This window comes from Sulfitobacter sp. 1A13421 (genome assembly GCF_043557285.1).
Lineage (GTDB): Bacteria > Pseudomonadota > Alphaproteobacteria > Rhodobacterales > Rhodobacteraceae > Sulfitobacter > Sulfitobacter faviae.
The window spans coordinates 112,156-169,826 of record NZ_JBIFFQ010000006.1 but is presented as its reverse complement, the minus strand read 5'-3'; the positions used below and the strand labels follow the sequence as shown (position 1 = coordinate 169,826).

The following is a 57,671-nucleotide window of genomic DNA, read 5'->3' as shown; positions in this document are numbered from 1 at the left end:
CGTCTGGACCTATTCCGGCGTGCGTCCGCTTTATGACGACGGGGCCAGCAGCGCCACGGCGGCGACGCGGGACTATACGCTCAAGGTCGACAAGACCGGCGGCGCGCCGATCCTCAATGTCTTTGGCGGCAAGATCACGACCTACCGCAAACTGGCCGAAGACGCGCTGGAGCTGATCGCGCCGCATTTCGACGGGCTGTCGGGCCATTGGACCGCAGGCGTCGCCCTGCCCGGCGGTGATTTCCCGGTGGACGGCGTGGCGCAGTTGATCGCGCGGCTGAAAGCGGATTATGACTTTCTGGATGAAAGCTGGGCAGCCCGGCTGATCCGCGCCTATGGTACGGATGCTTGGGCGATGGCGGGCGAGGCGAAGACGCTGGCGGATATGGGCGAGCATTTCGGGGCCACCCTCACCGCGCGCGAGGCCGCTTGGCTGATGAACAAGGAATATGCCCTCAGCGCAGAGGACGTCGTCTGGCGCCGCAGCAAGCTGGGCCTGCGAATGGACGAGACGCAGATCGCGCGTCTTGATGAATGGATGCAGATGCGCGCGGCGAAACAAGCCGCCTCTGCGGCGGAATGAGGGGAGGTCGAACGTGAGTTTGATCCTGAAGAACGTGTCGAAGACGGTAGGCGGCCAAACGCATATCTACCCGACCGACCTGACCTTGGAAAAAGGCACGATGAACGTGCTTTTGGGGCCTACGTCCTCGGGCAAGACGTCGCTGATGCGTCTGATGGCGGGGCTCGATGTGCCGGGTACGGGCCAGGTCATCTGGAACGGTGAAGACGTGACCGGCATGCGGGTGCAGGACCGCAAGGTCGCGATGGTCTATCAGCAGTTCATCAACTACCCCTCGATGACGGTTTACGACAACATCGCCTCTCCGATGAAGCTGGTGGGCAAGTCGAAGGATGAGATCGATCGTGCCGTGCGCGAAACCGCCGAGCTGATGCAGCTCACCCCGATGCTCGACCGCAAACCGCTGGAGCTTTCGGGCGGCCAGCAGCAGCGCTGCGCCTTGGCGCGGGCGCTGGTCAAGAATGCCGGGCTGGTGCTCTTGGATGAGCCACTGGCGAACCTCGACTACAAGCTGCGCGAAGAACTTCGCGCCGAAATCCCACGTATCTTTGAACGGGCTGGGTCGATCTTCGTCTATGCGACGACCGAGCCGGAAGAGGCGCTGCTTCTGGGCGGCAATACCGCGACGCTCTGGGAAGGCCGCGTTACGCAATTCGGCCCGACGCCGAGCGTCTACCGCCGGCCCGAGAATGCGACCACGGCGCGGGTGTTCTCTGACCCGCCGATGAACTTCCTCAGCATGACCAAATCGGGCGACACACTGCGTTTCGACGGCGGTGAGATGGCGGCGCCCGCCACGATGGCCAGCTTGCGTGACGGCGAATATACCGCCGGTTTTCGCCCCAACCACCTCACGCTGAGCGCGCAGGCGCCGGAGGCCATCGGCTTTGACGCGGTACTGAACGTGACCGAGATCACGGGGTCGGAGACCTTTATCCACCTCGATTACCACGGCGCGAAATGGGTCGGTCTGGTGCATGGCATCCAGCATTTGCAGCCCGGCCAGCCGCTGCCGGTCTATCTAGACCCGGCGCATATCTACCTGTTTGACGCGAACGGGGCGCTCGTCTCGGCCGCGCCCTATGCGGAGGCGGCATAATGGCCAAGATCACGCTTGATAACCTCGCCCATTCCTATCTGCCCAATCCCAGCGGTGAGGATGATTTCGCCCTCAAGGAATTGAACCACGACTGGATCGACGGCGAAGCCTATGCGCTTTTGGGCGCCTCGGGCTGTGGCAAATCCACACTGCTCAACATCATCTCGGGGCTTTTGCAGCCTTCGCAGGGGCGCATCCTATTCAATGATGTAGACGTTACCCATGCGCCGACCGCCGAGCGCAACATCGCGCAGGTCTTCCAGTTCCCGGTCGTCTACGACACGATGACCGTGCATGACAATCTGGCCTTCCCGCTGCGCAACCGCGGGGCGGATGCCTCTTATGTAGCGTCCCGCGTCCAACAGATCGCCAAGATGATCGGCATGGAGGATGAGCTGAACCGTAAGGCGCGGGGCCTCACGGCGGATGCCAAGCAGAAGATTTCGCTGGGCCGCGGCATGGTGCGCGAGGATGTGAACGCGCTCTTGTTCGACGAGCCGCTCACGGTGATCGACCCCCATATGAAATGGGAGTTGCGCACGCAGCTGAAATCGCTGCACCACGAATTCGGCCATACGATGATCTATGTCACCCATGACCAGACCGAGGCGCTTACCTTTGCCGATAAGGTGGTGGTGATGTATGATGGCCGCGTCGTGCAGATCGGCACGCCGCAGGAGCTTTTCGAGCGGCCTGCCCATACTTTCGTGGGCTATTTCATTGGCTCGCCGGGGATGAACCTCTTTGACGCGCAGATCGCGGGCAATGCGGCGCAGGTCGCGGGCACGAGTGTCAATTTGAACAAGACCTACGCCCCCAAGGGACAGAAAACGCAACTGGGCGTCCGGCCCGAATTCGTTCGGATCAATGGCGAAGGTCTGGGCCTTCCGGCCAAGGTGACCCGTGTCGAGGATGTGGGCCGTCACAAGATCATCCGTCTCGACGTGGCAGGCCAGCAGGTCAGCGCCATCGCCGAGGAAGGCGCAACAGTGCCAAGCGAAAACACCGCGATCAGTTTCGATCCGGCGGGCATCAACGTCTATGACGACGACTGGCGCATCAGCGCAGAGGGAGAGGCCGCATGAACAAGACCGTCAACCAAAAGGCATGGTTCCTTGTCCTGCCGGTGCTGATCCTCGTGGCCTTCTCGGCCGTGATCCCGCTGATGACCGTGGTGAACTACTCCGTACAAGACACCTTTGGCCGGAACGAATTCTTCTGGGCCGGGCTGGAGTGGTTCTCTGACATGCTCGACAGCGACCGGATGTGGGACGCGCTTGGCCGTCAGTTGATCTTCTCGGGGGTCATTCTGGCAATCGAAATCCCGCTTGGCATCTTCGTTGCGCTCAACATGCCGAAAAACGGGTTCTGGGCCAGCTTCTGTCTTGTCCTGATGTCCCTGCCGCTGCTGATCCCGTGGAACGTGGTCGGCACCATCTGGCAGATCTTTGGCCGCGTCGACATTGGTCTTCTGGGCTATACGCTCGATAAGCTGGGCATCACCTATAACTACACCCAAGATATCACCTCGGCGTGGATTACGGTTGTGGTCATGGATGTCTGGCACTGGACCTCTCTGGTGGCGCTCTTGGCCTATGCCGGTCTGCAATCCATTCCGGACGCCTACTATCAAGCGGCCAAGATCGACCAAGCCAGCCGTTGGGCCGTGTTCCGCTACATCGAACTGCCCAAGATGGCCGGCGTGCTGATGATCGCCATTCTGCTGCGCTTCATGGACAGCTTCATGATCTATACAGAGCCGTTCGTCGTGACCGGCGGCGGGCCGGGCAATGCCACGACCTTCCTGTCGATCGACTTGGTGAAAATGGCCATCGGCCAGTTTGACCTTGGCCCCGCAGCGGCGTTCAGCCTGATGTATTTCCTCGTTATCCTGTTGATTTCATGGGTGTTCTATACCGTGATGGTCAACCTCGACAAAAGGGATGGTGTGTGATGACCGACACAACCGCGCAAGCCCCCGGCGCCGCGCCCATTCCGGGTGACGTGACCGCTGCCAAACGCACCCGGCGCAGCCGCTTCCGGCCCAAGGGCTCGGTGGTGGTGATGACGCTCTACCTGCTGTTCCTGATGCTGCCGATCTATTGGCTCATCAACATGAGCCTCAAGACCAATGCCGAAATCCTCGGGTCCTTCTCGCTCTATCCGCGGGACCTGACGCTGGCGAACTATGCCAAGATCCTCACCGATCCGAGCTGGTACATGGGCTATGTGAACAGTCTGATTTATGTGGTGATGAACACGGTGATCTCGCTCGCCGTGGCGCTGCCGGCGGCCTATGCCTTCTCGCGCTACACGTTTCTGGGCGACAAACACCTGTTCTTCTGGCTGCTGACGAACCGCATGTCACCACCCGCCGTTTTCGCGCTGCCGTTCTTTCAGCTTTACTCTTCGGTCAACCTCTTTGACACGCATATCGCCGTGGCGCTGGCACACTGCCTGTTCAACGTGCCGCTCGCAGTTTGGATCCTCGAAGGTTTCATGCGCGGCGTGCCGAAGGAGATCGACGAGACGGCTTATCTCGACGGCTATTCCTTCCCGCGCTTCTTTGTCCGCATCTTCACCCCGCTGATTGCCTCCGGTATCGGGGTCGCGGCCTTCTTCTGCTTCATGTTCTCATGGGTGGAACTGCTGCTGTCGCGCACGCTCACTTCGGTCGATGCCAAACCCATCGCCGCCACCATGACCCGTACCGTTTCGGCCTCCGGCCTCGACTGGGGCGTGCTGGCCGCGGCGGGTGTGCTGACCATCGTGCCGGGGGCGCTGGTGATCTATTTCGTCCGCAACTACATCGCCAAGGGCTTTGCCCTCGGGCGGGTATAAGAGAGGAGACCGCCCATGTCTTGGATGGCTTGGACCATGCCCACCGCGATCTTCTTCGGTGTCATCGCGCTGTTACTCGTGACCTTCACGATCCTCGCGATCAAATTCCCTGAGACGCCCCGTGTGGGCATCCTCAGAATTGAGACAACCCGTGGTGACCGTCTGTTCATCACGCTTCTCGGCTCGGCCTTTATCAATTTGATCTGGCTGGGTTTCGAGGCGGGTCCGCAGCCCTATGCGCTGCTGGTCTGCCTTGCCTATGCCGCAGCCGTATTTCGCTGGGTCTAGGCGCTATCACGGCGGACCCCGGGCAACCCGGGCCGCCATACGACACGACCAAATGTCTAGGGAGGACATAATGAAACGATCTGTCATGAAATCGAGTACCGCTTTGGCGGTCACGCTCGGTCTGCTCGCCGGGCCAGCATTCGCGGATATGGAAGCCGCGAAGAAGTTCCTCGACGAGGAAATCGAACGCTCCGCGCTGAGCCGCGAAGAGCAGGAAGCGGAGATGCAATTCTTCATCGACGCTGCCGAGCCGTTCAAAGGCATGGACATCAAAGTCGTGTCCGAGACCATCACCACCCATGAATACGAAGCCAACGTGCTGGCCCCGGCCTTCAGCGCGATCACCGGCATCAACATCACCCACGACCTGATCGGCGAGGGCGACGTGGTTGAAAAGCTGCAAACGCAGATGCAGTCGGGCGAGAACATCTATGACGCCTATGTCAACGACTCGGACCTCATCGGCACCCACTGGCGCTACAAACAGGCGCGCAGCCTGACCGACTGGATGGAGAATGAAGGCAAGGACGTGACCAACCCCGGTCTCGATCTGGACGACTTCATCGGCCTTGATTTCACCACCACCCCGGATGGTGATCTGTACCAACTGCCCGACCAGCAATTTGCAAACCTTTACTGGTTCCGCCACGATTGGTTCACCGATCCTGAGCTGATGGCTGAATTCAAAGAAAAATACGGCTATGAGCTGGGCGTGCCGGTCAACTGGTCTGCCTATGAGGACATTGCTGAATTCTTCACTGGCCGCACGATTGATGGCGTCGAAGTCTATGGCAACATGGACTATGGCAAGAAAGACCCAAGCCTTGGCTGGCGCTACACCGACGCGTGGCTGTCCATGGCGGGTGGCGGCGATGTGGGTGAGCCCAATGGCCTGCCGGTCGATGAATGGGGCATCCGGGTGAACGAGAACTCCCAGCCTGTCGGGTCCTGCATGGCACGCGGCGGCGCCACCAACGATGCAGCGGCGGTCTATGCGATCACCAAAGCGATCGAATGGCTGGAGAAGTACACGCCCCCCGCAGCCGCGGGCATGACCTTTAGCGAAGCAGGCCCAGTGCCCGCGCAGGGGGCCATCGCGCAGCAGATGTTCTGGTACACCACATTCACCGCCGACATGGTCAACGACAGCGCCAAGGCCGTGCTGAACGAAGACGGCACGCCCAAGTGGCGTATGGCCCCCAGCCCGCATGGTGCCTATTGGAAAGAAGGCCAGAAGGTTGGCTATCAGGACGTAGGCAGCTGGACGCTGATGGAAAGCACGCCCGTCGACCGCGCCAAGGCCGCATGGCTTTACGCGCAGTTCGTGACCTCGAAAACCGTGGACGTCGAAAAGGCCCATGCCGGTCTGACCTTCATCCGCGAGTCGACCATCCAGCACGAAAGCTTCACCGAGCGCGCGCCGAAACTCGGCGGTCTGGTGGAATTCTACCGTTCGCCCGCGCGCACCGCATGGTCGCCCACCGGGACGAACGTGCCGGATTACCCCAAGCTGGCGCAGCTGTGGTGGCAGAACATCGGCGACGCAATGTCGGGTGCGAAGACACCGCAAGAAGCGCTCGACAGCCTCTGCGCCGAGCAAGAAAAGGTCATGGAACGTCTTGAGCGCGCAGGCGTCCAAGGTGATCTGGGTCCGAAAATGAACGAGGAGCGTGAAGCCTCCTACTGGCTTGAGCAGGAAGGTTCGCCCGTTGCCAAGCTCGACAACGAAGACCCCGAGCCCGAGACCATCAGCTACGAAGAGTTGATCAAGTCCTGGCAGTAAGCCAAACTTTCGGGGGCCGGGACGCAGCAGCGTTCCGGCCCCTTTTTCGTTTCATCCAACATCCGGGGGCCGCGCCATGACCCATATCCTCGCCATTGATCAGGGAACCACCTCCTCGCGGGCGATCATCTTTGACGGCAACATGTCGGTGACGGCCACGGCCCAAGAAGAATTTCCGCAGCATTTCCCCCGCTCCGGCTGGGTCGAACATGATCCGGGCGATCTGTGGTCGACGACCGCTGGCACCTGCCGCGCGGTGATCGAAAAGGCCGGTCTGCGCCCCGATGACATCACCGCCATCGGCATCACCAACCAGCGCGAGACAACGCTGGTCTGGGACGCGAAAACCGGCAAGCCGGTGCATAACGCCATCGTCTGGCAAGACCGCCGCACCGCCGATTTCTGCCGCGCGCTGCGCGAAAGCGGCGACGACAAGATCATCACCGAACGCACCGGCCTGTTGGCCGATCCCTATTTCTCGGGCACCAAGCTGAAATGGATCCTCGACAATGTCGAAGGCGCGCGCGAGCGGGCGCGGGCGGGCGAGCTGCTTTTCGGCACCGTTGACAGCTACCTGATCTGGAAGCTCACTGGCGGCGCGCGCCATGTGACCGATGCGACCAACGCCGCACGGACCATGCTCTATGACATCCACAAAGGCCGCTGGAGCACGACGATCTGCAAGATGTTCGACGTGCCGCTCGAAATGCTGCCCGAGGTGCAGGACTGCGCCGCCGATTTCGGCACCACGCGGCCCGACCTCTTTGGCCGCGAGATCCCGATCCTCGGCGTCGCGGGCGACCAGCAGGCGGCGACCATCGGGCAAGCCTGTTTCCAGCCCGGCATGATGAAATCGACCTATGGCACCGGCTGTTTTGCCCTGCTGAACACGGGCGAGACGGCGGTTACCTCGACCAACCGGTTGCTCACCACCATCGCCTACCAGCTTGATGGCAAACCGACCTATGCGCTCGAAGGCTCGATCTTCGTTGCCGGGGCCGTGGTGCAATGGCTGCGCGACGGGCTGAAAATGATCCGCGAGGCGGGCGAGACTCAGGCTCTGGCCGAGCAGGCCGATCCGCATCAGAATGTGGTGCTGGTGCCTGCTTTCGTGGGCCTCGGCGCGCCATATTGGAACGCCGAATGCCGTGGCGCGATCTATGGGCTCACGCGCAACTCCGGCCCCGCGGAACTCGCGCGCGCGGCGCTCGAAAGCGTGGGCTACCAGACCCGTGACCTCTTGGAAGCGATGCAGGCCGATTGGGCCGCCCAAGGCCAGCCGGGCGAGATTGCGACCCTGCGCGTCGATGGCGGGATGAGCGCCAGTGACTGGGCGATGCAGTTCCTCTCGGACGTGATCGGCGCCTCGGTGGACCGCCCCGATGTGCTGGAGACCACAGCACTTGGGGCCGCGTGGCTCGCCGGGCAGCGGGCGGGCATCTACCCCGATATGGAAGGCTTCGCCCGCGAATGGGCGCTCGACCGGCGGTTTGAAACTGAGATGGACGAGGCCGCGCGCGAAGAGAAATACGGCGCTTGGCAGCGGGCTGTTCAGGCGACGTTGCAGTTCTGATGCAGACGATCTCTCCTTTCGGTTTCGCCACCGCCGGACGCATCCGTTTTGGCCGTGGTGTGGCGGGTGAAGCGGCCTCAGCCGCGCGGGGTTATGGGCGGCAGGTGCTTCTGCTGCGCGGCGGCTCGGTCGCTTGGGTCGATGAACTGGCGCGCGATTTGGCGGCGGCGGGCTGCGAGGTGACCCAGTTGCGCGGCAGCGGCGAGCCGTCGGTCGAAGACGTGCGCGCCGCCGTGGCGGCGGGGCGCGGCGCGGATGTGGTGCTGGGCGTGGGCGGTGGCGCGGTGATCGACCTTGCCAAGGCGGCAGCGGCGCTGATCCCGTCGGAGTGCGACGTGATGGAGCATCTTGAAGTCGTGGGCGCGGGCAAGCCCTTGCAGGCCGATCCCCTGCCGATGATCGCGATCCCCACTACCGCAGGCACAGGGGCCGAGGTGACCAAAAACGCCGTCATCGCCGTGCCGGAGGCCGCGCGAAAAGTCAGCCTGCGCGACGACCGCATGCTGCCGCGTCTGGCCTTGGTCGACCCGGCGCTGACCGATGGCGCGCCGCGCGGGGTGACTTTGGGCTCCGGTCTCGACGCGCTGGTGCAGGTGATCGAGCCCTATCTGTCCAGCAAAGCCAACCCGCTGACCGATGCGCTCTGCCGCGCCGCGATCCCGCAGGGCATCGCCGCGCTCAAGCGTCTGGCTGCGGGAGAGGATCCAGCCGCGCGGGATGCGCTGGCCTATGTTAGCCTTTCGGGCGGTTTGGCACTGGCCAATGCGGGCCTCGGGGCCGTGCATGGGCTGGCAGGTGTGATCGGTGGACGTTTCGGCGCGCCGCATGGGCTGATCTGCGGGCGTTTGCTCGGGCCGGTTTTGGCCGCAAACAGGGATGCGATGGGGGCCTCGACCCGGTTTTCGGAGGTGCAGATGTGGCTCTCCGACGGGTTCGACCTGCCCGCGGATGGCACGTTCAAAGCGCTCACCGCCATGCTCGACGATTGGGGGCTGGACCGGTTGAATCGTTGGATCCCCGAAGATGCGGATCTGGGCGAGACGGCCCGCGAGGCGGCGGCCTCTTCCTCCATGCGTGCGAACCCTTGCGTGCTTGAGGCGGAAACCCTCGAAGCCTGCATCCGCGCGGCAATGTAGCGGGCAGGGGCCACGGCCCCCGCCCGGCAGTTTTACGCGGCGCGCGGCGGCGTGTTGCCTTCGCCCAAATCCCAGAACACGCCCGCCATCACCCGCAGCGCATCGCGGCAGACGGGTTTCAGCACATGTTCATCCGGCGCGTGCTGCGAACAGCTTCGATAGGAATGCGGCACCCAGACGGTCGGCAGACCCAAGATATCGCTGAAGCTGTCATTGGGCAGCGAGCCTGCGAGGTTGGGCAGGATATGCGGCGCTTTCCCGGCGCTTTTCGTCAGAGAATCAGCCACGAATTTGACCCAAGGGTGATCCGCATCCAGCCGCGTCGCGCGGAAAAAGCCACGGTCATGCGGTTCGATCCGGACATCCTCGAACCCCTGTTTATCAAGGTGCCGGCGCAGGGCGGGCAGGATGTCTTCGGGATCGGTGCCGACGACATAGCGCAATTGGCAGGTGGCCGTCGCATGGGCCGAGATCGCGTTGACCGGCGCTTCGGGCACGCCGCTTTTCATCGCGAGAATGGCAAAGCTGTTCCAGCCGTAGGCGCGCTCGACCGGGGTTAGGTCTTCTTCGCCCCAGTCGGTGTCGATGGCGGGGCCATCATCGCTTTCGATCGGCAGATCTTTCAACGCCGCGCGGACCGAGGGGGTCAGGCTGTCGGGCCGCCACTCGGGGATCTGGATTTGCCCGCGTTTGTCGGTGATGGTCGATAGGGCCTGCGCCAAGATCATTGCAGGATCAGCCAGCAAGCCACCCCAGTTACCCGAGTGATGCGCGCCTTCGCGTTTGTCGACGATCAGGTCAAACGACACGCCCCCGCGCGAGCCCATGAACATGGTCGGCACTTCGGGTTGCAGCCGCGGCCCGTCCGAGGCGATGAGCACGTCGGCGGTCAGTTCCTCGCGGTGTTCGGCAAAGAACTCGGGCAGGCCCGCGCTGCCGGTCTCCTCGCTCATCTCAATCACGATGCGGCAGTTGAAACCCAGCTTGCCGCGGGTCTTCAGCACCGCTTCGATGGCGGCGATGTTGATCAGGTGCTGGCCCTTGTTGTCGGCGGTGCCGCGGCCATAAAGCTTGTCGCCTTCTTCGACCAGTTTGAAAGGATGCAGCCCCTCGCGCCACTGGTCGGTCTGGGCGCGGATCACGTCGCCGTGGCCATAGGTCAGCACGGTGGGCAGGTCGTCCCCCTCGCGGCGCTCGCCCACCAGAAAGGGGCCGCCGCGCGGGTCAGGATTGTCGTGAAAGCTGCAGGCAAAGCCCATCGCCGTCAGCCGCGGCTCCATCGTCTCGACCAGATAGCGTTTCAGTTCGGTGGCTTGGTCGGGGTTCTGGCTCTCGGTCTCATAAGAGACGAGGTTGGCCAGTTCGGCTTGGAACGTCCCCTCATCGAAATAGGTCGAGATCGCTTCGATCGCTTGATCGCGGGTCATGCTTCAATGTCCTTTGTCATATCTTCGGAAATGGCGTCGCCCCAAGGCGACATAATCTCGGTGCAGCCGGAATTCTGCCTGCCCGCGCGCATCACGCCTGCGGGACAGGCGAAAGCGTAGGGAAAGATCGTGCGTTTGGTCTCGGCGACCGCGTTGTTCTCGCGCAGCCGGTCGAGCACATCGCGCGGCAGGCTTTCATCGGCGATGAGCTGGTTGGCGTCCGAAGCGTCAATGCGCGGCGCGTGGAAGCTGTCTTCGAGCGACATGTCGAAATCGGTGACAAAGGAGGACAGTTGCGCCACCGCGCCCAAAATCTTGCGCCCGCCGGAGGCGCCGAAGGCGAAGCGTTTGTCGCCCTGTTCGCCGATCACAGGGCAGACGTTCATCAGGCAACGTTTGTTCGGCCCCAGCGAGTTCGGGCGGCCCTGAACCGGGTCGAACCACATGATCCCGTTGTTCATCAAAAAGCCGGTGGAGGGCGAGACGACGCGGGAGCCGAAGATCGACAAGAGCGTCTGGGTCTGCGCCACCATATTCCCGTGACGGTCGACGACCGAGAAATGGGTGGTGCAGCCCGGTGCCTCGGGGCTTTCGCCGGTATCGCCCATGGAGCCCAGACGGCGGGCATAGGCGCCTTTGAGCGCCTCGGCCATGGCGGCATAGCTGTCGGGGCCGGGGGCGTTCCCGAGGTCTTCAGTGGCGAGAGAGGCAAAGGTATCGCGGAAGGTCGGCCCGGCGGTCAGCCCCGGCACGACATGGAAGCGCGCGTCGCGGTAGGCAAAGTCGAGCGGCGCGCTGAATTCGGCGCGGTAGGCTTGCAGGTCGTCGTGGCTGAGGCAGCCGCCCTTGTCCTGCACATCCCGCGCCATCGCGGCACCAAGGTCTCCATCATAGAGGGCGCGCGCCCCGTGCCGCGCGATCTGGTCAAGGCTGTCGGCCATGCGCGACTGGTCCAGCCGTTTTTCGGCCAGCGCGGTCCAGCCGCTGATCGTGGGCCACTGCCCGTCTTCCAGAAAGAGGTCCGCCGCATCCGCATCCTGCGCAAGGGCGCGTGTGCAAGAGGCGATGACCAGCGCGGCGTACCAATCCACCAACAGACCCTTGCGGGCATGTTCAACCGCCGGGCCAAGCAGCTCGCCCCAAGGCATCTTGCCGAAACGTTCATGGGCTTGGCCCAGCCCGTCGACCACGCCGGGCACGGCGATGGCGGTGGCGCCTTGGACGTTGCGGTCCCCCTCCACATGCTCCCACGGGAAGAGATCGCCCGCCTTGCCCCGCCCGCTCAGCGGATAATTCGCCGAGTCGAGCGCGCCGGGGCTGCGCATGCCGTGGTTCAGCGCATGGGCTTGGCCTTCTTCCGCACGCCAAAGCATCATCGCTCCGCCGCCCGCAGGGCCGCTCATCCAAGGCTCCAGCACGCCGATGACGAAAGAGGTGGCCACAGCCGCATCCACCGCATCGCCCCCTGCCGCAAGCACCTCGGCCCCCGCGATTGCTGCCAACCGATGCTGGGCGGCGACGACGCCATGTTCGGTTTCGATGACGGTTTTGCGGGTTTGACTGCTGTGCGACAGGTTCGATGACATGGGATTACTCTTGTTCGTACATGGGGGTTTCCGGATCGTGCAGATGGCAGGCGACATGCCCCTGCGGGATCGGGGTGTGACGCGGTGCCTTTTGCTTGCACAGATCCGTCGCACGCGGGCAGCGCGGGTGGAAATGGCAACCGGGCGGCGGCGCGATCGGGTTCGGGTAGGCCATGCCAAGCTGGGTGTCGGGCACACCCAAACCGGGCTCGGGCGTCAGCACGGATTTCAAAAGCGCCTTGGTGTAAGGGTGACGCGGCGCGTCAAAGAGCCCGGCGACCGAGTTCTGCTCGACGATCTCGCCCAGATACATCACCGCCACGCGGGTCGCGAGGTGTTCGACCACCGCCAAATCATGGCTGATGAAGAGATAGGTAAGGCCGAACTCCTCGCGCAGCTCGCCCAGAAGGTTGAGGATCTGGCTTTGCACCGACACATCCAGCGCCGAGGTCGGCTCGTCGCAGATCACCACCTCGGGCTTCATGATGAGCGCGCGGGCGATGGCGACGCGCTGGCGCTGGCCGCCCGACATCTGGCTGGGGTAGGTGTTGATCACCCGTTGCGGCAGGCCCACAACGTCGAGGATCTCTTTGACCTTTTTCTTGCGGCTCTCCTCATCACCGATGTTGTGCACCCGCAGCGGCAGAGAGATCACGTCATAGATGCTCTTGCGCGGGTTGAGCGAGGAATAGGGGTCTTGAAAGATCGGTTGGATCCGCCGCGCCAGCGCCAAACGGCCCTGCTGCGTGATCTCCTCACCGTCGATCTTAACGTGACCGGCGGTTGGCTCCTCCAGCCCCAAGAGGATCTTGGCAAGGGTGGATTTGCCGCAACCGGATTCACCGACGAGGCCCAGCACCTCCCCCTTGCCCAATTGCAGCGACACGTCATTCACCGCCGTCAGCGGTTTGACCTTGCCGAACATGCCCTGTTTCACCCGGTAGGTCTTGCTGACGCCGGAAAGCTCCAGCACCGGGGGTGTGTTCACGCTGTCCTTCATACGGTCAGCTCCTTCTCGGAATGGCGTTTGCCATCGGGGAAAATGCAGCGGAAGGCGTGGTTGCCGTCTTCGCGTTTGGGGATGTCGCCACGGCATTCGGCCACCGCATGGGGGCAACGGGTACGGAAGACGCAGCCCTCAACCTCGCCCACCAGCGAGGGCACGATGCCCGGGATCGTGCCCAGTTTCGCGCCGCGGGCGGTCTTGCCCGGGAGCGGGATGCAGCGCAGAAGCCCACGGGTGTAGGGGTGCGAGGGGGCGTTGAAGATGTCTCCGACCGGACCCGTCTCGACCAGTTCGCCCGCATACATCACCGCAACCTTGTCGGCCACGCGGGCCACCACGCCGAGGTCATGGGTGATCAGGATCACGGCCATGTTCATCTCGCGCCCCAGATCGTGCAAGAGCCGCAGGATCTGCGCCTGAATGGTCACGTCGAGCGCGGTTGTCGGCTCATCCGCGATGATCAGTTCCGGCTCGCACATCAGCGCCATGGCAATCATCACACGTTGACGCAGACCGCCCGACAGCTGGTGCGGGTATTGCGACAAGCGGCTCTCGGCGGCGGTGATGCCGACCTTTTCCAAAAGCTCGATGGCCCGTGCCCGCGCCTGCTGTCGGCTGACATTGCGGTGCAACAGCAGCGCTTCGGCCAATTGGTCGCCGATGGTGTAGGCCGGGTTGAGCGAGGTCATCGGCTCTTGAAAAATCATCGACATCCGCGCCCCGCGCAGCTTGCGCATCTGGCCTTGGCTGGCGGTGGTCAGTTCGGTCCCGTCGAAGGTCATCCGGTCGGCGCTGCGTTTGATGTTCTTGCCCAGAAGGCCCATCAGCGCCAGCGAGGTGAGCGATTTGCCCGAGCCGCTTTCGCCGACGATGCACAGCGTCTCGCCGCGGTCGAGGTCGAAGTCGATCCCGCGCACCGCATGCAGGGTGCCGCTGCCCGTGGGAATGTCGAGCCGCAGGTTGCGGACGCTCAGAAGGGATTCTGTCATGGGTCAGCTCCGGTTTTCGGGGGCGGTGACGTCGCGCAGACCGTCACCCATCAGGTTGATCGCCAGCACCAGCACGAAGAGCACGGCGCCCGGGATCAGCACGAGCCACGGCTCGAACAGCATCATGTTCTTGCCTTCGGAGACCATCAGCCCCCAGCTCGGCGTCGGCGGTTGCACCCCGAGGCCAAGGAAGGACAGTGCGGCTTCCAGAAGGATCGCATGGGCCATCTCCAACGTCACGACGACGATCAGGTTGTTGGCGATGTTGGGCATGATCTCGGACAAGAGGATGCGCGGGGTGGAGGCGCCGATGACCTGTGCCGCGGCCACATATTCGCGCCGCCGCACCTGCATGGTGGAGGCGCGCATGACCACCGCGAAACGGTCCCACAAGAGCAGGCCCAGTACCATGATCACCACTTGTAGCGATCCGCCAAGGATCGCCACCACAGCCAGCGCCACCAGTACCACCGGCATCGCCAGACGCACGTTGATGAGGAAGGTGACGACCGCATCGACCTTGCCGCCGAAATAGCCCGCGGCCACTCCCATGGCGGTACCGACGAGGCCCGAGATCAGCGCCGCCACGGCCCCGATCAGCAGCGAAATCCGCGCGCCGTAGATGAGGCGCGACAGGTAATCGCGGCCCAGATGGTCGGTGCCCAAGGGGTGCTCCCACGTGCCGCCCATGAAAACGGGGGGCTCCATCCGGGTCATCAGGCTTTGGGCATAGGGATCATGCGGGGCAATCCAGGGCGCGAGGATCGCGATGATCGTGAGGATGATCAGAACGACCGCCCCGATCAGCAGACCTTGGTGCCCGAAGATGCGCTTGCGCAGCATCTGGCCGGGGGTCGGGCCGGTGATTTCGTCCAAAAGGCTGTCATGTGTGCTTGCCGTGGCCATGTCAGCTGCTCCTCATGCGGGGGTCGAGCCATGCGTTCAGCACGTCTGCGAGGAAGGTGAAAACAATGTAGAACATCGAGAAGATCAGGATCAGCGCCTGCACGGTGGGCAGGTCGTTGCGCGCGATGCTCTCCCACGCCAGATAGCCCGCGCCATGTAGCGCGAAGATCGACTCGACCACGATGGAGCCGCCCAGCATGAAGCCCATCTGCACGGCGGCGAGGCTGACCACGGGGATGATCGCGTTGCGCAGCGCATGGCGGAACAGCACCCGGCGCTCGTTCGCACCCTTGGCCCGCGCGGTGCGGATGTAGTCGGAGTTCAGCACGTCCAGCATGCCCGCGCGCGTCAGGCGCATGATGGCAGGCATAGCGTAATAGCCCAGCACCACCGTCGGCAGGATGAAATGCCGCCACGTGTCGGTGCCCGAGGGTGGCAGCCAGCCCAATTGGATGGCGAAGACCACGATCAGGATGAGGCCGAACCAGAAGCTCGGCATCGCCTGACCGGCAACCGAGATGAAGAGCGCCACACGGTCGATGATCGAATTGGGGCGGATCGCGGCGACCACGCCCAAGGGCACGGCGGTCAGCAACGCGAAGGTGATCCCGCAGACCCCGAGCGTCATGGTCACGCTCAACCGGTCGGCGATGAGCGAGGCGACGGGCAGGCGGAAATAGTAACTTTCGCCAAAATCGCCCTGAAGGGCCGAGAACAGCCATTCGCCATATTGCACCAGCATGGGCCGGTCAAAACCATAGAGACGGCGCAGGGCCTCGATATCTTCGCCACTGGCGGTTTCACCGGCCAGCGCGGCGGCGGGGTCGCCCGACAGGAACAGCAGGCTAAAGCTGATAAACGACACGGTGAAGGCCACGAGAAGGGCCAGTCCCAATCGTTTGAGAATGAATTGAAGCACGGGTGCAACTACCTTGAGGCTGCGCCGCAGGCGAGGGCCTGCCGCGTGGGTCTGGGTTGGGTGCGGAAGGGGAGAAGGGCAGGGGCACCGATCAGGGCGCCCCCGCCGGTTGGTTTACTTCCAGCTGGCCGTGGTGAAGCGCAGGACTTCGTCGGCTGTGGGTGTGTATTCCACCTCATTGGTGGTCACGTAGTTGGTGTTGTAGGAGAACATCGGCGCCCAATAGGCTTCCTCGGTGATGCGTTCGATCGCCTTGGAGTAGTTCTCTTTACGGACCTCGGGGTCGGTCGAGCTGTCGGCGATGTTGAGGTATTCCAGCGTCTCGTCGTCCATCGCGTAGTCGAGCGAGCCATGTTTGAAGAACTGGCTGACCATGGCGGAGGCGTCGTTGATCGAATAGCTGCCCCATGTCTGGAACGACACGGCGGTTTCGCCCTTCATGTTCTGCTCGCGCAGGGCGGAATACTGCAACATCTTGAAGTTGGTATCGATGCCCACAGCGTTCAGATAGCTGGTGATCGCCTCGGCATATTCACGGTCGCGGTAGGCGTAGAAGTCGATGGTCAAACCGTCTTCGTAGCCCGCCTCGGCCAGCAATTCCTTGGCCTTCTCGGGGTTGTATTCATACTTCACCGCCGCGTCTTCGTCGCAGCCGAACTGGCTGGGGAAGCAGGGGGTGTAGACGACTTTGGATTTGCCTTTGAGCAGCGCGTCGACCAGTTCCTGGCGGTTGATCGCATAGTTCACGGCCTTCCGCACGCGCACGTCGGTGAAGGGGCTGTCCTCGGACCGGCCTGCCGCGTCCAGCGTCAGATAGCCCACACGCATGGTGGATTCGTTGGACACTTGGAACTCATCCCGCTCGGCCAGTTTCTCGGCTTGGTCCGACGGTACCTGCCAGATCAGATCAAGCGAGCCGCTGAACAGTTCGGCCATCTGCGTGTTCACATCCGGGATGGTGCGGATGTCGATGTTCTTGATGCTGGGCTTGCCCTTGGGGCTGTCGTGGTAGCCCTCATAGGCTTCCAGTTTGAAGTGCTGGCCGGGGACGACTTCGGTCACCTTGTAAGGGCCAGTGCCGACGGGTTTCAGGCCCATGCCTTCGGGGCCGGCTTCTTCGTAGTAGTCGCTGGGATACATCGAAACGGGGCCGGAGAGGAATTCGATCGCCGCCGGGAACTTCTCTTTCAGCATGATGCGCACGGTGTAGTCGTCGACCTTCTCAGCCGATTTCATCCAGTTCACGTTGCGCTGCGTTTTCACGCCATTGGCCTCATCGGCGACGTAGTTCACGGTAAAGACCACGTCATCGGCGGTGAAGTCCGACCCGTCGTGGAATTTCACGCCTTCGCGCAGTTTGAATTCGATGGTCGTGTCGTCGACCCATTCCCATTCGGTGGCGAGGTTGCCCATGTATTCGTTGGTGACCGGATCGCGGTAGATCAGACCATCCCAGACCGCGCGTTGCAGCACCACGCCTTCGCGGGACGAGTTGAAGTAGCTGTCGACGTTCTCAAGCTCTTTGGTGAAGGCGACATTCAGCGTGTCATTGGCTTTGTCCGCCCAAGCCGCGCCCGTGGCGGCGGCCAGGACAAGCCCGGTGATGGTTGATTTCAGGACCGTGGATTTCATGGTCAACTCCCCTGCTGGTTAACGAATTCGGTTCCGTATCTTTTTGACTTGCGTCTCGTATCATATAATAATACTTGATATCGCAATACGATTAATAAACGCAATCAGATCGACATACGTCAAGCCCCGGTTTGAACAATTGGGCCAGATTTCGGGGTAGGTGATTGGAAAAGAAGCAAAAGACCCTCTACGTCGGGTCGCTTGCCAAGGGGCTGCGGCTGCTCCGCGCCTTCGATGAATCGCATACGGAATTGTCGTTGGTCGAGCTTGCCTCCCGCAGCGGATTGGACAAAAGCGCGGTTCAACGGCTGGCGAATACGCTGCATATCGAGGGGATGTTGGAAAAGGATCCAGCCACGCGGCGCTACCGTCCGTCCCATGCTTGGTTGGAGCTGGCCTATGCCTATTACTGGTCGGATCAATTGGTCGGACAGGCGATTCCCAAGCTGATCGACCTCAGCCAAGAGATCGGGGAGACGGTGAACCTGGCCGAGCTTTCGACCGATCACATCATCTACGTTAGCCGACTGCCCTGCCAGCGAACCTATTTCGCGGCGACGGTCATCGGACGGCGGCTGCCTGCGCTTTCGACGTCAGCGGGGCGGGCGATCATCTCGACCTTCTCGCCCGAGGACCGGGAAGAAGCTATCGAGACTTGGCCGCTCAAACCCTTTACCGCGCGCACCACGATGGACCGCGCCACGATCCGCAACAGCATCGGTGAGGCCGTGCAGCAGGGCTATGCGATCTCCAGCGATCAGATGATTTTGTCAGAGATCGGGGTGGCCTGTCCGATTACCGGCCCCGATGGGCGGGCCTTTGCGGCGGTGCAATGTTCGGTCTCGGCGCATACCTGGACGCGAGAGCGGATCAGGGCCGAGATTCTGCCGCGCCTTCAGGACACGGCGAACGCGATTTCGCCCTCATCACAGGTGCATCGGCGCTAGAAAAAGGGCCGGAGCATTTCTGCCCCGGCCCGATGTTTTCTTATTCCCAGTTCAGCTTTTCTTCGCGCTGCCAGAACCGAAGTTTGCGGCAGGTCTGAAGGAACGTGTCCGCATTATCGGCAGAGACCTCCATCGTGCCCTCGTCCTTCTCCACCCCGGCGGCATTGAGCAGCGGATCGGCGGCGGTGGTCCAAGCGATGAATTTGTTATGCGCAAAGGCGTCCGAGACGAAATCCTGCGCCGGTTTGTTCTTGGCGATCTTGTCGGCTTTCTCATTCCCGAAGACCAAGGCCACCGCGTCAAAGACCACCGAGGGGCCGCCGTCGATCTTCTCATCCGCTTCGCGGGTGCTGCCGTCCGAAAGGGTCACCCCTTGGATATGCGGCGTCACGATGGCGACCATCGCGCCCTCATCGGCAAAGGCTTTTTCCAAGGCTTCCACCACCGAGGCATCCGCGCCTTCGGTCAGAAACAGACCCAACTTGCGGCCCGCGAAGCTGTTCGGCGCGTTCTTTAGAATGCTGAGCGCATCCGACGGCGGCAGATCGGTGATCGGCTTCCGCGCGGGTTTGGCGGGTTCCGGCATCTCGGTCACGCCCAAGCCTTCGGCCACCTGTTTCGCCAGATCGTCATGCACGTTCATCAGATGCGAGAGCATCCGCAGGCGAATGCGCTCTTCCTGACATTTCGACAACTCGAAGGTATAGGCCGCCGCGATATGCTGCTGCTCGATCTCGGTCTGGCTGATGTAGAACTGCCGCGCTTGGCTGTAGTGGTCGGCGAATGTCTCGGACCGCACGCGCTGTTTTGTGCTTTCGACCTCGGCCGGGTAGCTTTGAAAGCCAATCTCGGGGTTCTCGCGCGGACCACCATCCTCGCCCCAGCTGTTGGGCTCGTAGTTCACGCGGCCCTTGGGATTGTGCATCGCCATATGCCCGTCTTGCTGGAAGTGGTGGAACGGGCACTTCGGCGCGTTGATCGGGATATGAGTGAAGTTCGGCCCGCCAAGACGCTTAAGCTGCGTGTCGAGGTAGGAGAAATTCCGCCCCTGCAGCAGCGGGTCATTCGTGTGGTCGATCCCGCGCACGATGTTCTGGGTGCAAAAGGCCACCTGCTCGGTCTCGGCGAAGAAGTTGTTGACATTGGCGTCAAGCGTCAGCGTCCCGATGATGCGGACCGGTACCTGCTCTTCGGGGATGATCTTGGTGGCATCAAGGATGTCGAACTCGAAGTTATCGGCGAATTCATCGTCGAAGACCTGAATGCCCAGATCCCACTGCGGATAGTCGCCCGCGTCGATCGCATCCCACATGTCGCGGCGGTGGAAATCCGGGTCCGCGCCGTTGATCTTGAGCGCCTCGTTCCAGACCACCGATTGCAGACCCTGCTTGGGCTTCCAGTGAAATTTGACGTAATGCGATTTGCCTTCGGCGTTGACCAGCCGGAAGGTATGCACGCCGAAGCCTTCCATAAAGCGGAACGAGCGCGGGATCGCCCGGTCGGACATCTGCCACAGCGTCATATGGATCGCCTCGGGCGAGAGCGAGACGAAATCCCAGAAGTTGTCATGCGCCGACTGGGCCTGCGGGAAGCCACGGTCAGGGGCGGGTTTCACGGAGTGGATGAGATCAGGGAACTTGATCGCGTCTTGGATAAAGAACACGGGGATGTTGTTGCCGACGAGGTCCCAGTTGCCTTCTTGCGTGTAGAACTTCGTCGCGAAACCGCGCACGTCGCGGGCCAGATCGAAAGAGCCCTTGTTGCCTGCCACGGTGGAGAAACGGGTGAAGGTCGGGGTCTTTTCGCCGACGCGCTGGAAGATATCGGCACAGGACAGTTCGGGGATCGCTTCTTTCAGCTCGAAATGCCCATGCACGCCGTAGCCGCGGGCGTGAACGACACGCTCTGGAATGCGCTCATGGTCGAAATGAAACATCTTCTCGCGGAATACATGGTCTTCCATCAAGACCGGGCCACGCGGACCTGCTTTGAGTGAGTTCTGATCATCCGCGATCGGGCCGCCCTGCGCGGTCGTCATCGTCTTTTCGCGGTCCGTGGTTTGCTGGCGGGGTTCGCCGCCTTTGCCAAGTGCTTTGTCTGTCATGATCTTTCTCCACAGCGCCCCCGGAATATAATCGGGAGGATTTGTTGCTAATATGTGGCGGGCCGAGAGGGCCGCTCCAGTGCCGGCGGTGATTGCCCGACCCTATGAGAGTTCAACCACCCCCGCGGCGAGGGGTTCCGATGCTTTTGCCCGGCGGGCGGGAAAGTTCTCGCGCGGGCGGGGACCTCCCGCCTCCGGTGCGAGGGGGGCGGCTGTCTCACGGGCCGCGGACTTGTCCAAAAAGCCCCGCAGCAGCGCGATATGCGCGGGCAGTTCATCGACCGGAATGCGTTCAGCCTCTGGCACCTGCACCGGCCAGCAGCCCAAGGCCCCCCGGCGCAGTTTCTCCAGCAAGCAGCCCGCATCCGGCAAACAGTCATCGGCCAGATAGCCCGCCCCGCTCAGCCGAGTGCGCAGCGTATCGGCCATGCCGCCTGCCGCCCGCCCGACAAGCCTGCAAGAGGCTTCGACCCAGACATCATCCGCGTGATGCACCCGGCGGCCCGCGGCCCGCAGGGCGCGGATGATCGCGCGGTCCTCGCCACAGGGGATCGGGGCGAAACCGCCGACGGACTCATAGGCGTCGCGGGTAAAGCCAAGGCTGGCCCCCGGCGCTTCGCCGTGGCTGCCTTGCAAATCGGCGCAGTTCGGGGCGTGCCGCGCGTAGAGCGTGAGCACCAAGCGGCGGTAGGCCATTTCACGGGCCTCAAACATGGGGTCTTGCTGCGACAAACAGGCGGCCTCTTCGGGGTTCAGCGTGACCCTGCCGCAGAGGGCATCAAAGCGTTGGAGGTGGTGAATGCTGCGCGCGACCCAATCGGGGCTGACGCGGCAATCGGCATCGGTGGTCAGGATCTGGCGCAAATGAGGCATCTGTTCCAAGGCCACAGCGCAGCCCTTCCGTCTTGCCGCGCCGACCCCCATGCCGGGGGGGAAAGTGAGGTCGAGCACGGTGAGGTCGATGCCAAGCCGCCCCGCCGCTGCCGTGGCGATCTTGGCGGTGTCGTCATCGGTGTTGTTCACCACAAGGATCACGTGGACACGGTCGTTGCACTGGGGCGCGAGGGCGGTGAGGCAATCGCCGATCCGCTCCGCTTCGTTCCGGGCGGGGATGATGATCGCGGTGTCTTTCCAGCGCTCGAAACTCATCTGTCACCCTCCGGAAAGGCGCGGTCGATGCGGTAGTTCTCGGTCTTGCTGACGCAGGTGAAGGCATGGGTGTCGAGCGCCTTGGCAAAGCCGTTCAGCGCCTCTTCCCCTTGCAACGGATTGCCGGTGTCACCGCGCCAAGTCACGCAGATGATCTCGGCCTGCGGCCAGCGGGTCGCGATGTCGGTCGCCAGTTGGGCCAACCCTGCGTGATCCAGAAAATAGAGCACTTCGGAGAGGATCAGCAGATCGAAATCCCCCTCGGGCAGGGGGCCGGGATAGAACCCTTGGACGAAGCGCCCCTCCGGCACCGCTTTGCGCGCGGCGGTCAGGGCGCTGGCGACTGCATCCATCCCGGTATAGCGCGCGCAGATGTCGATCAGGTGGCGTGCCAATTGCCCATTGCCGCAGCCCAACTCAAAGGCCGAGCGGTAGCCATCTTGCGAAAGCGCCGCGCGCGTCGCCGCGAATTTGGCCTGCTCATAGGCGCTATGTTCGAACCCCCAAGGATCGCTCGTCTCGGCATAGAGACCTTGGAGATGATCCAACCCCACACCCATCACGGCATCCTCCAAAAGATTTCGTCTTGCTGCGCGAAGAGGTCGATCATCGCCTCGGGCAGAACGAAGCCCTCGGGATCGTCTTGCACGACTTGGCCAAGCTGGCTGCGATGCGCGCGGATCGCGGCGCTCTTGGCGTCGCGGTAGGCGGCGGTGTCGAGGGTGAGGGGGGCGTAGCCTGCTGTGTGCTCGGCAAAGTTCGGATCATCGAAACGGCTCCACACCGGATAGCTATGAAAATGCAGATCGGGGCGCTGCGCGCGCAGGCCGTCGGCCAGTGACGCGGTGGTTTTATGGTCGCAATGTTTGTCCTCGCGGGCCGGGACGAAGACGTGGCGTGCCGTTTGCGCGTCGATCACTTGCCTCAGCTCAGTCAGGATGGCGTCGGCAGGCACCTCGTGCAAACGGCTGTCGGGATGGCCGAGCCATGTCAAATTCGCTGCGCCGCCACCAAGGAGATCAAGCGCCTCGGCCAATTCCGCGCGTCGCCTTTCGGCCAATCGGGCCGGAGGCCATGCGCGGGAACCGGGGTGGCTGACGCCGCCATCGGTCAGGCAGATGACATGCGCCCCGGCCCCAGCGAAAGCGCGCGCCAAAAGCCCGCCGCAGCCGAGTGTTTCGTCGTCCGGATGCGGTGCCAGAACCACGATCTTTTCGCGGCCCGACAGAGCCTCGGCGAGGGGGGCGTTATGGCTCATCCAAAGACACCCCAAACCGTCTGGTCGCTTGAAAGCGCATGGCGGGCGGCGCGTTGCAGGAAGGCATCGCGCGCGGCTTGGCGCAGATAGACCGAGAGATCCCGCGCCATGCGGCCCGTCTCGGAGGTTCCGGTGAAATGGCGCAACCCAAGGCTCTGCTCCACCGCTTTGATCGCGTCGAGGGCGACTTCCTCGGTATATATCCGCGCGGCGATTGAGGTGCTGACGAGCGTCTCCTCCGCGTGGTCATTCGCGTTGGCGAGAGCGGCGCGTTCGACCAATGCCATTCCGGCCCAGACCCGCATCAGCACCTGCATCAGGCGGCTTAATTGGGCCTCGGCCTCAAGCCGGTCTATGTCCCGCAGAGCAGTGGCCGCCGCATCGATCAACCCCGCCGCCGCGCCCGCCTGAAGCGCTGCGATCCGCCAGACGCCGCCGACGAAATGCGGCTCTTTCAGATAATCGCCGGGGGCGCCGATAAGCGCGTCATCCTCAAGTGGCAGACCAGAAAAATCATACGTCCCCGACGCCGTGGCCCGCATCCCCAGCATGTCCCATTGCGAGGCGTCGCCGCGCGCGGGGTCCGTCACGTCGATCAGCGCAAGCTGCACCTCAGGGCCGGAATTGAGCGACACGAGCGCGTGGGTGACGGTGCCGAGGCCGGAGGCGAAGATCTTCTCTCCCTGCAGAACGCCCGCTTCGAAAGTCGCAGGATTGCCGCCATCGGCCCCCCAAACGCCCAAAAGCCCGCCTTGCCGGATCACCTGTTTCGCCCGCTCTGTCTGCGTCGCGCTGCCGTATAGGCGGATCAGGCGCAGCGCGTTGACGTGGCCCTCCCATAAGCGGCCGACGCTGAGGTTGGCGGCACCGATCTGCATCAGCGCATGGGTGGTGCGCAAAGGCGCCGTGGCGCCATCTTCCAGCATCAGCCCCGCGTCGCGCAGAATGTCGATAGAGCCGCTGATCGGGGCGGTGCCCGCCTCTTCGGCCCGCGCCGCGTGGCGCAGGGCCTTTCGGGCAGATTGCGAAAGGATATCCCTTTGCGACTGGGGCGGAAAAGGGTCGAAACGCGGCGCACTGTTCATGGCAGTGCCCGATAGCCGCGCAAGGATACACCTTTGAGATCAAGCGTCACGATACTGCCCCCCATTCGTGAAACGGGCAGCCTGCGCGCGTGGCAGCACTGCCTTCGGGAGTGCAACCGTTCAACTTGTCTCTTGGTTCCCGCCTGCGTTGCAACCGCGGCGGGGGGCGGATGTCAGCCCTCGGGAATCTCGCCCATCACCTTGGGCACATGGTAGCCCTTTTGCACCGCGTCTCGTGCGCGCAGGCGCTGATACCACGCACGCACGTTGGGGTAGTCGGCAAGGTCGATCTGCTGCCATTCATAGCGCGACACCCAAGGCCAGCAGGCCATATCCGCGATGGAATATTCGCCGCAGATGTGGTCCCGCCCCTCAAGCTGTTTGTCGAGCACGCCGTAAAGCCGTTTGACCTCGGCCCCGAAACGCTCTTCGGCATAGGCGGCCTTGCCGGGGTTGAAATGCAAGAAGTGATGCGCCTGCCCAGCCATCGGGCCAAAGCCGCCCATCTGCCACATCAACCATTGCATCACCTCGGCCCGCGCCGCCTGCCCCTCGGGCAGGAAGCGGCCATATTTCTCGGCGAGGTAGACCATGATCGCGCCGGATTCCATCAGGCTTACCCCAGTGTCATGGTCCACGATGGCGGGGATTTTATTGTTGGGGCTTATCTTTAAAAACTCGGGCGCGTGCTGCTCATCCTTGCCGATGTTGATGGCGTGCACATTGTAGTCGATTCCCAATTCTTCGAGCAGGATCGAGACCTTGCGGCCGTTGGGGGTGGTCCATGTGTAGAAATCAATCATCGCTTCGGTCCCATATGCAGAGGTGCGTTTCGGTTTCTTGCAATGTTAAGCAGGCGGTTTGCGGCGGGTCAACGTAAGGAACCACAGCCGCCTGCGGGGGTTTTTGCTTAACAATGCACCAATTTGCGGAGCGAAGATGCAGAACAGTGACCCCCTCTCGCAGCCCGACATCGCAGATCGCGCGAAATCCGTTTTGGAAGTGCTTTGCGACCGCGACATTCACATCGCCACGGCGGAAAGCTGCACCGGCGGGCTGGTCGCCGCGCTGCTCACGGATATCGAAGGGTGCTCACATGCGTTCGAGCGGGGTTTCGTCACCTATACGGATCAATCCAAGCATGAGCTGTTGGGCGTCGACCGGGCGCTTTTGGACCGCTGCGGCGCGGTTTCGCGCCCCGTGGCGATTGCCATGGCCGAAGGCGCGCAGCACCGTTCCGGCGCGCAGATCGCCGTTTCGACCACCGGGTTTGCCGGGCCGGGCAGCGCCGAGGATGAAGAGGGGCTTGTGCATTTTGCGCTTGCACGCGAGGGGTGTAACACGGTTCATCGGGCCGAGTCCTTTGGCGCCATTGGCCGGGATGCGATCCGGCAGCGATGCCTTGAAACGATTTTGGATATGTTGGAGGAGAGCCTGACGTGAGCAAGAGCCAAGCCGCCGCCTTTACCGCCTACCACCGTCATGGCTTTGTCCGGGTCGCGACCTGCACACCGCATGTGCGGCCCGCCGATGTGGCCTTCAACCGCGACAGCCTGTTGGACGAAATGCGCCGGGCCGATGCGGCGCGGGTGGATTTGCTGGTTTGCCCCGAACTGTCACTCTCGTCCTACGCCATTGACGATCTGCACATGCAGGATGCGCTGCTGACGGCGGTGGAAGAGGCGCTCGGCGACCTGATCGAGGCCAGCGCCCAGATGACCCCCGTGATCCTGCTCGGCGCGCCACTGCGCCGTGAGGGGCGGCTTTACAATTGCGCCATCGCAATCTCACGCGGGCAGGTGCTGGGCGTGGTGCCGAAATCCTACCTGCCCAATTACCGCGAGTTCTATGAGAAACGCTGGTTTGCCCATGGCCGTGACACCGATGGAGAGATCACTGTCGCGGGCCGGCGAGTGCCCTTTGGCGATGACCTGATTTTCGAGGCGACGGACCTGCCCGGTCTGATTTTCCATGCCGAGATTTGCGAAGACCTCTGGACGCCGGCGCCGCCCTCGGCGGATGCCGCTCTCGGGGGCGCCTTGATCCTCGCCAATCTGTCAGCGTCCAACATCGTGATCGGCAAATCCTCTGACCGTCACCTGCTGTGCCGCTCGCAATCCATGCGCGCCTTCGCGGCCTATGTGTACTCCGCCGCGGGGCCGGGGGAGAGCACGACCGATCTGGCGTGGGACGGGCAGGGGATGATCCATGAGTTGGGCGATCTTCTGGCCGAATCTACCCGCTTCCCGCTGGAGCCGGAGCTGACCATCGCCGATGTGGATTGCGGGCGTATCCAGTCTGAGCGGATGCGGACGGGCAGTTTCCATGATGCCGCGCGGCACCGCGCGCCGGAATTCCGCCGGGTGACCTTTGTCCATCAGCCGCATCACGAAAACGCCGGTCTGATCCGCCCCGTGCGCCGTTTCCCCTATGTGCCGAACCGCGAAAGCCATCTCGACCAAGACTGCTACGAGGCGTTCAACATTCAGGTCGAAGGGCTGCGCCGCCGCTTTGAGGCGACCAAGGGCAAGACCATGGTCATCGGCATTTCCGGCGGGTTGGATTCGACCCATGCGCTGATCGTGGCGGCAAAAGCCTGTGACCGTATGGGCATTCCGCGTGACCGGATCCTCGGCTTTACCATGCCCGGCTTCGCCACCTCCGAGGGCACCAAATCCAACGCGTGGAAATTGATGCAGGCCATGGGGATCACTGCGGATGAGATCGACATTCGTCCTGCCGCGCGCCAGATGCTTGAGGATATGGATCATCCCTTCTCGGACGGGGAGCCGGTCTATGACATCACCTTTGAAAACGTCCAAGCCGGTCTGCGCACCGATTATCTCTTCCGGCTCGCCAACCAGCGGCAGGGCTTTGTCATCGGCACCGGCGATCTGAGCGAATTGGCGCTTGGCTGGTGCACCTATGGCGTGGGCGACCAGATGAGCCACTATGCGGTGAACACCGGCGTCCCGAAAACGCTGATCCAATATCTCATCCGTTGGGCCACCCGCTCGGGGCAGTTCGACGCGGAGACGGACAAGGTGCTGCAAGCCATTCTCGACACCGAGATTTCGCCCGAACTCGTGCCCGCGGGCGAAGATGAAGAGATTCAAAGCACCGAGTCGATGATCGGCCCCTATGAGTTGAACGACTTCTTCCTCTTCCACACCATGCGCTACGGGCTCGCCCCGTCAAAGGTGGCCTTTCTGGCGTGGCACGCTTGGCATGATGTCGAGGCGGGGCGCTGGCCTGAGGGCTTTCCGCAGGGCAAACGCAACGCCTATGATCTGGAGACGATCCGCCATTGGCTCGAAAAATTCCTGCATCGCTTCTTTGCCACCAGCCAGTTCAAACGCTCGGCTCTGCCGAATGGACCCAAGGTCAGCGCCGGGGGGGCATTGTCGCCGCGCGGGGACTGGCGCGCCCCGTCGGACTCCGTCGCCACCCCGTGGCTGGAAGAGCTGCGCAGCAACGTGCCAGAAAGCTGGCCCCAGAGCTAAGCCGCGCTATTCCTCGCGGCTCAGCTCGCCTTCGACAAAGTTGGGGGTCAGCGGCGGCGCCGCGTGACGCTCTTGGGTTTCGGGATCGCTGCGCAGGGTCATGCGCAGCAGCCCCCATGCCACGATGGTCAACTGAAAGCCGCCAAGCGCCAGCGGCAGGCCGCGCGGTCCCAGCGTATCCAGCAGCACACCCGCCAGCAGCGGTCCGATTGCGGCGCCAATCCCCTGCATCAGCACCAGCCCGCCCGAGACGGCCACCACCGCCGAGCCGGGGGCGCGGTCGTTGACATGGGCGATGACGATGGATTGCGCAGGCAGAACCAGCCCGCCAATGGCAAAGCCCAGCACCAGCAACATCGACCCCGAAGGGGCGGGGATTGGCAGGGTCAGCATCATCAAAGCACCGCCCGCCACAGCCAGTCCGACGCCCAAGCCCCGACGGCTCATCCGGTCGGAAACCCAGCCCAACGGGAATTGCAGGATCAGCCCGCCGATGGTGAAGGCCGCGATCAGCAGGGCGATGCGCGATTGGGTATAGCCCATCTCCTGCGCGAAGAGCGGTGCCAGACCGTAGAACGTCCCGATAGAGGCCCCGACCAGCCCTGCGCTGACCGCCCCGTAGGGCGACAGCCCCCACAGTCGGCGCAGCGAAGGCGGCTCCTGCGCGCCTTCCGAGCGCGGCCCCTCCACACGGCTAAGCGAGATCGGCACCAGCGACAGCGACATCACGATGGAGACGAGCACGAAGAGGATGAACTCAGCCGGATCCCCGAGGTTCAGCAGGAACTGCCCCGCCGCGCCTGAGGCCATGCCGACCATACCGTAGACCGCGAGCAATTTGCCCCGCTGCGCGGAACTGACAGAAGCGTTGAGCCAGCTTTCCGTCACGATGATCAACCCGGCAAAGGCAAAGCCGGTCAGGCAGCGCACGGCGATCCAGACCCAAGGGTCGATGAAAGCCAAATGCATCAGCGCCGCCGCGGAGGCGATAGAGGCGAGTGCGGCAAAGGTGCGGATATGGCCCACCCCGCTGATCAGCCGCGGTGCCACGAAGGACCCCACGCTCAGCCCCGCGAAAAAGCCCGACATGATAAGGCCGGTGGTCGCCCCGCCAAACCCTTCAAGCCCCGCGCGCACGGCCAAAAGCGTGCCCTGCAACCCGTTGCTCATCTGCAAAAGCGAAAAGCCCAGTAGCAGTGTCGCCAGTGGTAGAACCGTCGCGCGCATGATGTCCCCTTGGTCTTTGATCCTGCTTGGGCCTGAATATGTGCGGCGGAAACGGAATTTCTAGTAATCAACCCCATTGCCCTTCCACCGGGCAGGCTTCCGCGCCATAGTGGTAGCAGCCAGCGGTCCCTTCGGGGAATGCCCAGCCAGTGATCAAGCAGAATTGACGTGCCTTTTTGGGGCCGATGCTCAATTATGCGCCTCGTAACTTATTTTGAAAGCGCATCCCCCGTGAAAGCCCTGCGCCAATTTTTCGTATTTCTGCTGGTTCTCGTTGCGGGTCTTTACGCGATGTTAACCTATGTCCCCGCCTCCCGCCCCTATGTGGCGGAGACCGGTTTGCTCGATCTTCTGGGGATCGAGGAGGTCGCGGAGGCGCCACAGGGCTCTGGCCGGGGTTGGGGCGGCGGCGGGCCCTCGCTGGTCGTCACCGCCGCGGTCAGCGAAGAGACTTTGGCCGATCGGATCACCGCCATCGGCGACGGGCGCGCGCGCCGCTCCGTCACGCTGCGTTCCAACGCCGTGGGGGTCATCACCGACCTGAACCTGCCCGCCGGACAGTTGATCGAGGCGGGCACCGTTGTGGCCCTATTGGAGAATGAGGCCGAGCAGATCGCCCTGAAGCAAGCCGAATTGCAGCTTGAAAACGCCCAGACCGAGCAAGACCGCGTGGAGCGGTTGCAAAACACCGGCGCGGTCAGCGAAGTGCGTCTGCGCGAGACGGAACTGGCTCTGCAAAGCGCCGAGCTTGCGCTCAGCCAAGCGCAGTTCGATCTGTCGCAACGCCGCATCCTCGCGCCGATCTCAGGCTGGGTGGGGATCACCGATATCGAAGAAGGCGACCGCGTCAATGCGCAGGATCAACTCGCCACCATCACCGACCGCAGCGAGATCCTGATCGATTTCCGCGTGCCTGAACGGGTGGTGAGCAAGCTCTCCTTGGGCAAAGAAATCACCGTCACCCCGCTTGGCATGCGCGATTTGACCCTGACGGGCGAAGTCAGCGCCATCGACAGCGTGATCGACCGCGCCAGCCGCACGCTTCTGGTGCAGGGCCGCGTGCCGAACGAAGGCGACCAGCTGCGCGCGGGCATGGCCTTTTCGGTCAGCCTGACCTTTGTGGGCGACCCCTATCTGGCGATCCCGCCGCTGGCGGTGCAATGGTCCTCGGACGGGCCGTTTGTCTGGACGGTACGGGAGGGCAAGGCGCATCAGGTCGCGGTCGAGATCGCGCAGCGCAACAGCAATTCGGTGCTCGTCCTGTCGGATGATCTGACCGCCGATGATGTGGTGGTGACCGAAGGCGTGCAAACCCTGCGCGAAGGCGGCGAGGTGCGCGAGGTCAACCGCGCGAGCAGCGTGCAGTCAGATGCCGCCCCGGCTGAGAAGACAACCCTATGAGCGCCGCCCCGACCGAAGACGCCACGCCGCCCGCGAGCACCGCTTCGGGCACCGCGCTTTTCGTGCGCCGCCCGATCCTTGCTTTCGTACTGAACGCGCTGATCGTGCTGGCAGGCATCGCCGCGCTTTTCGGTGCGGAGGTCCGCGAACTGCCCAATGTCGACCGGCCCGTGGTCACGGTCACCACGACCTTCTCGGGCGCCTCCCCGGAATCCGTCGATCAGGAGCTCACGGGGCGGATCGAAGGGGCCGTGGGCCGGGTCTCGGGCGTGCGGGCGATCTCATCGAACTCGCGCTTCGGGCGCAGCCGGGTCACCTTGGAGTTCAACGACAGCACCGATATTGACGTGGCCGCGACCGATGTGCGCGATGCGGTGGCGCGGATCGTGAACCAATTGCCCGAGGGGGCGGACCAGCCCCAAATCGTCAAAGCCGATGCAAACGCCCAACCGGTCATGCGCATCGCCGTGACTTCCATGGGCCGCTCGCCGGAGGAGTTGACCAAACTGGTGCAGGACCGGGTCGAAGACCGGCTGATCTCGGTCAACGGGGTGGCGGATTTACAGGTCTACGGCGACCGTGAGCCGTTTTTCCGCGTCGATATCGATCAGTTGGAACTGGCCAGCCGGGGCCTCACCCTAGGCGATATCCAGCGCGCCCTGGCCGATGTGGCCTATGACGCGCCCGCGGGCGATCTGGCGGGCGACCGTCAGTCGATCAACGTGCGCACCACGGCCAGCGTCGTTACCACACAGGCGTTCGAGGCGATGGAGATCAAGCAGAACGTCCGGCTCGGCGATGTCGCCAGCGTCACGCTCGGCCCCGCCGAAGGGGAGACGATACTGCGCGCCAATGGGCAATTGGGTCTCGGCATTGGCATCATCCGGCAAGCCACGTCGAACACGCTTGAGATCTCGCGCGATGTGCGCGCCGTGGTGGGGGAATTGAACGAGACCCTGCCCGAGGACGTGCGCATTTTCGTGACCTCGGACGATGCGACCTTTATTTCAGGCTCGATCCGCGAGGTGCTCTCGACGCTGGCCTTTGCCGTGGGCATCGTAGTGGCGGTGATCTTCGTTTTCCTACGGGATTTCCGCGCCACGCTGATCCCGGCGCTGACCCTGCCCGTGGCGCTGATCGGCACTTTGGCGGCGATCTATCTGGTGGGCTTTTCGATCAATATCCTGACCCTTCTGGCGCTGGTTCTGGCCACCGGGATGGTCGTGGATGACGCGATTGTGGTGCTGGAGAATATCGTGCGCCAACGGGCGGCGGGCATGGGGCCGCGCGCGGCGGCGGTGCTGGGCACGTCGCAGGTCTTCTTTGCGGTCGTCACTACCACGGCCACGCTGGCGGCGGTCTTTATCCCGCTGTCGTTCCTGCCCGGACAGGCGGGCGGGCTGTTTCGGGAGTTTGGCTTTACCCTCGCCATCGCGGTGATGCTGTCCTCGGTCGTGGCGCTCAGCCTTTGCCCGGTCTTAGCGAGCCGCTTGTTGACCAAACCCGCCGCCGAGAACCCGCGCGGCCCCGTCGTGTGGCTTGGCAACCTGCTGTACCGCGCCTATGCGGCGACGCTTAGATGGGCGCTGGCGATGCCCTATGTCGTGGTGCTGATCGCGGCCTTCGTCGCGCTGACGGCGGTGCTGGTCTCGGGCGAGATCCGGCAAGAGCTGACCCCGCGCGAAGATCGCGCCGTGGCGCTGCTCAGCGTCTCGGCCCCGCAGGGCGTCTCGCTTGATTATACCCAAAGCAAGATGCGTGAGATCGAAGACCTGATTACCCCGCTGCAAGACGCCGGAGAGGTGACGAATATCTTCTCCATCACCGGGTTTGGCGCGGACAATCGGGGTTTCATGGTGTTCACGCTCGCCGGTTGGGAAGACCGCGCGCGCAGCCAAGATGAGATTGTGGGCGAGATCAACGGCAAGCTGCGCGGCATCGTGGGCGTGCGGGCCTTTGCGATCCAGCCGAACTCCCTCGGGATTCGCGGCGCAGGGCGCGGCCTGTCATTCGCCATCACAGGCAATAATTACGAGCAACTGTCACAAGTCGCACAGGCGATGGTGGACCGGCTGAGCACAAACCCCGCGATGGGGCAGGTGCGGCTGGAGTATGAACGCACGCAGCCGCAGCTTTTCGTGCAGATCGACCGGACGCTGGCCGCTGACCTCGGCGTCGATATCACCGGGCTGGGGCAGGCTTTGCAGGCCATGCTCGACGGGCGCGAGGTGGCATCGGTCTTTATCGACGACACCAGCTATGGCGTGCAGATGCTGTCGACCTCGGACCCGGTGAACGACCCGCGCGACCTTGAGAACGTCTTTGTCCAATCGGGCAACGGGCAGATGATTTCGCTGGCCAGTTTTGTCACCCTCGAAGAGCGCGCCGTTGCGCCCGAGTTGGACCGGGAGGGCCAGAACCGCTCGGTCGAGATCTCTGCCGGGCTGACCCCGGGTCTGTCATTGGGCGATGCGTTGGAACAGGTGCGCGCGGTCGGGCAAGAGGTGTTGGACGATGAAAACCTGATCGTGCCGCTGGCCGAGGCCGCCGCCTTGGATCAAACCAGTTCGGGGCTTTTCGTGACCTTTGGCTTTGCGATCCTCGTGGTTTTCCTTGTCCTCGCCGCGCAGTTCGAAAGCTTCATCTCTGCCATCGTGGTGATGGCTACGGTGCCTCTGGGCCTTGCCTGCGCGATATTCGCGCTGCTGATGACGGGGCAAAGCCTCAATGTCTACAGTCAGATCGGGCTGGTCATGTTGATCGGGATCATGGCCAAGAACGGGATTCTGATCGTCGAATTTGCCAACCAATTGCGCGATCAGGGGGCGGATATCCACGAGGCGATCTTTGGCGCTTCTACCATCCGCCTGCGTCCGGTGATGATGACGATGACCTCGACCGTCTTGGGCGGCGTGCCGCTGATCCTCTCGGCGGGTGCTGGGGCCGAGGCGCGCGAGGCGCTTGGCTGGGTGATCGTCGGGGGGCTGGGCATGGCCACGCTCTCGACCCTCTATCTCACCCCCGTCGCCTATTTCCTGCTGGCGCGGTTCACCACGCCCAAAGCCGCCGAAGAAGCCCGGCTTCAGGCCGAGCTGTCTGAGGCGCAACCGGTCTGAGCCTGCCCAATATTTACGCATCGATGCAACTTCGCGCTACAATGGGCGTTTAGTCATGTAGGATTGAGTGGAAAGGGGCGAAAACGTGCAGGGCGATTTGGATATGGCAAAGGCGAACCACGCGGAGTCGACCCAAGGGGCGAACAGCCAAAGCCTGTTCAATGACAAGACCACATGGCGCGTCGCCCGGGCCGAGCGGTTTGGCCTTATTGTCGATGCGGCGGATTATTTCCGGGTCCTGCGCGAGATTTTCCTCGGGGCGCGGCAGCAGTTGATGCTGATCGGCTGGGATTTCGATTTCGAGCTTGAGATGCTGCCGGGCGAAAGTGACGAAGACGGCAATGCGCCCGACGGCTATCCCAACCAGCTTGGCGCCTTTGTCGAGGCGGTGGTGGAGCGGACGCCGGATCTGCATGTCTACCTGCTGAAATGGAACGGCGCTGTGCTGGCCGCGCCGGGACGGTTGGTGCCCTCACTGGCGCTCAGCCTATTCGGCGGCGACCGGATTCACTTCGCGTTAGACGGCCATCACCCCTTCGGCGCCTGCCACCACCAAAAGATCGTCGTGGCCGACGATGCTCTGGCCTTTTGCGGCGGGATCGACGCGACCGAAGACCGGTGGGACACGCCCGACCACCTGCCGCACGACCCGCGCCGCCTACGCAAGGATGGCACGCCTTCCGACCCTTGGCATGACGCGACCTCGGCCATGTCCGGCCCCGCCGCCGCCGCCTTGGGTGAGCTTTCGCGTCGGCGTTGGTTCCGCGCCACGGGGGATGAGATCGCGCGCCCTGAGGATGCGCCCATGTCCGAATGGCCCGAAGACCTGCCGATTGATGCCGAAGGGGTCGAGGTGGGCATCGCCCGGACCGAGCCGCCTTTCGACGAAGAGCCGCTGATCAATGAGATCGAGCGCCTCTATATCGCGGGGATCCAATCCGCGCGTGACTATATCTATATTGAATCGCAGTACCTCGCTGCCGCCTCGGTCTGTGATGCGCTCAAGGCGCGTTTGGCCGAAGAGGATGGGCCGGAGGTCGTCATCATCAACCCGCGCGATGCGGAATCCCAGTTGGAAGATGACGCCATGCATGTGCTGCGTGAGCGGCTTGTGGAAGACCTGAAACGCGCCGATCACCAAAATCGCTTTCGCATCTATTTCCCCGTCACCGAGGAGGGGGAGCCGATCTATGTTCATGCGAAGATCATGATTATCGACGATCATCTTTTGCGCCTCGGCTCCAGCAACCTTAACAACCGTTCCATGGGGTTTGATACCGAGTGTGACGTGGCGATCGAACACCCGGCGAAGGTGATCGAAGGGTTCAGAACCCGCTTGATTGCCGAACACCTCGGCCTGCCGCCCGAACGTGTGGCCGAGGTGATGGCAGAGAAGAAGTCGATGATCGGGACCATCGAAACCCTTAACCGCAAGAAGGGCCGTGGCCTGCGGGCGGTGTTCCGGGGCAGCGAGACTGTCGTCGGTGGTTTTCTCGCCAATACCCGCTTGCTTGACCCGCGCTACCATCCGGGCGAAAACACCGCCACTGGGCGCGGCATTCGCCCGCGGCACATGGCGCTGATTGCGGGCGGGCTGGGGCTTGCGTGGCTTGCCTGGCGCAAATGGGGGCGCAGCGACGACCGGCGTTCGTGAAGGTTACGGGGCGGCTTCGACGGTTGGTGCTTTAAGCGAGACGGGTGCGGGTTTGGGGTCGGCCGATGCGGCAAGCACCTGCCGCGAGGTCTCTGCAATCCAAGCGATGGCATAGAGCGCCGCCGTTCCGACAACAGGCAGAACCCACGGCATCCACTGCGCCTCTGGCCGCGCCATCATCGCAACCTGACAGATCAGCGCCAGAACGGTGCCGCTGGCAAAGACCAGCAGACCATGCCGACCGATCAGCCGGACGGGGCTGGCCACGGCATGGGCCGAAAGGCGGGTGACGGTCTGCAACTGTGACAGAAAATACCCCACGGCCAAGATATGAACGAACCGCGGGGCGGAAAGATAGGTCTTGTCGTGCGAAGTGATGTTGAAGGGCACCCCGGCCTCTCTCATATGATGCATTTGGAGGTTCAGGAAACGGCCCAAACCCGGCACATAGCGCCATGCGAGGACGCCCAGCAGGACGGCGACGGACAGCCAGAACAGCGCCTGCGAGTTCGGGAAAAAGCGGTAGCCCTGCCGTTGGCTCAGGCCCACCAGCAATCCGCAGACAAAGATCGCTTGCCATGCGAAGGGGTTAAAAAACCAGCCGCCCGGGTTGGGGTAGTTCGGCAGGTTCAGCCGGAAGACACCCGTCAGCAGCCAAAGCAACAGCGACAGCGCGAGAAGCAGGCGCGGCCAGCGCAGCCCTAGCATGATCGCCGCCGGGGCGCAGACCAGCAAGACGGAATAGGCGGGCAGGATGTTCACATAGCCGAACTGATGCGTCAAAAGCGGAATGCCGATCACGCTTTGGGTCGGATTTTGGAAGACCTGCCGCATGTTGATCTTGGTCAGGAAGGCGGCCTCTGTCGTAATCTGGAAGGCAGCGGCGAAGATGGCTAAGGCCACTGCTGAGAGCAGAAGTTGCACCACATAAAGCGACCACGCCCGTTTCCACAGGGGCGCGATGGCGCGCCAGAGGCCGTGGCGAACCCTGCCTCGCGCGATGAAACGAGGCGTATAGGCCAAGCCTGCGGCGATGCCGGACATGAGAAAGAACGCCTCCGCCGCGTCGGCGAAACCGAGGTTGCGGATGGTCAGGGCCTCATAGGGGTTGCCCGGGACGTGGTTGATGAAAATCATCACCAGCGCCAGCCCGCGAAACAGGTCGATGCGCGGATCGCGGGCGGATTTGGGAGCCGCGCCGACAGCCCGTGCGGCGGGCGATAGCCCGGTGTTAGGCGGTGGCATGGGGCAGATCCGCCGCTTTGGGTTCTGGCATGAGATGCTCGTCATTCCACGTCAGCCGCCAGACATCGCATATACTGTCGTATTCCGCGACGACATCGCGCGGCGCGGCATCCTCGGGCACGGCGAAAAGCCTGCGGGGCAGGGGGCGGGAGGTCCAGGAGATGAGCAGCGGCGCCAGCAGCATCGGGACCGCCACGGGCAGCAGCCAGACGGTCAGATCGGGCGCGATCCATTGCACCGCCGCGAGGATCACCGCGCCAATGAACACGATCCACCGGCCCGCCGTCCAGCCATCGGCCAAGCTCAGCTGGCCCTCGTTGCGCTGGTTGGCGGGCCAGCCGCCGTCTTGGCCCGAGAGGACCTGCAACACTGCGCGACTGTGGTAGAGCAGCATCAGGGGGGCCAGAAGCGTGGTCAACACGATCTCGGTCAGCACCGAGAGCGCCATCCGCAAAGCGCGGCCAAAGTCGCGCGCGCGGTCGGTCAGAAGCGCATGGATCAGGATCAGCAGCTTTGGCACCACCAACAGCCCCAATACGCCCAAGGCCAGCAGCGTGATCTCGCGCGCGCTGGTATCGGGGAAGACGGGGAAAAGCTGATAGGGGCCGGGGAAATACTCCGGCGGCGGCGCGTAGAGCGTGCTGATCGCCGAGGTGATGAGAAAAGCCGCCCAGAGAAGCGAGACCACATAGGCGGTCACATTCTGCAAAAAGACGAAGCGGCTCCACCCCGCCAAGCCGGGCGCAAAGATCAGCCGCGCATGTTGCAGGTTGCCTTGGCACCAGCGCCGCTCGCGCCGCGCGAAGGAGAGGACGTTCTCGGGGCCCTCCTCAAAGGAGCCGCTCAAGGTCTCATCCACCTCGACCTTCCAACCGGCGCGGGCGAGCAAGGCCGCTTCGACATAATCATGGCTCAGGATATGCCCACCCAAGGGGGGCGGGCCGGAGAGTTCGGGCAGGCCACAGCTTTCGGCAAAGGCGCGCACACGAATGATCGCGTTATGGCCCCAGAACGGCCCCGTCGCCCCTTGCATGCGGGCAAGGCCACGGGTGAAGATCGGCCCGTGGAACCACGAGGCGAACTGCAAGGCGCGGCCAAAGAAAGACCGCGCGCCGATGATCTTGGGCAGGGTTTGCAAGAGCCCCAGCTGCGGATCGGCCTGCATCCGCGCGATCATGGCGCGGATCGTCTCGCCCTCCATCAGACTGTCGGCGTCAAGGATCACGGCAAAGTCATAGGCCCCGCCGTAGCTGCGAATGAACTCTTCGATATTGCCCGCCTTGCGGCCCGCATTGTCCTGCCGCCTGCGGTAGAAGATGCGCCCTTGGCCCTCGGTCTCGCGCAGCAGGCGGGCGAAGGCGAATTGCTCTTTCCCGGCCAGCGCGTCATCGCGGGTGTCCGACAGAACGACAAAATCCGCCGTAACCCCGGCCCGGGCGACGGAGCGGTCAATCGCGGCGATGCGGGCGAAGGTGGTAAGCGGGTCTTCGTTGCAGATGGGCACCGCGATCACCGTGCGCGGCTGCGGTGCCTCAAGCGCGGGGCGGGGCGGCGTCGATCTGCCGCCGAAAAGCCCGATCAGCGCCAGCGAAGCCCCCCAAGCCAACCAAGCGGTGGTGGCGAAAACGAGCAGGGCGCGGAGGCCGTCCCAGCCGCTGAACCCATCCCGCGCCGCGGCCTCCGCCAAAAGGGTCGCGGCAAGGCCTGCGGAGCCGAGCGACAACAGCAGGGCGACCGCCCGTGCAAAACGGGTCGGGCCATCCGCCGCGATCTGCCTGTGCTGGGAGGTCATGGTGCTCAGGCCTTACGCCGCAGCAGAAATGCCCGCGCAAGGTCGGCCAGCCCGGCCAGATGGCCGCGCCGTTCCAAGCTCTGCCGTGGCATCGCAAGCGGGGCGGCGGGCGGCATCCAGTTCTCGGCCTCGCCAGCCATTGCGGAAGTGGGGGTCGTCGCGTCTTGAAGGGTCATGCGTTGATCCATTGGTACACCCATGTCTCTGTCAGATTGCGGTCATATCCCGATAGAACTGCCTTGATTTCGACGATGGCGTCAGGCTCGGCGCGCAGTTCCAGCACCAGCCGCCATTCGTCCCTGCCATCCACCCGGCTTAGGATCGCCTCCACGATCTCGCCGTTTTGTGCGCTGGTGACGGGTTCAAGCTCGGCGTCGCTCGGCATATCGCTGAGCTGTCCGCCTGCGAAGTCGATGACGAATTTGCGGGTCTCGGTGTCTGCCTCAACACCCGCCACCCCGCCATGGCCCGAGCGCAGCCGCACCACGCGGCCAAGGGTCTGCGGCGTCGCGCCCGGCGGGGTCATCCCCCAGTGCATGCGGTAGCCGTAGGCCAGTTCATCGCCCGCGCGGGTCTCCCCTTCGGGGATCCAATAGGCCACGATATTGTCATTGCCTTCCAGATCCGAAGGTATCTCGACCAGCCGCAGTGTGCCTTTGCCCCAGTCTCCCATGGGTTCGATCATCAGCGAGGGGCGGCGTTCGTAATGGGCCTGCGCGTCGAGGTAATGCTCAAAGTCCCGGTTGCGCTGCGCCAGCCCGAAAGACCGCGGGCTCTGCGCTCCGAAATAGGAACTCGCCAAACGCGGCGGATTGTTCAGCGGGCGGCAGAGGGTGGTATCCTTGCCTGTGTTCAGCACCAAGACTTCGCTGTCATGCACCGCGGGGCGGAAGTCGTCGAAATTCCCCTTATCCGCGCCATTGTGCAAAAACATTGAGGTCAGCGGTGCGATGCCAAGCTGCTTGATGTCCTCGCGCAGGAACAGACGCATGGTGACCTCGACGGTGGTGTCTTCGCCCGGGGTGATCACAAACTGATAGGCCCCGGTGACCGAGGGGCTATCAAGCGCGGCATAGATCGTCGCACTGCTGTCACCCGGTTCGGGGCGGCGCAGCCAGACCTCGCTGAAGCGGGGGAATTCCTCACCTTCCGGCAGGCCGGTGTTCACGGCCAATCCCCGCGCGCTCAGCCCATAGAGCGTGTCCTTGCCCAAGGCGCGGAAATAGCTCGCTCCTTGGAAGACGATCAATTCATCGAAAATATCGGCCCGGTTAAGCGGGGTGTGCAGGCGGAAACCGGCAACGCCCGGCATCTCGGCATTGGGCGGGATCGACTTGGCGAGTTCTTCGTCGTCATACTCAAAATCGGCGGTGGTAAAGCCCATCGGTTCCACCGCGTCGCCCCGGATCTCGTTGATTTTTACCGCTTCCTTGAACAGCCAGCCGGGGTGGAAAGCGTGCAGCCTGAAGGCCACGCCCTTTTCCTGCCAGCGGGCCTGCTCGGGCCGGAACCGGATGCGTTGGTAGGCGTCGTAATCCAGATCGGCAAGGAAGCCTTCGACAGGCTTCGGGGCCATATAGGAGGTCTGGGCCAATCGCCGCATATCTTCGACCAGCCCGTCGAAGGTGAAGGAGGCGGCGGGCACCTCCTGCGCCGCGCTGTGCCGCGGCATGAGCGCGGCGGCAAAGGACGCGGCGGAGAGGGTGAGGAACTGGCGGCGTTCTAGGGTTTCGGACCGCTGTTCAATCGGTCGTGCAGTCGGGAAATTCGGCAAAACAATACCTCAGAAGACACGTTAAGAGTGCGCAATTTTTTCCCTATCTAATCTTTTTGCGGAGGCTGGAAACTTGATATTGCAACTATCAGCGGAATGCCGCAGGGCAGCGCGGAAAACCGCCGATCCGCCTGCTGCGCGGCGGAGGCTGCAAAAAATTTCGCCTTGATTTCCGTAGGATCGCCGCTTTTTTGTGACAATCGCCTTGCGGTAGCGGCAAGATTTTGCGGCGCTTTGAGGCGTGTTTGGGCGGGATCGCGCCCCACCCCCGCGGGAGGGTGGCGCGCGGTGGGGGTCAGACGGCGTCGAGCCCTTCGGCCAGCAAACGCTCAAGGCTGCGCATCTCGGCATCCGTCAGGGGAATCCCTTCGGCCCGCGTCTCGGCACGCGCCTTGAACCGGCGCTGTGAGGGCAGCCGCGCGCCTTGGCCAGTGATCGCATTAAAGAGGGTTTCCGCCCGCGCGAAGGGATCGCCGGGGCGGCCTGCGGCAAACGTTTTGGGGTCGAAGGCGATGATCAATTCGCCATGCGCGGGCGCAAGGGTGAGCGCGCCCAAGGCATCGCGCGCTTCAGGGCTGGTCAGGTCACCGATCATCACCCCGGCAAGCAATTCGATCATGGTCGAGATGGCCGACCCCTTGTGGCCGCCGAAGGGAAGCATAGCCCCGGCGAGGGCGGCTTCGGGATCGGTCGTCGGGCTGCCATCGGGTGCGATGGCCCAGCCTTCGGGCAGGGGCGTGCCCGCGCGGCGGTGCAATTCGATCTCCCCCCGCGCGGCGACACTGGTGGCGAAGTCAAAAACGTAAGGGTCGCCCCCTTCCCGGGGCCAGCCAAAGGCGAAAGGGTTGGTCCCCATCAAGGGGTCGGTGCCGCCAGAAGGGGCGACGCTGGCATAGCTGGGGCACATGGCCATGGCCGCGAGGCCCATCTCGGTCAGCGCCTCGATCTCGGGCCAGAGCGCGGCGAAATGGGTGCAATCGTTGATCACCATGGCGGCGATCCCGGTGGTGCGGCAACGCTCGGCCAGCACCGGTGCGCCTGCTTCGAAGGCGGCGTTAGAGAACCCGCCGCCCGCGTTCACGCGCACCACGGCGCTGTCGTCATGATGCACCCGTGGCACCGCGTCGGGCACCACCTTGCCCGCCTTGATCGTGCGCAGGCAGCCTTCGATCCGGTAGATGCCGTGGGATTTACAGGCATCGCCTTCGCCCGCGACAATCACCCGCGCGAGGGCGGCGGCATTCAGGGGCGACAGGCCCGCGCCTTGGAAAATCCGAATGACCATCGCGGTCAGGTCATCGTGGGAGAGGGTTGTGTCGGCCATCTGGATCCTCACAGGGCTTGGGTTGCAATCATGCATACATCATGTATGCAGATGTGGAGAGACGCAAGCTGACACCGGGCCGCGGCCCGCATGAAAGGATAGACGATGGCCTTTACCCCCCATGGCAAACACCTGATCGCTGGCGAATGGATCGCCACGGATGACCGCTTCAGCTCTAGCCCTGCCCATGGGCCGGCGCATGACTTCTCGGTCGGCACGGTGGAACTGGTTGACCAAGCCTGCGAAGCCGCCGAAGCAGCGTTTTGGGACTATGGCTATTCCAGCCGCGCGACCCGCGCCAAATTCCTCAACGCCATCGCCGATGAGATCGACGCCCGCGGGGCCGAGATCACCGAGATCGGCAGCCAAGAAAGCGGTCTGCCCGAAGCGCGGCTCGAAGGGGAGCGGGGCCGGACCGTGGGCCAACTCCGCCTGTTCGCGGCGCATATCGAAAAGGGCGACTACCTCGACCGTCGCTTCGATGCGGCCATGCCCGAACGCCAGCCCGCCCCGCGGCCCGCGATCACCATGGTGCAACGCCCCATCGGCCCCGTGGCCGTCTTTGGCGCGTCGAACTTCCCGCTGGCTTTCTCCGTGGCGGGCGGTGACACCGCAGCGGCGCTGGCGGCGGGCTGCCCGGTCGTGGTCAAAAGCCACTCCGCCCATCCCGGCACCGGAGAGATCGTGGCCGAAGCGATCCATGCGGCGGTTGAAAGCTGCGGCATGCCGCGCGGGGTCTTCTCGCTGATCCAAGGCGGCAACCGCGCCGTGGGGCAGGCCGTGGTGCAGCATCCGCGGATCAAGGCCGTGGGCTTCACCGGCTCGCTCGCCGGGGGGCGGGCGCTCTTCGATCTCTGCGCCGCGCGGCCAGAGCCGATCCCCTTCTTCGGCGAGTTGGGCTCGGTCAATCCGATGTTCATGCTGCCCGCCGCGATGGCGGCACGGGCCGAGGAGCTTGGCAAGGGCTGGGCGGCATCGCTGACCATGGGCGCGGGCCAGTTCTGCACCAATCCCGGCATCGCCGTGGTGATCGACGGGCGGGGCGCCGACGCCTTCGTGCAAAACGCGGCCACAGCGCTGCAAGACGTGGCCCCGCAGGTCATGCTGACAGACGGTATCGCCGAGGCCTATTGCGCAGGGCGGGACAAGTTCAAATCCGCGCCAAGCCTGCGCCAAGTGCATCTGGCCGACAGCGAAGGCCGCACCGCCGCGCCGGCCCTGTTCGAAACCACGGGCGAAGAGTTCAAGGCCAATCCGGCGCTGCACGAAGAGGTCTTCGGCCCTCTAGGCTTGGTGGTGCGGGTCTCTTCGCTCGAAGAGATGCGCGCGCTGGCGTTGGAACTGGACGGGCAATTGACCATCACCCTGCATATGGATGACGCGGATGTCGACGCCGCGCGCGACCTCATGCCGGTGCTGGAGCGCAAGGCGGGTCGCCTGCTGGCCAACGGTTTTCCGACGGGGGTCGAGGTGGTGGATTCCATGGTGCATGGCGGGCCATATCCGGCTAGCACCAACTTCGGCGCGACCAGCGTGGGCACCCTGTCGATCCGCCGTTTCTTGCGGCCCGTGTCCTATCAGAACCTGCCCGAGGCGCTGCTGCCGGAAGACGCGGCGGAATAATCTAAGATCGCAAAAGCCGGGCCGCGCGCCCGGCTTTTCGCATTTGTTACGCCGTGGGGGAACAGCCCAACCGGCTGCTCTTTCACGACCATGTTGGCAAGGCAGGAATGTTTCAAAAATATGTCGACATGCCGGTAAAAGTTAAAAATACATATTGTATTCTTAATGAAGACATTGTTCCTTCATATCACCCCGCACCCCGTCCAGAGAGAGTCGGGGGCGACCAACCCAAGAGGGAGATACCTATGAAATTCACGCAACTCGCCGGGAGCCTCGTGGCTGCGACCGTGATCGGCACAGCCGCTCAGGCCGACAAACTGGACGACATCATTTCTTCGGGCACGCTGCGCTGCGCCGTGGTGCTGGACTTCCCGCCCATGGGCTCGCGCGATGACAGCAATACGCCCGTCGGCTTCGACGTGGACTATTGCAACGATCTGGCCGCCGCCCTTGGCGTCGAAGCCGAGATCGTGGAGACGCCCTTCCCCGACCGTATCCCCGCCCTCGTCTCGGGCCGCGCGGATGTGGGTGTTGCCTCCACCTCCGACACGCTGGAGCGCGCCAAGACCGTTGGTTTCTCGGTGCCCTATTTCGCCTTCACCAACGTCGTGCTGACCCGCGAAGACGCGGGCGTCGACAGCTTTGAAAGCCTCAAGGGCAAGACCGTGGGCTCCGTCGCGGGCACTTTCGAAGCCATCGCGCTGGAAGAGCAGGTCGACGCATGGGACGAAGGCAGCTTCCGTTCCTACCAAAGCCAAGCGGATGTCTTCCTGTCGCTGGCCCAAGGCCAGATCGACGCGACGGTCGTGACCTCCACCGTGGCCTCCTCCATCGTGGCGAGCGGCAAGTTCGACGGTCTGACCATCGCGGGCGATGCGCCGTTTGACGTGGACTATGTCGGTCTGATCGGCCTGCGTCAGGAATACGGTCTGCTGAACTATCTCGACCTCTTCGTGAACCAGCAGGTGCGCTCGGGCCGTTATCAGGAACTGTTCGACAAATGGGTCGGCGGCGAGGCGCCGGACCTGACCATCGCCAAAGCCTATCGCTGATGAATGCGGGGGCCGCGACCTGCGGCCCCCCTGCCGATAACCGCTGATCGGAGCAAGAGATGGGCAACTATACCTTTCAATGGCGACAGGCCTTTCGCGCCTTACCAGAGATGCTGGAAGGCGCGCTGGTCACGCTGCAAATATCGATCCTGTCGATGCTCATCGGCATTGCCATCGCCGTGCTGCTGGCCGTGGGCCGGGATGCCAAATCGGCTTGGCTGCGGGCGCCTGCCACCGCATGGGTCGAAGTGGCGCGCAACACGCCGGCGTTGTTTCAGATTTACATGGCGCATTTCGGGCTAGGGTCTTTCGGGGTCTATCTCAGCCCCTACGCCGCGCTGCTGGCGGGGATCGCCTTCAACAACGCGGGCTACCTTTGCGAGACGTTCCGCGGCGCGATGCGCGCCATTCCGGGCACGCAGCTGCGCGCCGGGCGGTCACTGGGCATGGGACAGGCCAAGGCGTTTCGCTTGATCATCCTGCCGCAGATGTTCCGCATCTCGTTCCTGCCGACGACGAACCAGATGATTTGGGCGATCTTGATGACCTCTCTGGGGGTCACGGTGGGGCTGAATTCGGATCTCGCCGGGGTGACGCAAGACCTCAACGCGCGCAGCTTCCGAACCTTTGAATTCTTCGCATTGGCGGCGGTGATCTACTACGTGATCGCCAAGACCGTGATGCTTGGCGCACGGCTGCTTGCGGCCCGCCTGTTTCGCTACTGAAGGAAGAGAATAGATGTTTGATACGGCTCTGACCTTCAACGACCTATTGTTCATGCTCAAAGGCGCAGGGGTGACGCTTTCGGTCACCGCCTTCGCGGTGGTGGGCGGCACGCTGCTGGGGGTGTTCTTCGGGGTGCTGCGCAGCCAGATCAGCCCATGGGCGGCGCTGCCGCTGACCTTCGTGCTGGATATCTTCCGCTCGGTTCCGCTGCTGATCCAATTGATTCTCGCCAACGCCTTTCAGGCCATCGCGGGTTGGGGGATTTCGCCCTTCGTGACCTCCTGCATCGTGCTGGCGCTCTATACCTCGGCCTATTGCACCGAGATCGTGCGCGGCGCGATCGAGGCGGTGCCTTCGGTCACCCGCCGTGCGGCGCGCTCGCTCGGCATGACTTGGGGGCAAGATCTTACGCAGATCGTCTTTCCCATGGCGCTGCGGGTCGGCCTGCCCAGTTGGATCGGCCTGACGCTTGGCGTGATGAAAGACAGCGCGCTGGTGATGTGGCTTGGCATCATCGAATTGCTGCGTGCCTCGCAAATTCTGGTGACACGCCTGCAAGAGCCGATGTTCATCCTGCTCGTGACCGGCGCGATCTACTTCGCGCTCAGTTTCCCCATTGCCCGGCTTGGCAGCCGCTTGGAAAAAAGGTGGCAAGAAAATGATTGAGATTGAAAACGTCCACAAATCCTTTGGTGCGCTTCAGGTGCTCAAGGGCATCGACCTGACCGTGCAAAAAGGCGAGGTCGTCTCGGTGATCGGCGGCTCAGGTTCGGGCAAATCGACGCTTTTGACCTGCATCAACGGGCTAGAGCCGATCGACAGTGGCCGCATCGTCGTCGACGGGACCGAGGTTCACGCCCGCGACACCGACCTGAACAAGCTGCGCCGCAAGATCGGCATCGTGTTCCAGCAGTTCAACGCCTTTCCGCATCTCACGGTGCTGGAAAACGTCACGCTGGCCCCGCGCAAAGTCAAAGGCATCGCCCGAAAAGAGGCCGAAGAGATCGCGGTGCAGCAGCTTTCGCATGTTGGTCTGGCCGAGAAGCTTGATGTTTACCCCAGCCGCCTGTCGGGCGGGCAGCAGCAGCGGATGGCGATTGCGCGTGCATTGGCGATGTCGCCCGATTACATTCTCTTTGACGAGGTGACCTCGGCCCTCGACCCGCAACTGGTGGGCGAGGTGCTGGACACGCTCAAATTGCTGGCAGATGAAGGGATGACGATGATCTGTGTCACCCATGAGATGAGTTTCGCACGCGATGTGTCGGACCGTGTGGCCTTCTTTCACAGGGGCGTCATGGCCGAGATCGGCGCGCCGGATCAGATCTTTGGCGATCCGCAGCAAGAAGAGACCCGTCAATTCCTGTCGAGCGTGCGGTAATGAACCAAACCCCGGTGACGGTCGTCGGCGCGGGCGTGGTGGGCCTGTCCATCGCGCTGGCACTTCAGGCGCGCGGGCTGCCCGTGCGGGTGATCGACCGTGAAGGCCCGGCGGCGGGCGCTTCGGCGGGCAATGCGGGTGCCTTTGCTTTTACCGAGATCCTGCCGCTCGCCTCGCCCCGGATGATCCGGCAGGCGCCGAAGTGGTTGCTGGATCCGTTGGGGCCGCTTTCCGTGCCGCCGCGCTATGCCGGGCGGATCGCCCCGTGGATGTGGCGTTTCTGGAAAGCAAGCTGGCCCGCGCAGGTGCGGGCTTCGACCGTGGCGCAGACGGCGCTGATGAAACTCTCGCAAGCCGCGCTCGACCCGCATCTGGCGCTGAGCGGTCTGGCCTATATGCTGCGCCATGACGGGCAGTTGCAGGTCTATGAAGGCGAGGCCGAGTTCCGCGCCTCCCTCCCTGGATGGCAGGCCCGCGAAGAGGCGGGGATCGCCTTCACGCATCTAAAGGGCGATGAGATTGCGGCCTATCAACCCGGTCTTGCGCCCGGCTTCACCCATGCGACCTTCACCCCGGAATGGCAGTCAATCTCGGACCCGCGCGACTATGTGCTGGCGATGGCCGAACGCTTCCGGGCCGGGGGCGGGGAGATCACCATCACCCGCGCCGAACGTCTCGTCGCAGGCGGGGTCGAGACCGCCGCTGGCCTGATGCCGGGCCGCGTGGTGCTGGCCGCGGGTGCGCATTCGCATCACCTCGCGCGGACCGCTGGCGTGAAAATCCCGCTGGAGACCGAGCGCGGCTATAACACGACCCTGCCCGCCGGTGCCTTCGACCTGAAGCGCCAGATCACTTTTGGCGGCCATGGCTTTGTCATCAGCAAGGTGGGCCACGGGCTGCGCGTCGGCGGGGCGGTGGAACTCGGCGGGCTTGACCTGCCGCCGAACTTTGCCCGCGCCGATGCGATGCTGAAAAAGGCCAAGCGCTTTCTGCCGGGGCTCGACACCTCGGGCGGCACGCAATGGATGGGTTTCCGCCCCTCACTGCCCGACAGCCTGCCCGCCATCGGCGCGCTGCCAAGCCGCCCGGATGTGTTCTGCGCCTTTGGCCACGGCCATCTGGGCCTCACCCAATCGGCGGGCACCGCCACCATCATCGCGGATCTGATGACCGGTCAAGACCCCGGCATCGACCTGACCCCCTTCTCTCCCGCCCGTTTCTAGAGGCTGACATGACGCAACACACATTTCCCTGTATCGACGGCCATACCTGCGGCAATCCGGTACGGCTCGTCACCGGCGGCGCGCCGCTGTTGAAGGGCGCGAACATGCTGGAAAAGCGCGCGCATTTTCTGGCGGAATACGACTGGATCCGCACCGGTTTGATGTTCGAGCCGCGTGGGCACGACCAGATGTCGGGCGCAATCCTTTACCCGCCGACGCGGGATGATTGCGACATCGCGGTGCTGTTCATCGAGACCTCGGGCTGCCTGCCGATGTGCGGCCACGGCACCATCGGCACCGTCACCATCGCACTTGAAAACGGGCTGGTTACCCCCGCCACCCCCGGCCAATTGCGCCTTGAAACCCCTGCTGGGCGGGTCGATGTGACCTACCGGCAAGAGGGGCGTTTCGTCGAAGAGGTGCGCCTGACCAACGTGCCCGCCTTCCTCCACGCCGAAGGGCTGACGGCGGAGGTCGAGGGTTTGGGCGAAGTGGTGGTCGATGTCGCCTATGGCGGCAATTTCTACGCCATCGTCGAGCCGCAGAAGAACTTCCGCGATATGGCGGATTTCTCGGTCTCCGAACTGGTCGGTCTGAGCCCGAAACTTCGCGCCGCGCTCAATGCGAAATATGAGTTCATCCACCCCGAACATCCCGCGATCAACGGGCTGAGCCATATCCTCTGGACCGGCGCCCCCCGCGCGGGAGAGGCCGATGCCCGCAACGCGGTTTTCTACGGTGACAAGGCGATCGACCGCTCCCCCTGCGGCACCGGCACTTCGGCGCGGATGGCGCAGCTGGCGGCCAAGGGCAAGCTGAATGTCGGCGATGATTTCGTGCATGAATCCATCATCGGCTCCATGTTCAAAGGCCGTGTCGAAGCGGCGGCAGAGGTGGCGGGCAGGCCCGCGATCATCCCCTCCATCGCCGGTTGGGCGCGGGTGACGGGCTTTAACACCATTTTCATCGACGAGCGTGACCCCTTCGCGCACGGATTTGTCGTCACCTGATTTAAAGAGGCTCCCCATGGCGCATATCATCGTTCCCGCCGCGGCCCATGGCGCGGTGCTGGCTTCCTCCGAGGGGCTGAGTTTCTGGGGCGGCGTCGATCCGGCCACGGGCAAGGTCATCGACGCGCATCATCCGCTTTGCGGTCAGTCGCTGGCGGGGAAGATCCTGCTCATGCCCACCAGCCGCGGCTCCTGCACCGGCAGCGGCGTGCTGCTGGAACTGGCGTTGAACGGTCATGCCCCTGCTGCCCTCGTGTTTCGCGAGGCCGAAGACATCCTGACCCTGGGCGCGTTGATCGCGGGGAAGATGTTCGACAAGCCGCTCGCGGTGCTGCGCCTCGGGGCCGAGGATTACGACCTGCTTGCCAAATCCCGCAGCGCGCGGATCACGCCTGAGATGCTTAGCACCGATGACTGGGATCTGCCCCTGTCCGACAGGCCCGCCCGCGCCCTGCATCTCACCGCCGAGGATCAGGCGATGCTGGACGGGGCCGAGGGCAAGGCCGTGCAACTGGCGATGGAGATCACCTGCACCATGGCGCGGGGGCAGGGGGCCGAGCGGCTGGTCGATGTGACGCGCGTGCATATCGACGGCTGCATCTACGCCAGCCCCGCCAACCTGCTCTTTGCCCAGACCATGGCCGATATGGGCTCGAAGGTGCGCGTGCCGACGACGATGAACGCGATCTCGGTCGATCACGGCAATTGGCGCGATCAAGGCGTGCCGCCGGATTTCGGCCTGCCCGCCAGCCGTTTGGCCGACGCCTATGTCACGATGGGCGCGCGGCCCAGTTTCACCTGCGCGCCCTACCAATTGCCCGCCCCGCCCGAACGCGACGAGTTCATCGCGTGGTCGGAGTCCAACGCGGTGATCTATGCCAATAGCGTGCTTGGCGCGCGGACGGTGAAACATCCCGATTTCCTCGACCTGTGCATCGCGCTCACCGCGCGCGCGCCGCTCTCAGGGGTCTATCTGGAGGAACATCGCGCCCCGCGCCGGGTGATCGAAGTGGCGCTGCCCGCGGAGTATGACGAGGCGATCTGGCCGATGCTTGGCTGGCTCGCGGGGCAGGCCGCGCCGGACCGGATCCCGGTCCTGCGCGGGTTGGAGGGGGCCGCCCCGAATGAGGATGACCTCAAAGCGCTCTGCGCGGCCTTCGGCACCACCTCCGCAGCCCCGATGCTGCATGTGGCTGGGATTACACCCGAAGCCGATCTGCCCCCTGTTGCAGAGGCCGATACGGTTCGCCTCACATCCGATGACCTGCGCCGCGTTTGGCGGCAGTTCAACGCCGGGGCCGCAAAGGTTGACCTCGTGGCCTTTGGCAGCCCGCATTTCTCGCACGCCGAATGCCGCGCGCTCGACACCGCCCTCGCCGGGCGCAAGCGCCATGCCGATACGGCTGTCATCGTGACGCTCGGCCAAGACACACTGCAAGCGGCGCGCGATGACGGCACCGTGGCGCGGCTGGAGGCCGCGGGCGTGCAGGTGGTGCCCGACATCTGCTGGTGCTCGATTTCCGAGCCGGTCTTCCCGCCCTCGGCCAAGGTGCTGATGACCAACTCGGGCAAATACGCTCATTACGCCCCCGGTCTGTCGGGCCGGGCCGTGCGCTTTGGCAGTATCGCCGATTGTGTGGAGGCCGCCGTGTCGGGGCAGGCGGGGGAAGTCTTGCCGAGATGGCTGACCGAGGAGGAGACGAAGGATGCGTAGCAGCAAGACGGTTCATGTGATCTCGGCCCATGCCGAGGGTGAGGTGGGCGATGTGATTGTGGGCGGTGTCACCCCGCCGCCGGGCGAGACGCTGTGGGAGCAAAGCCGCTGGATCTCGCGGGATGAGACTCTGCGCAACTTCGTGTTGAACGAGCCGCGCGGCGGGGTGTTTCGCCATGTGAACCTGCTGGTCCCGCCGAAAGACCCCCGCGCCGATGCGGCCTTCATCATCATGGAGCCGGAGGACACGCCGCCGATGTCTGGTTCCAATTCGATCTGCGTCTCGACCGTGCTGCTCGACGGAGGCATCCTGCCGATGACGGAGCCTGTGACGGAGCTAACCCTCGAAGCGCCGGGCGGGCTGGTGAAGGTCCGCGCCGAATGTCTCAATGGCAAGGCGGAGCGTATTTTCGTGCAGAACCTGCCAAGCTTCGCGGCGCGTCTGGATGTGCCGCTTGAGGTCGAAGGGCTGGGCACGCTCACTGTCGATACCGCCTATGGCGGCGACAGTTTCGTGGTCGTCGATGCCGCCGCCATGGGGTTTTCACTAGAGGCGCATGAGGCCCATGACATCGCGCGGCTTGGCGTGCGGATCACCGATGCGGCCAATGCGGCGATGCGGTTCGACCACCCTGAGAACCCTGATTGGCAGCATTTCTCTTTCTGTCTTTTCGCCGGTCCGGTGACCCGCGATGAGACCGGCCTGCGCGCCGGGGCGGCGGTGGCGATCCAGCCGGGCAAGGTGGACCGTTCGCCCACTGGCACAGCGCTTTGCGCGCGGATGGCCCTGCTGCACGCGCGGGGGGAAATGGGGCTGGAGGACAGTCTGACCACCGTGTCGCTGATCGGGTCGACCTTCACGGGGCGTATCTTGGGCGAGACGCGGGTGGGCGAACATATGGCCATCCTGCCGGAACTGTCGGGCCGGGGCTGGGTCACGGGCATCCACCAACATATGCTCGACCCCGATGACCCTTGGCCGGGCGGCTACCGTTTGTCCGATACTTGGGGCGCGCGCGGCTAGGCGCGCCCGTTGCCACGTTGAACCCCGACCCTCGGGCAGACCGGGGGCGGGGCCAGTCTTTACAACCTCGCGGCGCCTCGGCGCGAAGCCGCCGTGTTTGGCTGACGCGAGGCAACGTCTTGCATGTGCTCTTGGTTTTCGATTGATTGCTTTTCAATCAGAACACGAACTTTCAAACAACGGAGAGTCACCATGAAGCTACGCACCACACTCGCATCCTCCGCATTGGCGCTGAGCCTTGCATTTCAAGCCCATGCCGCCGATGTGCCCGATGGCGTGAACCTTGCCGAAGACCAGACCTATACCTTCTGGCTGCTCGACGCGATCAAGTCGATGGACCCGCAGATCAATACCGACGTCGAAGGCTCTGACGTGCTGCGCAACCTCTTCGAAGGGCTCTACAACGAAGATGGCAACGGTGAGCTGGTCCCCGGTGTGGCGCTCGATCACGAAGTCTCGGAAGACGGCAAGACCTATACGTTCAACCTGCGCGACGACGCCAAGTGGTCCAACGGTGAGCCGGTCACGGCGAATGACTTCGTCTATTCATGGCGCCGTCTGGCCGACCCGGCGACCGCCTCGGAATACGCTTGGTACATGGAGTTGATGCAGGTCGAAAACGCGCCCGAGATCATCGCCGGGGACAAGTCCCCTGAGGAGCTGGGCATCCGCGCCATCGACGACCACACGCTTGAGGTCAAGATCACCACGCCGCTGCCCTATTTCCCGCAGATGCTGGTGCACGGCTCGACCTTCCCCGTGCTGCAAAGCGTGGTCGAGGAACATGGCGACGACTGGACCGATGCAGGCACGCTTGTCGGCAACGGCGCCTATACGCTGGTCGAACACCAGCTGGGCGAGCGTGTCGTGATGGAGAAGAACGACACCTATTGGGACGCCGAGAACGTGGTGATGGAAGAGATCATCGCGCTGACGATCAACGACGTGAACCAAGCCCTGACCCGCTATCTGGCCGGTGAGCTGGACCGCGTGGACATCCCCGCCGGGCAGTATCCGCGTCTGAAGAAAGAGTATCCCGAACAGGCGGTCTCCACCCCCTATAACTGCTCCTACATCTACATGCTGAACGTGGGCGAGAAGGGGCCGGAGGCGTTGAAAAACGTCAATGTGCGCAAGGCGCTGGCCTATGCCATTGACCGCGACATCATCGTCGACCGCATCCTACAAGGCGGCCAGAAGCCCTCGTACAACTGGACCCACTGGGCGATCGCCGATTTCGAGCGTCCCGAGTTGGATTGGGCCGACAACATGGATCAGGCGCAGCGCGTGGAGAAGGCCAAGGAGCTGCTGGCCGAGGCAGGCTACGGGCCCGACAACCCGCTGGATTTGACGCTGCAGTACAACACCTCGGAAGATCACAAGAAGATCGCCATCGCGGCCTCGCAAATGCTCAAGCAGATCGGCGTGAACCTCACGCTCGACAACTATGAGTGGAAGGTCCACACCGACCGGATGCAGAACCAAGACTACGACATGGCGCGTTACGCTTGGTGCGGTGACTACAACGAGGCCTCGACCTATCTCGACCTCATGACTTCCTATTCGGGCCACAACAACGGCGAGTTCTACAATGACGCCTATGACAAGCTCATGAAGGACAGCAAGACCGCCGAGGATCCGCAGCCGCTTTATCAAGAGGCAGAGAAGATCTTGGCCGAGGAAATGCCGATCATCCCGATCTACCACTACGCGAACGTCGACATGATCGCGGAAGACATTGAGGGTCTGCCGGAGAACAACGTGAACAACACGTGGTACGGCAAAGACCTCTACCGTACCGCAGAGTAACCTCTCGACATTCGGGCAACCCGGCGGTTATGGCACGGGCTGCCCGATTCTATTCTACACCCCCACAAACCCCGTATTCGGAGCGCGCGCCTCTTGCTCAGTTACATCCTCAAGCGCCTTGCCATCGCTATTCCGACGCTTCTGGTCTTGATCGTCATCTCCTTCCTGCTGATGCATTCCGCGCCCGGCGGCCCCTTCACCTCCGAGCGCGAGTTGCCGCCGCAGGTGCTGGCCAATCTCAATGCGAAATACGGGCTCGATGATCCGCTGTGGAAGCAGATCACAACTTACGTCTGGGGCATCGTCACCGAGTTCGATTTCGGGCCGAGCTTCGTCTACAAGGACCGTTCGGTGAACGAGATCATCGCCCAAGGTTTCCCGATCACGCTGACCTACGGCCTTTTGTCCTTCGCCGTGGCGGTCATCGTCGGCGTGGGCCTCGGCGTCGCCGCCGCCGTGCGGCACAATACGGTGCTGGACTATGCCGCCGTCGGCGTCTCCATCGGGGCGCAGGTGCTGCCGAACTTCGTGATGGCGCCGATCCTCGTGCTGGTCTTCACGCTCTGGCTTGGCTGGCTGCCGGGTGGCGGCTGGCAGGGGCCGGAATATTGGATCATGCCGGTGATCGCGCTGTCCACGTCCTTCATGGCTTCGATCGCGCGGATCACGCGCTCCTCGATGCTGGAAGTGCTGACCTCGAACCACATCCGCACCGCCCGCGCGAAGGGCCTGCCCGAACGGCGGGTGATCCTGCGCCACGCGCTGAAGCCCGCGATGCTGCCGGTGATCTCCTACCTCGGACCTGCCTTCGTTGCGATGATCACCGGCTCCGTGGTGGTCGACATCTATTTCTCCACCGGCGGCATCGGCAAGGCCTTCGTCGATTCGGCGCTGAACCGCGACTACGCGGTGATGATGGGGGTGACGATCCTCGTCGGTGCGCTGACCATCTTCTTTAACCTCGTGGTCGATATCCTTTACGGGTGGATCGACCCCAAGATCCGGTACTGACATGGTGATGACATCCGAACAACGGGTCGAGACCAGCAAGATCGCCGCCAAGGGCCGCTCCCCCTGGGCTGACGCGCGGCGGCGGTTCTTCCGCAACAAGGCGGCGCTGATGGGTCTGGTGATCCTCGGCTTCGTTGTGGCCTTCGCGCTTTTCGGCAACAGCTTCGCGCAATGGTCGAACGAGGAACTCGACTACAACGTCATGGGCCAGATCGTCGAACTGGGCGGCCCGTCGATCGAGAGCGGCCATTACTTCGGCACCGACGATCTGGGCCGCGACCTCTTTGCACGCACCGTGCAGGGCACGCAGATCAGCCTCGCCGTGGGCCTCGTCGGCGCGTTGATCGCCTGTGTGGTCGGCACGCTCTACGGCGCGGTCGCGGGCTATTTCGGCGGGCGTACCGACAGCATCATGATGCGGCTTGTCGATATCTTCATGGCCGTGCCTTACATGTTCGTGCTGATCTTGCTTCTGGTCATGTATGGCCGTTCGATCACCATCCTCTTCGCCGGTGTCGGCCTGATCTCTTGGATGGAGATGGCCCGCATCGTGCGCGGCCAGACCCTGACCATCAAGGGCCGCGAATTCGTCGAGGCGGCCCGCGCCACCGGCGTTTCCGCCCCGGTCATCATCCTGCGCCACATCGTGCCCAACCTTCTGGGTGTTATCGCCGTCTATGCCACGCTGCTGGTCCCGCTGATGATCCTCACGGAGAGCTTCATCTCCTTCCTCGGCCTTGGTGTGCAGGAACCGCTGACCTCGCTCGGGGCGCTGATCTCCGAAGGGGCGGGCACCATCGCCTATGGCACCACTTGGCAGTTGGGTTTCCCGCTGCTGTTCTTCTGTCTCACGCTCTTCGGCCTGTTCTTTATCGGTGACGGGCTTCGTGACGCGCTCGACCCCAAGGATCGCTGATGTCTCTGCTGGAAATCGACAAGCTCAACGTCACCTTCGAGGGCGACGACGGCCCCGTTCACGCGGTCAATGACCTGTCGCTCGCCATCAACCGGGGCGAGACCCTCGGCATCGTTGGCGAAAGCGGCTCGGGCAAGTCGCAGACCGCTTTTTCGATCATGGGCCTTCTGGCGCCGAACGGGCGCACCGGCGGGTCGATCCGTTTTGACGGGCAGGAGATTTTGGGCGCCAAGCCCAAGGTGCTGAACAAGATCCGGGCCGAGCGCATCGCGATGATCTTTCAGGACCCGATGACCTCGCTCAACCCCTACATGCGGATCAGCGACCAGATGACCGAGGTGCTGACCCTGCACCAAGGCCTGTCAAAACGCGATGCGCTCGCGGAATCGGTGCGGATGCTGGACGCGGTGAAAATCCCGGCGGCCAAGGAGCGTATCCGCCTCTTCCCGCATGAGTTCTCAGGCGGGATGCGCCAGCGGGTGATGATCGCCATGTCGTTGCTGTGCAAACCCGATCTGCTGATCGCCGATGAGCCGACCACTGCGCTCGACGTCACCGTACAGGCGCAGATCATGGACCTCTTGGGCGATCTGCAAAAGGATTTCGGCATGGCCACGATCCTCATTACCCATGACCTCGGCGTTGTCGCAGGCTTCTGCGAGCGGGTGCTGGTGATGTATGGTGGCCGGGTGATGGAGCAGGGGCCGACCGAGCCGCTCTTTGCTGAGCCCACGCATCCCTACACCCGCGGCCTTCTCGCCGCCGTGCCACGCGTCGATGACGAAGATGCCACGATGAAGGCGATCCCCGGCAACCCGCCGAACATGGCTGCCCCGCCCGAGGGCTGTCCCTTCCGCCCGCGGTGCAACTACGCCGGTGACGATTGCCGCGTGATGCCGCCGCTCGCACCCTTCGACGCGGGTCGCGCTCGCGCCTGCCACCGTCCCATCGCGGAGGTCACCGCATGAGCCCGCTTCTTTCGGTCCGCGACCTGCACGTCAAATTCCCGATCATCCGCGCGGGCGACATGCCATGGACCAAGCCGCGCATCCTGCATGCGGTGAACGGTGTGAGCTTCGATTTGGAGCCCGGAAAGACCCTCGGCGTCGTCGGTGAATCCGGTTGCGGCAAATCCACCCTCGCCCGCGGGCTGATCCAGATGGTTCCGGCCGAAGGACAAGTCATGTGGCAGGGCGAGACCGACCTGCTGTCGCTCTCCCCGCGCCGGATGAAGCCCTACCGGTCCGAGATCCAGATGGTGTTTCAGGACCCGCTCGCCTCGCTCAACCCGCGTATGACTCTGGGCCAGATCATCGCCGAGCCGCTGAAGACCCACCGCCCCGACGTGCCCGCCCGCGAGCGCCGCGCCCGGGTGGCGCAGATGATGGAGCGCGTGGGTCTGCTGCCGCAGATGATCAACCGCTACCCGCATGAGTTTTCCGGCGGCCAGTGCCAGCGCATCGGCATCGCCCGTGCGCTGATCGTGGAGCCGAAGCTCCTGATCTGCGACGAGCCGGTTTCGGCACTCGACGTCTCGATTCAGGCGCAGGTGATTGAACTTCTGAAAGAGTTGCAGCGCGATCTGGGGCTGGCGATGATCTTCATCGCCCATGATCTCAGCGTGGTGAAGAACATCTCGGACGAGGTCATGGTGCTCTACCTTGGCCGCGTTATGGAGAAGGCACCAAAGGCGCAGCTTTACGACGACCCGCAGCATCCCTATACGCAGGCGCTGCTTTCCGCGGTGCCGATCCCGGATCCGATCGCCGAGCGCGCCAAGCAGATCGTGCCGATGAGCGGCGACATGCCCTCGCCGATGAACCCGCCCTCGGGCTGCGTCTTCCGCGGCCGCTGCCCGCGGGCGCAGGCCGATTGCGCGCAGGTGGTGCCGCAACCGGGCGAGTCGCTGCATCAGGTCGCTTGCATTCACCCCGGCCCGCTGCAAGCCAGCGAGACCGCGGCGCTGTAAGTCTGTGGGCAGCCTTGGTGTGAAAATTTCAAAATAATCAGCCTCTTAGGGGCGGTTTGCGTTCGCCACCGCCCCGCCCTATTCCCGAAAAATGATATACGTCTATCAAAAATGATTGACGTATATCAAAATATCCCCCTAGATAGGCCCCGAGATGCGCAGGCTGGGAGGGCCAGCGCGCGGGGGAGGGGCCATGACAAGTCCGACGTTAAGCGATGTCGCACGCGCTGCCGGGGTGAGCTATGCCACCGCGGACCGGGTGATCAACAACCGCGGCAACGTGGCGGAAAAGTCCATCGCCAAGGTGCGCGAAGCGGTCGCGGCGCTTGGCTATGTACGCAATGTCGCCGCGGCGAACCTGTCACGCGGGCGGGTCTACCGGCTCGCTTTCCTGATCCCCCGCGGCTCCAACGCCTTTTTCAACCGCATCCGTCAACACATCGAACATACCGCCGCCCATCAGGCCACCGAACGCGTCACCGCCGAGGTGATCGAGGTCGCGGCCTTCGCCGTCGAAGGGCTGCAAGACAGCATTTCGGACCTGCTGGAACGGGATTTCGACGGTGTCGCCATCGTCGGCTTGCAAAGCGCCGCGCTTGAGGCGCCTTTGGCCGCCCTGCGGGAAAAGGGGGTGGCCGTGGTGGGCCTCGTCTCCGACCTGCCGCAGGCCGCCCGCGCCGCCTATATCGGGATCGACAACATCGCCGCCGGGCGCACGGCGGGGCGTATGGTGGGGCTTGCCCATGGCGGGCAGGGCGGGCGGGTGCAGACCTTTGCAGGCTCGCTGGACGCGCGCGACCACGCAGAGCGTCTGACCGGCTTTCGCGAAGTGTTGCAGGCCGATTTCCCACAGGTTGAATTGCTGG

At 63.5% G+C, this 57,671-nt stretch carries 49 protein-coding genes (2 of these 49 only partly in view); 30 read left to right on the top strand and 19 right to left on the bottom strand.

All coding sequences use genetic code 11. The features are described 5' to 3' along the window. The 9 genes from glpD to ACGYLI_RS12685 all read left to right on the top strand — a co-directional run. On the top strand, positions 1-583 hold the 3' end of the coding sequence (gene glpD, locus ACGYLI_RS12725; protein ID WP_394419497.1) for a glycerol-3-phosphate dehydrogenase. 1,007 nt of this gene lie to the left of the window's left edge; the window shows 583 of its 1,590 coding nt (coding positions 1,008-1,590); its start codon lies beyond the left edge, outside the window; it ends in the stop codon at positions 581-583. A gap of 13 nt (positions 584-596) precedes the next feature. Continuing rightward, positions 597-1,682, top strand: a complete 1,086-nt coding sequence (locus ACGYLI_RS12720; RefSeq protein ID WP_067268463.1) for an ABC transporter ATP-binding protein — start codon at positions 597-599, stop codon at positions 1,680-1,682. After that, entirely contained in the window at positions 1,682-2,767 is a 1,086-nt protein-coding gene (locus tag ACGYLI_RS12715) for an ABC transporter ATP-binding protein (protein WP_209219169.1), read from the top strand. Before ACGYLI_RS12720 ends, ACGYLI_RS12715 begins: the two co-directional genes overlap by 1 nt. Then, positions 2,764-3,636 carry a carbohydrate ABC transporter permease gene (locus ACGYLI_RS12710; protein WP_067268460.1) on the top strand — a complete coding sequence of 291 codons (873 nt, stop codon included), beginning with the start codon at positions 2,764-2,766 and terminating at the stop codon, positions 3,634-3,636. Before ACGYLI_RS12715 ends, ACGYLI_RS12710 begins: the two co-directional genes overlap by 4 nt. Next, positions 3,636-4,523 carry a carbohydrate ABC transporter permease gene (locus ACGYLI_RS12705; RefSeq protein ID WP_394419467.1) on the top strand — a complete coding sequence of 296 codons (888 nt, stop codon included), beginning with the start codon at positions 3,636-3,638 and terminating at the stop codon, positions 4,521-4,523. Before ACGYLI_RS12710 ends, ACGYLI_RS12705 begins: the two co-directional genes overlap by 1 nt. A gap of 15 nt (positions 4,524-4,538) precedes the next feature. After that, positions 4,539-4,811 carry a DUF2160 domain-containing protein gene (locus tag ACGYLI_RS12700; RefSeq protein WP_067268456.1) on the top strand — a complete coding sequence of 91 codons (273 nt, stop codon included), beginning with the start codon at positions 4,539-4,541 and terminating at the stop codon, positions 4,809-4,811. Between the two features lie 85 nt (positions 4,812-4,896). Continuing rightward, positions 4,897-6,594, top strand: a complete 1,698-nt coding sequence (locus tag ACGYLI_RS12695; protein ID WP_394419466.1) for an ABC transporter substrate-binding protein — start codon at positions 4,897-4,899, stop codon at positions 6,592-6,594. A 76-nt stretch (positions 6,595-6,670) separates the two neighbouring features. Beyond that, the gene (glpK, locus tag ACGYLI_RS12690) at positions 6,671-8,167 is read left to right on the top strand and encodes a glycerol kinase GlpK (RefSeq protein ID WP_394419465.1); all 1,497 of its coding nucleotides are present in this window, start codon (positions 6,671-6,673) and stop codon (positions 8,165-8,167) included. Positions 8,168-8,175: 8 nt separating this feature from the next. Next, positions 8,176-9,303, top strand: coding sequence for an iron-containing alcohol dehydrogenase (locus ACGYLI_RS12685; RefSeq protein WP_394419496.1), 1,128 nt, complete (start codon positions 8,176-8,178; stop codon positions 9,301-9,303). Between the two features lie 32 nt (positions 9,304-9,335). Here ACGYLI_RS12685 and ACGYLI_RS12680 read toward each other — a convergent pair whose 3' ends face one another. From ACGYLI_RS12680 to ACGYLI_RS12650, 7 genes are all read right to left on the bottom strand, one after another. After that, a complete protein-coding gene (locus ACGYLI_RS12680; RefSeq protein ID WP_394419464.1) occupies positions 9,336-10,730 on the bottom strand; it encodes a M20 family metallopeptidase in 1,395 nt (464 codons plus the stop codon). Next, positions 10,727-12,316, bottom strand: coding sequence for a gamma-glutamyltransferase (locus ACGYLI_RS12675; RefSeq protein ID WP_394419463.1), 1,590 nt, complete (start codon positions 12,314-12,316; stop codon positions 10,727-10,729). The genes ACGYLI_RS12680 and ACGYLI_RS12675 overlap by 4 nt, the downstream gene beginning before the upstream one ends. Positions 12,317-12,320: 4 nt before the next feature. After that, entirely contained in the window at positions 12,321-13,316 is a 996-nt protein-coding gene (locus ACGYLI_RS12670; RefSeq protein ID WP_209219165.1) for an ABC transporter ATP-binding protein, read from the bottom strand. Continuing rightward, positions 13,313-14,311, bottom strand: a complete 999-nt coding sequence (locus ACGYLI_RS12665) for an ABC transporter ATP-binding protein (RefSeq protein WP_394419462.1) — start codon at positions 14,309-14,311, stop codon at positions 13,313-13,315. Before ACGYLI_RS12665 ends, ACGYLI_RS12670 begins: the two co-directional genes overlap by 4 nt. Before the next feature lie 3 nt (positions 14,312-14,314). Next, the gene (locus ACGYLI_RS12660) at positions 14,315-15,217 is read right to left on the bottom strand and encodes an ABC transporter permease (protein WP_394419461.1); all 903 of its coding nucleotides are present in this window, start codon (positions 15,215-15,217) and stop codon (positions 14,315-14,317) included. A gap of 1 nt (position 15,218) precedes the next feature. Further along, the gene (locus tag ACGYLI_RS12655; RefSeq protein ID WP_136720362.1) at positions 15,219-16,136 is read right to left on the bottom strand and encodes an ABC transporter permease; all 918 of its coding nucleotides are present in this window, start codon (positions 16,134-16,136) and stop codon (positions 15,219-15,221) included. 114 nt (positions 16,137-16,250) lie between these two features. Beyond that, positions 16,251-17,768 carry an ABC transporter substrate-binding protein gene (locus ACGYLI_RS12650; protein ID WP_271694045.1) on the bottom strand — a complete coding sequence of 506 codons (1,518 nt, stop codon included), beginning with the start codon at positions 17,766-17,768 and terminating at the stop codon, positions 16,251-16,253. A 164-nt stretch (positions 17,769-17,932) separates the two neighbouring features. Between ACGYLI_RS12650 and ACGYLI_RS12645 the strand changes: the two genes are divergently transcribed. Further along, positions 17,933-18,715, top strand: coding sequence for an IclR family transcriptional regulator (locus tag ACGYLI_RS12645; RefSeq protein ID WP_394419460.1), 783 nt, complete (start codon positions 17,933-17,935; stop codon positions 18,713-18,715). 40 nt (positions 18,716-18,755) lie between these two features. On the opposite strand, the gene ACGYLI_RS12640 is transcribed toward ACGYLI_RS12645, so the two are convergent. The 6 genes from ACGYLI_RS12640 to ACGYLI_RS12615 form a co-directional block, all read right to left on the bottom strand. Next, positions 18,756-20,819 (bottom strand): catalase, encoded by a 2,064-nt coding sequence (locus ACGYLI_RS12640; RefSeq protein ID WP_394419459.1) that lies wholly within the window; start codon positions 20,817-20,819, stop codon positions 18,756-18,758. A 102-nt stretch (positions 20,820-20,921) separates the two neighbouring features. Then, positions 20,922-21,968 (bottom strand): glycosyltransferase, encoded by a 1,047-nt coding sequence (locus ACGYLI_RS12635; protein WP_394419458.1) that lies wholly within the window; start codon positions 21,966-21,968, stop codon positions 20,922-20,924. Next, positions 21,965-22,528 (bottom strand): class I SAM-dependent methyltransferase, encoded by a 564-nt coding sequence (locus ACGYLI_RS12630; protein ID WP_394419457.1) that lies wholly within the window; start codon positions 22,526-22,528, stop codon positions 21,965-21,967. Before ACGYLI_RS12630 ends, ACGYLI_RS12635 begins: the two co-directional genes overlap by 4 nt. Next, positions 22,528-23,226, bottom strand: coding sequence for a PIG-L deacetylase family protein (locus ACGYLI_RS12625; protein ID WP_394419456.1), 699 nt, complete (start codon positions 23,224-23,226; stop codon positions 22,528-22,530). Before ACGYLI_RS12625 ends, ACGYLI_RS12630 begins: the two co-directional genes overlap by 1 nt. Further along, positions 23,223-24,311: an acyl-CoA dehydrogenase gene (locus ACGYLI_RS12620; protein ID WP_394419455.1), complete on the bottom strand. Its 1,089-nt coding sequence runs from the start codon at positions 24,309-24,311 to the stop codon at positions 23,223-23,225. Before ACGYLI_RS12620 ends, ACGYLI_RS12625 begins: the two co-directional genes overlap by 4 nt. A gap of 173 nt (positions 24,312-24,484) precedes the next feature. Further along, on the bottom strand, positions 24,485-25,114 hold the full coding sequence (locus tag ACGYLI_RS12615) for a glutathione S-transferase family protein (protein ID WP_394419454.1): 630 nt from the start codon (positions 25,112-25,114) through the stop codon (positions 24,485-24,487). 136 nt (positions 25,115-25,250) lie between these two features. Between ACGYLI_RS12615 and ACGYLI_RS12610 the strand changes: the two genes are divergently transcribed. Together ACGYLI_RS12610 and ACGYLI_RS12605 are read left to right on the top strand one after the other, a co-directional pair. Then, on the top strand, positions 25,251-25,754 hold the full coding sequence (locus ACGYLI_RS12610) for a CinA family protein (protein WP_394419453.1): 504 nt from the start codon (positions 25,251-25,253) through the stop codon (positions 25,752-25,754). Continuing rightward, complete coding sequence (locus ACGYLI_RS12605; protein ID WP_394419452.1) at positions 25,751-27,814, top strand: NAD(+) synthase; 2,064 nt, start codon at positions 25,751-25,753, stop codon at positions 27,812-27,814. Before ACGYLI_RS12610 ends, ACGYLI_RS12605 begins: the two co-directional genes overlap by 4 nt. 6 nt (positions 27,815-27,820) lie before the next feature. Here the strand turns inward: ACGYLI_RS12605 and ACGYLI_RS12600 are convergent, their stop codons facing one another. Next, complete coding sequence (locus ACGYLI_RS12600) at positions 27,821-29,041, bottom strand: MFS transporter (RefSeq protein WP_394419451.1); 1,221 nt, start codon at positions 29,039-29,041, stop codon at positions 27,821-27,823. Between the two features lie 231 nt (positions 29,042-29,272). On the opposite strand from ACGYLI_RS12600, the gene ACGYLI_RS12595 reads away from it, so the two are divergent. From ACGYLI_RS12595 to ACGYLI_RS12585, 3 genes are all read left to right on the top strand, one after another. Beyond that, positions 29,273-30,442 (top strand): efflux RND transporter periplasmic adaptor subunit, encoded by a 1,170-nt coding sequence (locus ACGYLI_RS12595; protein WP_394419450.1) that lies wholly within the window; start codon positions 29,273-29,275, stop codon positions 30,440-30,442. Continuing rightward, positions 30,439-33,558, top strand: coding sequence for an efflux RND transporter permease subunit (locus tag ACGYLI_RS12590; protein ID WP_394419449.1), 3,120 nt, complete (start codon positions 30,439-30,441; stop codon positions 33,556-33,558). The genes ACGYLI_RS12595 and ACGYLI_RS12590 overlap by 4 nt, the downstream gene beginning before the upstream one ends. Before the next feature lie 85 nt (positions 33,559-33,643). After that, complete coding sequence (locus tag ACGYLI_RS12585) at positions 33,644-35,212, top strand: phospholipase D-like domain-containing protein (protein ID WP_394419448.1); 1,569 nt, start codon at positions 33,644-33,646, stop codon at positions 35,210-35,212. Positions 35,213-35,215: 3 nt separating this feature from the next. On the opposite strand, the gene ACGYLI_RS12580 is transcribed toward ACGYLI_RS12585, so the two are convergent. The 5 genes from ACGYLI_RS12580 to ACGYLI_RS12560 all read right to left on the bottom strand — a co-directional run bounded on the left by ACGYLI_RS12580 (position 35,216) and on the right by ACGYLI_RS12560 (position 41,347). Further along, a complete protein-coding gene (locus tag ACGYLI_RS12580) occupies positions 35,216-36,457 on the bottom strand; it encodes an OpgC family protein (protein ID WP_394419447.1) in 1,242 nt (413 codons plus the stop codon). Continuing rightward, entirely contained in the window at positions 36,444-38,249 is a 1,806-nt protein-coding gene (gene mdoH, locus ACGYLI_RS12575) for a glucans biosynthesis glucosyltransferase MdoH (protein WP_394419446.1), read from the bottom strand. The genes ACGYLI_RS12580 and mdoH overlap by 14 nt, the downstream gene beginning before the upstream one ends. A gap of 5 nt (positions 38,250-38,254) precedes the next feature. Continuing rightward, positions 38,255-38,425, bottom strand: a complete 171-nt coding sequence (locus ACGYLI_RS12570; RefSeq protein ID WP_156505591.1) for a hypothetical protein — start codon at positions 38,423-38,425, stop codon at positions 38,255-38,257. After that, positions 38,422-39,921, bottom strand: coding sequence for a glucan biosynthesis protein (locus ACGYLI_RS12565; protein WP_394419495.1), 1,500 nt, complete (start codon positions 39,919-39,921; stop codon positions 38,422-38,424). The genes ACGYLI_RS12570 and ACGYLI_RS12565 overlap by 4 nt, the downstream gene beginning before the upstream one ends. 397 nt (positions 39,922-40,318) lie before the next feature. Further along, complete coding sequence (locus ACGYLI_RS12560; RefSeq protein WP_394419445.1) at positions 40,319-41,347, bottom strand: Ldh family oxidoreductase; 1,029 nt, start codon at positions 41,345-41,347, stop codon at positions 40,319-40,321. A gap of 105 nt (positions 41,348-41,452) precedes the next feature. On the opposite strand from ACGYLI_RS12560, the gene ACGYLI_RS12555 reads away from it, so the two are divergent. From ACGYLI_RS12555 to ACGYLI_RS12485, 15 genes are all read left to right on the top strand, one after another. Then, positions 41,453-42,970 (top strand): aldehyde dehydrogenase (NADP(+)), encoded by a 1,518-nt coding sequence (locus ACGYLI_RS12555; protein WP_394419444.1) that lies wholly within the window; start codon positions 41,453-41,455, stop codon positions 42,968-42,970. Between the two features lie 245 nt (positions 42,971-43,215). Then, positions 43,216-44,022, top strand: a complete 807-nt coding sequence (locus ACGYLI_RS12550) for a transporter substrate-binding domain-containing protein (RefSeq protein WP_067260893.1) — start codon at positions 43,216-43,218, stop codon at positions 44,020-44,022. Between the two features lie 59 nt (positions 44,023-44,081). Further along, complete coding sequence (locus tag ACGYLI_RS12545) at positions 44,082-44,747, top strand: amino acid ABC transporter permease (protein WP_394419443.1); 666 nt, start codon at positions 44,082-44,084, stop codon at positions 44,745-44,747. A 13-nt stretch (positions 44,748-44,760) separates the two neighbouring features. Further along, on the top strand, positions 44,761-45,414 hold the full coding sequence (locus ACGYLI_RS12540) for an amino acid ABC transporter permease (RefSeq protein WP_067260889.1): 654 nt from the start codon (positions 44,761-44,763) through the stop codon (positions 45,412-45,414). Beyond that, positions 45,407-46,129: an amino acid ABC transporter ATP-binding protein gene (locus tag ACGYLI_RS12535; protein WP_394419442.1), complete on the top strand. Its 723-nt coding sequence runs from the start codon at positions 45,407-45,409 to the stop codon at positions 46,127-46,129. Before ACGYLI_RS12540 ends, ACGYLI_RS12535 begins: the two co-directional genes overlap by 8 nt. Further along, complete coding sequence (locus ACGYLI_RS12530) at positions 46,129-47,352, top strand: NAD(P)/FAD-dependent oxidoreductase (RefSeq protein WP_394419441.1); 1,224 nt, start codon at positions 46,129-46,131, stop codon at positions 47,350-47,352. The genes ACGYLI_RS12535 and ACGYLI_RS12530 overlap by 1 nt, the downstream gene beginning before the upstream one ends. Positions 47,353-47,360: 8 nt before the next feature. Then, complete coding sequence (locus ACGYLI_RS12525) at positions 47,361-48,362, top strand: 4-hydroxyproline epimerase (RefSeq protein WP_394419440.1); 1,002 nt, start codon at positions 47,361-47,363, stop codon at positions 48,360-48,362. 16 nt (positions 48,363-48,378) lie between these two features. After that, the gene (locus tag ACGYLI_RS12520; RefSeq protein ID WP_394419439.1) at positions 48,379-50,076 is read left to right on the top strand and encodes an aconitase X; all 1,698 of its coding nucleotides are present in this window, start codon (positions 48,379-48,381) and stop codon (positions 50,074-50,076) included. After that, positions 50,069-51,100 carry a proline racemase family protein gene (locus ACGYLI_RS12515; protein ID WP_394419438.1) on the top strand — a complete coding sequence of 344 codons (1,032 nt, stop codon included), beginning with the start codon at positions 50,069-50,071 and terminating at the stop codon, positions 51,098-51,100. Before ACGYLI_RS12520 ends, ACGYLI_RS12515 begins: the two co-directional genes overlap by 8 nt. Before the next feature lie 192 nt (positions 51,101-51,292). After that, positions 51,293-52,909 carry a peptide ABC transporter substrate-binding protein gene (locus ACGYLI_RS12510; RefSeq protein WP_394419437.1) on the top strand — a complete coding sequence of 539 codons (1,617 nt, stop codon included), beginning with the start codon at positions 51,293-51,295 and terminating at the stop codon, positions 52,907-52,909. A 93-nt stretch (positions 52,910-53,002) separates the two neighbouring features. Continuing rightward, positions 53,003-53,920 carry an oligopeptide ABC transporter permease OppB gene (gene oppB / locus ACGYLI_RS12505; RefSeq protein WP_271690204.1) on the top strand — a complete coding sequence of 306 codons (918 nt, stop codon included), beginning with the start codon at positions 53,003-53,005 and terminating at the stop codon, positions 53,918-53,920. Between the two features lies 1 nt (position 53,921). Next, positions 53,922-54,836, top strand: a complete 915-nt coding sequence (locus tag ACGYLI_RS12500) for an ABC transporter permease subunit (protein ID WP_394419436.1) — start codon at positions 53,922-53,924, stop codon at positions 54,834-54,836. Beyond that, positions 54,836-55,804: an oligopeptide/dipeptide ABC transporter ATP-binding protein gene (locus tag ACGYLI_RS12495; RefSeq protein WP_394419435.1), complete on the top strand. Its 969-nt coding sequence runs from the start codon at positions 54,836-54,838 to the stop codon at positions 55,802-55,804. Before ACGYLI_RS12500 ends, ACGYLI_RS12495 begins: the two co-directional genes overlap by 1 nt. Next, positions 55,801-56,805: an ABC transporter ATP-binding protein gene (locus ACGYLI_RS12490; RefSeq protein WP_394419434.1), complete on the top strand. Its 1,005-nt coding sequence runs from the start codon at positions 55,801-55,803 to the stop codon at positions 56,803-56,805. The genes ACGYLI_RS12495 and ACGYLI_RS12490 overlap by 4 nt, the downstream gene beginning before the upstream one ends. A gap of 193 nt (positions 56,806-56,998) precedes the next feature. Next, positions 56,999-57,671 carry the 5' portion of a LacI family DNA-binding transcriptional regulator gene (locus tag ACGYLI_RS12485; RefSeq protein ID WP_394419433.1) on the top strand. 389 nt of this gene lie beyond the right edge of the window, so 673 of the gene's 1,062 nt are visible here — the first part of the coding sequence; it begins with the start codon at positions 56,999-57,001; its stop codon lies off the right edge, out of view.

Excerpts from the sequence above, each read along its gene's own strand:
- ACGYLI_RS12590 (WP_394419449.1), top strand. The coding sequence starts at position 30,439 with ATGAGCGCCGCCCCGACCGAAGACGCCACGCCGCCCGCGAGCACCGCT.
- ACGYLI_RS12490 (WP_394419434.1), top strand. The coding sequence starts at position 55,801 with ATGAGCCCGCTTCTTTCGGTCCGCGACCTGCACGTCAAATTCCCGATC.
- ACGYLI_RS12520 (WP_394419439.1), top strand. The coding sequence starts at position 48,379 with ATGGCGCATATCATCGTTCCCGCCGCGGCCCATGGCGCGGTGCTGGCT.
- ACGYLI_RS12620 (WP_394419455.1), bottom strand. The coding sequence starts at position 24,311 with ATGAACAGTGCGCCGCGTTTCGACCCTTTTCCGCCCCAGTCGCAAAGG.
- ACGYLI_RS12615 (WP_394419454.1), bottom strand. The coding sequence starts at position 25,114 with ATGATTGATTTCTACACATGGACCACCCCCAACGGCCGCAAGGTCTCG.
- ACGYLI_RS12705 (WP_394419467.1), top strand. The coding sequence starts at position 3,636 with ATGACCGACACAACCGCGCAAGCCCCCGGCGCCGCGCCCATTCCGGGT.
- ACGYLI_RS12515 (WP_394419438.1), top strand. The coding sequence starts at position 50,069 with ATGCGTAGCAGCAAGACGGTTCATGTGATCTCGGCCCATGCCGAGGGT.
- ACGYLI_RS12540 (WP_067260889.1), top strand. The coding sequence starts at position 44,761 with ATGTTTGATACGGCTCTGACCTTCAACGACCTATTGTTCATGCTCAAA.
- ACGYLI_RS12640 (WP_394419459.1), bottom strand. The coding sequence starts at position 20,819 with ATGACAGACAAAGCACTTGGCAAAGGCGGCGAACCCCGCCAGCAAACC.
- ACGYLI_RS12710 (WP_067268460.1), top strand. The coding sequence starts at position 2,764 with ATGAACAAGACCGTCAACCAAAAGGCATGGTTCCTTGTCCTGCCGGTG.
- ACGYLI_RS12660 (WP_394419461.1), bottom strand. The coding sequence starts at position 15,217 with ATGGCCACGGCAAGCACACATGACAGCCTTTTGGACGAAATCACCGGC.
- ACGYLI_RS12695 (WP_394419466.1), top strand. The coding sequence starts at position 4,897 with ATGAAATCGAGTACCGCTTTGGCGGTCACGCTCGGTCTGCTCGCCGGG.
- ACGYLI_RS12545 (WP_394419443.1), top strand. The coding sequence starts at position 44,082 with ATGGGCAACTATACCTTTCAATGGCGACAGGCCTTTCGCGCCTTACCA.
- glpK (WP_394419465.1), top strand. The coding sequence starts at position 6,671 with ATGACCCATATCCTCGCCATTGATCAGGGAACCACCTCCTCGCGGGCG.
- ACGYLI_RS12500 (WP_394419436.1), top strand. The coding sequence starts at position 53,922 with ATGGTGATGACATCCGAACAACGGGTCGAGACCAGCAAGATCGCCGCC.
- ACGYLI_RS12600 (WP_394419451.1), bottom strand. The coding sequence starts at position 29,041 with ATGCGCGCGACGGTTCTACCACTGGCGACACTGCTACTGGGCTTTTCG.
- ACGYLI_RS12675 (WP_394419463.1), bottom strand. The coding sequence starts at position 12,316 with ATGTCATCGAACCTGTCGCACAGCAGTCAAACCCGCAAAACCGTCATC.
- ACGYLI_RS12625 (WP_394419456.1), bottom strand. The coding sequence starts at position 23,226 with ATGAGCCATAACGCCCCCCTCGCCGAGGCTCTGTCGGGCCGCGAAAAG.
- ACGYLI_RS12635 (WP_394419458.1), bottom strand. The coding sequence starts at position 21,968 with ATGAGTTTCGAGCGCTGGAAAGACACCGCGATCATCATCCCCGCCCGG.
- ACGYLI_RS12535 (WP_394419442.1), top strand. The coding sequence starts at position 45,407 with ATGATTGAGATTGAAAACGTCCACAAATCCTTTGGTGCGCTTCAGGTG.
- ACGYLI_RS12560 (WP_394419445.1), bottom strand. The coding sequence starts at position 41,347 with ATGGCCGACACAACCCTCTCCCACGATGACCTGACCGCGATGGTCATT.
- ACGYLI_RS12565 (WP_394419495.1), bottom strand. The coding sequence starts at position 39,921 with ATGCCGCGGCACAGCGCGGCGCAGGAGGTGCCCGCCGCCTCCTTCACC.
- ACGYLI_RS12555 (WP_394419444.1), top strand. The coding sequence starts at position 41,453 with ATGGCCTTTACCCCCCATGGCAAACACCTGATCGCTGGCGAATGGATC.
- ACGYLI_RS12715 (WP_209219169.1), top strand. The coding sequence starts at position 1,682 with ATGGCCAAGATCACGCTTGATAACCTCGCCCATTCCTATCTGCCCAAT.
- ACGYLI_RS12550 (WP_067260893.1), top strand. The coding sequence starts at position 43,216 with ATGAAATTCACGCAACTCGCCGGGAGCCTCGTGGCTGCGACCGTGATC.
- ACGYLI_RS12650 (WP_271694045.1), bottom strand. The coding sequence starts at position 17,768 with ATGAAATCCACGGTCCTGAAATCAACCATCACCGGGCTTGTCCTGGCC.
- ACGYLI_RS12670 (WP_209219165.1), bottom strand. The coding sequence starts at position 13,316 with ATGAAGGACAGCGTGAACACACCCCCGGTGCTGGAGCTTTCCGGCGTC.
- ACGYLI_RS12580 (WP_394419447.1), bottom strand. The coding sequence starts at position 36,457 with ATGCCACCGCCTAACACCGGGCTATCGCCCGCCGCACGGGCTGTCGGC.
- ACGYLI_RS12630 (WP_394419457.1), bottom strand. The coding sequence starts at position 22,528 with ATGGGTGTGGGGTTGGATCATCTCCAAGGTCTCTATGCCGAGACGAGC.
- ACGYLI_RS12610 (WP_394419453.1), top strand. The coding sequence starts at position 25,251 with ATGCAGAACAGTGACCCCCTCTCGCAGCCCGACATCGCAGATCGCGCG.
- ACGYLI_RS12570 (WP_156505591.1), bottom strand. The coding sequence starts at position 38,425 with ATGACCCTTCAAGACGCGACGACCCCCACTTCCGCAATGGCTGGCGAG.
- ACGYLI_RS12530 (WP_394419441.1), top strand. The coding sequence starts at position 46,129 with ATGAACCAAACCCCGGTGACGGTCGTCGGCGCGGGCGTGGTGGGCCTG.
- ACGYLI_RS12680 (WP_394419464.1), bottom strand. The coding sequence starts at position 10,730 with ATGACCCGCGATCAAGCGATCGAAGCGATCTCGACCTATTTCGATGAG.
- mdoH (WP_394419446.1), bottom strand. The coding sequence starts at position 38,249 with ATGACCTCCCAGCACAGGCAGATCGCGGCGGATGGCCCGACCCGTTTT.
- ACGYLI_RS12665 (WP_394419462.1), bottom strand. The coding sequence starts at position 14,311 with ATGACAGAATCCCTTCTGAGCGTCCGCAACCTGCGGCTCGACATTCCC.
- ACGYLI_RS12510 (WP_394419437.1), top strand. The coding sequence starts at position 51,293 with ATGAAGCTACGCACCACACTCGCATCCTCCGCATTGGCGCTGAGCCTT.
- ACGYLI_RS12495 (WP_394419435.1), top strand. The coding sequence starts at position 54,836 with ATGTCTCTGCTGGAAATCGACAAGCTCAACGTCACCTTCGAGGGCGAC.
- ACGYLI_RS12700 (WP_067268456.1), top strand. The coding sequence starts at position 4,539 with ATGTCTTGGATGGCTTGGACCATGCCCACCGCGATCTTCTTCGGTGTC.
- ACGYLI_RS12525 (WP_394419440.1), top strand. The coding sequence starts at position 47,361 with ATGACGCAACACACATTTCCCTGTATCGACGGCCATACCTGCGGCAAT.